This window comes from Pseudomonas sivasensis (assembly GCF_013778505.1).
Taxonomy (GTDB): Bacteria; Pseudomonadota; Gammaproteobacteria; order Pseudomonadales; family Pseudomonadaceae; genus Aquipseudomonas; species Aquipseudomonas sivasensis.
On the sequence record NZ_JAAOWU010000013.1, the window covers coordinates 57,672 to 114,800 of the forward strand.

General features: G+C 60.0%; 52 protein-coding genes (2 of these 52 running past the window's edge). 22 read left to right on the forward strand and 30 right to left on the reverse strand.

Annotation, left to right across the window (positions count from 1 at the left end; translation table 11 throughout):
- On the reverse strand, nt 1–1,150 hold the 5' portion of the coding sequence (fadB, locus tag G9Q84_RS20130) for a fatty acid oxidation complex subunit alpha FadB (protein ID WP_032888792.1). 998 nt of this gene lie to the left of the window's left edge; 1,150 of the gene's 2,148 nt are visible here — the first part of the coding sequence; the start codon lies at nt 1,148–1,150; the stop codon falls past the left edge of the window.
- A gap of 493 nt (nt 1,151–1,643) precedes the next feature.
- Nucleotides 1,644–2,081: a hypothetical protein gene (locus G9Q84_RS20135; RefSeq protein WP_032888790.1), complete on the reverse strand. Its 438-nt coding sequence runs from the start codon at nt 2,079–2,081 to the stop codon at nt 1,644–1,646.
- 105 nt (nt 2,082–2,186) lie between these two features.
- Here G9Q84_RS20135 and G9Q84_RS20140 point away from each other — a divergent pair, with 105 nt between their 5' ends.
- On the forward strand, nt 2,187–2,627 hold the full coding sequence (locus G9Q84_RS20140) for a universal stress protein (protein WP_032888788.1): 441 nt from the start codon (nt 2,187–2,189) through the stop codon (nt 2,625–2,627).
- Between the two features lie 137 nt (nt 2,628–2,764).
- On the opposite strand, the gene G9Q84_RS20145 is transcribed toward G9Q84_RS20140, so the two are convergent.
- Entirely contained in the window at nt 2,765–4,684 is a 1,920-nt protein-coding gene (locus G9Q84_RS20145; protein WP_122764927.1) for an ATP-binding cassette domain-containing protein, read from the reverse strand.
- 213 nt (nt 4,685–4,897) lie between these two features.
- Here G9Q84_RS20145 and G9Q84_RS20150 point away from each other — a divergent pair, with 213 nt between their 5' ends.
- Both G9Q84_RS20150 and G9Q84_RS20155 read left to right on the forward strand, forming a co-directional pair.
- Complete coding sequence (locus G9Q84_RS20150) at nt 4,898–6,826, forward strand: transglycosylase SLT domain-containing protein (RefSeq protein ID WP_181643973.1); 1,929 nt, start codon at nt 4,898–4,900, stop codon at nt 6,824–6,826.
- Nucleotides 6,827–7,035: 209 nt separating this feature from the next.
- Complete coding sequence (locus G9Q84_RS20155) at nt 7,036–10,938, forward strand: hypothetical protein (protein WP_181643974.1); 3,903 nt, start codon at nt 7,036–7,038, stop codon at nt 10,936–10,938.
- 22 nt (nt 10,939–10,960) lie between these two features.
- Here the strand turns inward: G9Q84_RS20155 and G9Q84_RS20160 are convergent, their stop codons facing one another.
- Nucleotides 10,961–12,727 (reverse strand): ABC transporter transmembrane domain-containing protein, encoded by a 1,767-nt coding sequence (locus G9Q84_RS20160; RefSeq protein WP_099601402.1) that lies wholly within the window; start codon nt 12,725–12,727, stop codon nt 10,961–10,963.
- Between the two features lie 243 nt (nt 12,728–12,970).
- Here G9Q84_RS20160 and G9Q84_RS20165 point away from each other — a divergent pair, with 243 nt between their 5' ends.
- Complete coding sequence (locus G9Q84_RS20165; protein WP_032888780.1) at nt 12,971–13,144, forward strand: PA1571 family protein; 174 nt, start codon at nt 12,971–12,973, stop codon at nt 13,142–13,144.
- Between the two features lie 53 nt (nt 13,145–13,197).
- On the opposite strand, the gene pdxB is transcribed toward G9Q84_RS20165, so the two are convergent.
- Nucleotides 13,198–14,340 carry a 4-phosphoerythronate dehydrogenase PdxB gene (gene pdxB / locus G9Q84_RS20170; RefSeq protein WP_181643975.1) on the reverse strand — a complete coding sequence of 381 codons (1,143 nt, stop codon included), beginning with the start codon at nt 14,338–14,340 and terminating at the stop codon, nt 13,198–13,200.
- A gap of 256 nt (nt 14,341–14,596) precedes the next feature.
- On the opposite strand from pdxB, the gene G9Q84_RS20175 reads away from it, so the two are divergent.
- On the forward strand, nt 14,597–15,991 hold the full coding sequence (locus G9Q84_RS20175; RefSeq protein ID WP_032888778.1) for an MATE family efflux transporter: 1,395 nt from the start codon (nt 14,597–14,599) through the stop codon (nt 15,989–15,991).
- Here G9Q84_RS20175 and tusA read toward each other — a convergent pair.
- A complete protein-coding gene (tusA, locus tag G9Q84_RS20180; protein WP_032888777.1) occupies nt 15,988–16,239 on the reverse strand; it encodes a sulfurtransferase TusA in 252 nt (83 codons plus the stop codon). The genes G9Q84_RS20175 and tusA overlap by 4 nt on opposite strands.
- Nucleotides 16,240–16,252: 13 nt before the next feature.
- Nucleotides 16,253–17,329, reverse strand: coding sequence for a 23S rRNA (cytidine(2498)-2'-O)-methyltransferase RlmM (rlmM, locus tag G9Q84_RS20185; RefSeq protein WP_032888775.1), 1,077 nt, complete (start codon nt 17,327–17,329; stop codon nt 16,253–16,255).
- 190 nt (nt 17,330–17,519) lie between these two features.
- Between rlmM and acnA the strand changes: the two genes are divergently transcribed.
- Nucleotides 17,520–20,261, forward strand: a complete 2,742-nt coding sequence (gene acnA / locus G9Q84_RS20190; RefSeq protein WP_181643976.1) for an aconitate hydratase AcnA — start codon at nt 17,520–17,522, stop codon at nt 20,259–20,261.
- A 157-nt stretch (nt 20,262–20,418) separates the two neighbouring features.
- Here acnA and G9Q84_RS20195 read toward each other — a convergent pair whose 3' ends face one another.
- Together G9Q84_RS20195 and cysK are read right to left on the reverse strand one after the other, a co-directional pair.
- Complete coding sequence (locus G9Q84_RS20195; RefSeq protein ID WP_032888770.1) at nt 20,419–21,357, reverse strand: aspartyl/asparaginyl beta-hydroxylase domain-containing protein; 939 nt, start codon at nt 21,355–21,357, stop codon at nt 20,419–20,421.
- Nucleotides 21,358–21,502: 145 nt separating this feature from the next.
- Nucleotides 21,503–22,477 carry a cysteine synthase A gene (gene cysK, locus G9Q84_RS20200; RefSeq protein ID WP_122764924.1) on the reverse strand — a complete coding sequence of 325 codons (975 nt, stop codon included), beginning with the start codon at nt 22,475–22,477 and terminating at the stop codon, nt 21,503–21,505.
- A gap of 124 nt (nt 22,478–22,601) precedes the next feature.
- Here cysK and G9Q84_RS20205 point away from each other — a divergent pair, with 124 nt between their 5' ends.
- The 3 genes from G9Q84_RS20205 (at nt 22,602) to G9Q84_RS20215 (ending at nt 25,824) form a co-directional block, all read left to right on the forward strand.
- The gene (locus tag G9Q84_RS20205) at nt 22,602–23,678 is read left to right on the forward strand and encodes a DUF748 domain-containing protein (RefSeq protein ID WP_122755744.1); all 1,077 of its coding nucleotides are present in this window, start codon (nt 22,602–22,604) and stop codon (nt 23,676–23,678) included.
- 122 nt (nt 23,679–23,800) lie between these two features.
- Nucleotides 23,801–24,646 (forward strand): AAA family ATPase, encoded by an 846-nt coding sequence (locus tag G9Q84_RS20210; protein ID WP_003210690.1) that lies wholly within the window; start codon nt 23,801–23,803, stop codon nt 24,644–24,646.
- Nucleotides 24,646–25,824 (forward strand): vWA domain-containing protein, encoded by a 1,179-nt coding sequence (locus G9Q84_RS20215; protein WP_181643977.1) that lies wholly within the window; start codon nt 24,646–24,648, stop codon nt 25,822–25,824. Before G9Q84_RS20210 ends, G9Q84_RS20215 begins: the two co-directional genes overlap by 1 nt.
- A gap of 149 nt (nt 25,825–25,973) precedes the next feature.
- Here G9Q84_RS20215 and G9Q84_RS20220 read toward each other — a convergent pair whose 3' ends face one another.
- From G9Q84_RS20220 to G9Q84_RS20230, 3 genes are read right to left on the reverse strand one after another with little or no spacing between them, the layout of a single operon-like run.
- Nucleotides 25,974–26,882 carry a 5-oxoprolinase subunit C family protein gene (locus tag G9Q84_RS20220; protein WP_181643978.1) on the reverse strand — a complete coding sequence of 303 codons (909 nt, stop codon included), beginning with the start codon at nt 26,880–26,882 and terminating at the stop codon, nt 25,974–25,976.
- The gene (pxpB, locus tag G9Q84_RS20225) at nt 26,879–27,583 is read right to left on the reverse strand and encodes a 5-oxoprolinase subunit PxpB (protein WP_181643979.1); all 705 of its coding nucleotides are present in this window, start codon (nt 27,581–27,583) and stop codon (nt 26,879–26,881) included. The genes G9Q84_RS20220 and pxpB overlap by 4 nt, the downstream gene beginning before the upstream one ends.
- Complete coding sequence (locus G9Q84_RS20230) at nt 27,580–28,320, reverse strand: 5-oxoprolinase subunit PxpA (protein WP_181643980.1); 741 nt, start codon at nt 28,318–28,320, stop codon at nt 27,580–27,582. The genes pxpB and G9Q84_RS20230 overlap by 4 nt, the downstream gene beginning before the upstream one ends.
- 177 nt (nt 28,321–28,497) lie before the next feature.
- Here G9Q84_RS20230 and G9Q84_RS20235 point away from each other — a divergent pair, with 177 nt between their 5' ends.
- A complete protein-coding gene (locus G9Q84_RS20235; RefSeq protein WP_181643981.1) occupies nt 28,498–29,412 on the forward strand; it encodes a LysR family transcriptional regulator in 915 nt (304 codons plus the stop codon).
- Nucleotides 29,413–29,534: 122 nt separating this feature from the next.
- Here the strand turns inward: G9Q84_RS20235 and G9Q84_RS20240 are convergent, their stop codons facing one another.
- Genes G9Q84_RS20240 through G9Q84_RS20250 form a run of 3 tightly spaced genes read right to left on the reverse strand, consistent with a single transcriptional unit; the run spans nt 29,535 to nt 31,420 of the window.
- Entirely contained in the window at nt 29,535–30,077 is a 543-nt protein-coding gene (locus G9Q84_RS20240; protein ID WP_032888750.1) for a DUF2937 family protein, read from the reverse strand.
- Nucleotides 30,078–30,088: 11 nt separating this feature from the next.
- The gene (locus tag G9Q84_RS20245; protein ID WP_024074057.1) at nt 30,089–30,865 is read right to left on the reverse strand and encodes a class II glutamine amidotransferase; all 777 of its coding nucleotides are present in this window, start codon (nt 30,863–30,865) and stop codon (nt 30,089–30,091) included.
- Between the two features lie 21 nt (nt 30,866–30,886).
- A complete protein-coding gene (locus tag G9Q84_RS20250; protein WP_032888746.1) occupies nt 30,887–31,420 on the reverse strand; it encodes a hypothetical protein in 534 nt (177 codons plus the stop codon).
- Between the two features lie 24 nt (nt 31,421–31,444).
- Between G9Q84_RS20250 and G9Q84_RS20255 the strand changes: the two genes are divergently transcribed.
- Together G9Q84_RS20255 and G9Q84_RS20260 are read left to right on the forward strand one after the other, a co-directional pair.
- Complete coding sequence (locus G9Q84_RS20255) at nt 31,445–33,487, forward strand: S9 family peptidase (protein ID WP_181643982.1); 2,043 nt, start codon at nt 31,445–31,447, stop codon at nt 33,485–33,487.
- 67 nt (nt 33,488–33,554) lie between these two features.
- Entirely contained in the window at nt 33,555–34,028 is a 474-nt protein-coding gene (locus G9Q84_RS20260; RefSeq protein WP_032888741.1) for a cyclic nucleotide-binding domain-containing protein, read from the forward strand.
- Here G9Q84_RS20260 and G9Q84_RS20265 read toward each other — a convergent pair.
- Nucleotides 34,025–34,303 carry a hypothetical protein gene (locus G9Q84_RS20265; RefSeq protein WP_032888738.1) on the reverse strand — a complete coding sequence of 93 codons (279 nt, stop codon included), beginning with the start codon at nt 34,301–34,303 and terminating at the stop codon, nt 34,025–34,027. The genes G9Q84_RS20260 and G9Q84_RS20265 overlap by 4 nt on opposite strands.
- 78 nt (nt 34,304–34,381) lie before the next feature.
- Here G9Q84_RS20265 and G9Q84_RS20270 point away from each other — a divergent pair, with 78 nt between their 5' ends.
- Nucleotides 34,382–35,068, forward strand: coding sequence for a spermidine synthase (locus tag G9Q84_RS20270; RefSeq protein ID WP_181643983.1), 687 nt, complete (start codon nt 34,382–34,384; stop codon nt 35,066–35,068).
- A gap of 131 nt (nt 35,069–35,199) precedes the next feature.
- Here G9Q84_RS20270 and G9Q84_RS20275 read toward each other — a convergent pair whose 3' ends face one another.
- Nucleotides 35,200–36,120, reverse strand: a complete 921-nt coding sequence (locus G9Q84_RS20275) for a ParB/Srx family N-terminal domain-containing protein (RefSeq protein WP_122755738.1) — start codon at nt 36,118–36,120, stop codon at nt 35,200–35,202.
- 101 nt (nt 36,121–36,221) lie between these two features.
- Here G9Q84_RS20275 and G9Q84_RS20280 point away from each other — a divergent pair, with 101 nt between their 5' ends.
- The 3 genes from G9Q84_RS20280 to G9Q84_RS20290 all read left to right on the forward strand — a co-directional run bounded on the left by G9Q84_RS20280 (nt 36,222) and on the right by G9Q84_RS20290 (nt 37,650).
- Nucleotides 36,222–36,596 (forward strand): YajD family HNH nuclease, encoded by a 375-nt coding sequence (locus G9Q84_RS20280; protein WP_003210675.1) that lies wholly within the window; start codon nt 36,222–36,224, stop codon nt 36,594–36,596.
- Nucleotides 36,597–36,764: 168 nt separating this feature from the next.
- Nucleotides 36,765–37,232 (forward strand): RNA methyltransferase, encoded by a 468-nt coding sequence (locus G9Q84_RS20285; protein WP_181643984.1) that lies wholly within the window; start codon nt 36,765–36,767, stop codon nt 37,230–37,232.
- A 67-nt stretch (nt 37,233–37,299) separates the two neighbouring features.
- Complete coding sequence (locus G9Q84_RS20290; protein ID WP_122680196.1) at nt 37,300–37,650, forward strand: YgaP family membrane protein; 351 nt, start codon at nt 37,300–37,302, stop codon at nt 37,648–37,650.
- A 145-nt stretch (nt 37,651–37,795) separates the two neighbouring features.
- Here the strand turns inward: G9Q84_RS20290 and G9Q84_RS20295 are convergent, their stop codons facing one another.
- Both G9Q84_RS20295 and G9Q84_RS20300 read right to left on the reverse strand, forming a co-directional pair.
- Nucleotides 37,796–39,016 carry a M61 metallopeptidase family protein gene (locus G9Q84_RS20295; RefSeq protein ID WP_181643985.1) on the reverse strand — a complete coding sequence of 407 codons (1,221 nt, stop codon included), beginning with the start codon at nt 39,014–39,016 and terminating at the stop codon, nt 37,796–37,798.
- 13 nt (nt 39,017–39,029) lie between these two features.
- Complete coding sequence (locus G9Q84_RS20300; protein WP_003172524.1) at nt 39,030–39,479, reverse strand: YcgN family cysteine cluster protein; 450 nt, start codon at nt 39,477–39,479, stop codon at nt 39,030–39,032.
- Between the two features lie 153 nt (nt 39,480–39,632).
- Between G9Q84_RS20300 and G9Q84_RS20305 the strand changes: the two genes are divergently transcribed.
- Nucleotides 39,633–40,217: a nitroreductase family protein gene (locus tag G9Q84_RS20305; RefSeq protein ID WP_032888724.1), complete on the forward strand. Its 585-nt coding sequence runs from the start codon at nt 39,633–39,635 to the stop codon at nt 40,215–40,217.
- A 46-nt stretch (nt 40,218–40,263) separates the two neighbouring features.
- Here the strand turns inward: G9Q84_RS20305 and G9Q84_RS20310 are convergent, their stop codons facing one another.
- The 6 genes from G9Q84_RS20310 to G9Q84_RS20335 all read right to left on the reverse strand — a co-directional run bounded on the left by G9Q84_RS20310 (nt 40,264) and on the right by G9Q84_RS20335 (nt 47,598).
- Nucleotides 40,264–42,798 carry an OspG family effector kinase gene (locus G9Q84_RS20310; RefSeq protein ID WP_181643986.1) on the reverse strand — a complete coding sequence of 845 codons (2,535 nt, stop codon included), beginning with the start codon at nt 42,796–42,798 and terminating at the stop codon, nt 40,264–40,266.
- Nucleotides 42,799–42,940: 142 nt separating this feature from the next.
- Nucleotides 42,941–43,873, reverse strand: a complete 933-nt coding sequence (locus tag G9Q84_RS20315; RefSeq protein WP_032888721.1) for a D-2-hydroxyacid dehydrogenase — start codon at nt 43,871–43,873, stop codon at nt 42,941–42,943.
- A 107-nt stretch (nt 43,874–43,980) separates the two neighbouring features.
- The gene (locus G9Q84_RS20320; RefSeq protein WP_065938924.1) at nt 43,981–44,274 is read right to left on the reverse strand and encodes a YcgL domain-containing protein; all 294 of its coding nucleotides are present in this window, start codon (nt 44,272–44,274) and stop codon (nt 43,981–43,983) included.
- Nucleotides 44,271–45,404 (reverse strand): ribonuclease D, encoded by a 1,134-nt coding sequence (gene rnd, locus G9Q84_RS20325; RefSeq protein WP_095184093.1) that lies wholly within the window; start codon nt 45,402–45,404, stop codon nt 44,271–44,273. Before rnd ends, G9Q84_RS20320 begins: the two co-directional genes overlap by 4 nt.
- Before the next feature lie 122 nt (nt 45,405–45,526).
- Entirely contained in the window at nt 45,527–46,126 is a 600-nt protein-coding gene (locus tag G9Q84_RS20330; protein WP_032888714.1) for a class I SAM-dependent methyltransferase, read from the reverse strand.
- Nucleotides 46,127–46,227: 101 nt separating this feature from the next.
- Nucleotides 46,228–47,598, reverse strand: a complete 1,371-nt coding sequence (locus G9Q84_RS20335) for a glutamine synthetase family protein (protein ID WP_095184092.1) — start codon at nt 47,596–47,598, stop codon at nt 46,228–46,230.
- A gap of 367 nt (nt 47,599–47,965) precedes the next feature.
- On the opposite strand from G9Q84_RS20335, the gene G9Q84_RS20340 reads away from it, so the two are divergent.
- Nucleotides 47,966–48,739, forward strand: a complete 774-nt coding sequence (locus G9Q84_RS20340) for a transporter substrate-binding domain-containing protein (RefSeq protein WP_099601386.1) — start codon at nt 47,966–47,968, stop codon at nt 48,737–48,739.
- 49 nt (nt 48,740–48,788) lie between these two features.
- A complete protein-coding gene (locus tag G9Q84_RS20345) occupies nt 48,789–49,628 on the forward strand; it encodes a cache domain-containing protein (RefSeq protein WP_032888706.1) in 840 nt (279 codons plus the stop codon).
- Nucleotides 49,629–49,706: 78 nt separating this feature from the next.
- Here the strand turns inward: G9Q84_RS20345 and G9Q84_RS20350 are convergent, their stop codons facing one another.
- A complete protein-coding gene (locus G9Q84_RS20350; protein ID WP_181643987.1) occupies nt 49,707–51,224 on the reverse strand; it encodes an MDR family MFS transporter in 1,518 nt (505 codons plus the stop codon).
- Nucleotides 51,225–51,290: 66 nt separating this feature from the next.
- The gene (gene pobA / locus G9Q84_RS20355) at nt 51,291–52,475 is read right to left on the reverse strand and encodes a 4-hydroxybenzoate 3-monooxygenase (protein ID WP_178075188.1); all 1,185 of its coding nucleotides are present in this window, start codon (nt 52,473–52,475) and stop codon (nt 51,291–51,293) included.
- A 189-nt stretch (nt 52,476–52,664) separates the two neighbouring features.
- Between pobA and G9Q84_RS20360 the strand changes: the two genes are divergently transcribed.
- Nucleotides 52,665–53,543: a helix-turn-helix domain-containing protein gene (locus G9Q84_RS20360; RefSeq protein WP_032888697.1), complete on the forward strand. Its 879-nt coding sequence runs from the start codon at nt 52,665–52,667 to the stop codon at nt 53,541–53,543.
- Here G9Q84_RS20360 and G9Q84_RS20365 read toward each other — a convergent pair.
- Both G9Q84_RS20365 and G9Q84_RS20370 read right to left on the reverse strand, forming a co-directional pair.
- On the reverse strand, nt 53,536–53,712 hold the full coding sequence (locus G9Q84_RS20365; RefSeq protein ID WP_163033154.1) for a hypothetical protein: 177 nt from the start codon (nt 53,710–53,712) through the stop codon (nt 53,536–53,538). The two genes, G9Q84_RS20360 and G9Q84_RS20365, sit on opposite strands and share 8 nt — an antisense overlap.
- Nucleotides 53,713–53,812: 100 nt before the next feature.
- Nucleotides 53,813–54,718 carry a LysR family transcriptional regulator gene (locus G9Q84_RS20370; RefSeq protein ID WP_099601383.1) on the reverse strand — a complete coding sequence of 302 codons (906 nt, stop codon included), beginning with the start codon at nt 54,716–54,718 and terminating at the stop codon, nt 53,813–53,815.
- Between the two features lie 107 nt (nt 54,719–54,825).
- Between G9Q84_RS20370 and G9Q84_RS20375 the strand changes: the two genes are divergently transcribed.
- Both G9Q84_RS20375 and G9Q84_RS20380 read left to right on the forward strand, forming a co-directional pair.
- Complete coding sequence (locus G9Q84_RS20375; protein WP_099601382.1) at nt 54,826–55,692, forward strand: MBL fold metallo-hydrolase; 867 nt, start codon at nt 54,826–54,828, stop codon at nt 55,690–55,692.
- Between the two features lie 34 nt (nt 55,693–55,726).
- Entirely contained in the window at nt 55,727–56,341 is a 615-nt protein-coding gene (locus tag G9Q84_RS20380; RefSeq protein WP_095184086.1) for an NAD(P)-dependent oxidoreductase, read from the forward strand.
- 40 nt (nt 56,342–56,381) lie between these two features.
- Here G9Q84_RS20380 and G9Q84_RS20385 read toward each other — a convergent pair whose 3' ends face one another.
- Nucleotides 56,382–57,129 carry the 3' portion of a LysR substrate-binding domain-containing protein gene (locus tag G9Q84_RS20385; RefSeq protein ID WP_122752635.1) on the reverse strand. Its footprint extends 131 nt past the window's final position, so the window shows 748 of its 879 coding nt (coding positions 132–879); the start codon falls outside the window, past its right edge; its stop codon occupies nt 56,382–56,384.

Here is a 57,129-nt window from a genome sequence, read left to right on the forward strand (position 1 = left end):
GACGAATACCGTTAAGTACTTCAGCCATTTTCGCTGCGGTCATGCGACCTTTATCAACGCGCCCCACGAGCAGCTTGGCGGCTTCGGCCAGACCTTGCTCGATACCGTGCTCGTTGATGTCTTTCATCAGGATCGGCGTGCCTTTGGACGCCGACTGATAGGCAATACCGCCGCCCATGATACCGGCGCCGAGTACGGCAGCCTGTTTCACGTCCTTGGCGATTTCGTCGTAGGCCTTGGCCTTTTTCTTCAGTTCCTGATCGTTCAGGAACAGGCCAATCAGGCTTTGGGCAGCCGAGGTTTTCGCCAGCTTGACGAAGCCTGCCGCTTCCACTTCCAGGGCTTTATCGCGACCGAAGCTCGCAGCTTTCTGGATGGTTTTGATCGCTTCAACCGGCGCCGGGTAGTTCGGACCGGCCTGGCCAGCGACGAAACCTTTGGCGGTTTCGAACGACATCATTTGTTCGATGGCGTTGAGCTTGAGTTTTTCCAGCTTCGGCTGACGCTTGGCCTTGTAATCAAATTCGCCGCTGATGGCGCCCTTGATCAGGTTCAGTGCGGCTTCGGCCAGTTTGTCCGGAGCAACCACGGCGTCGACGGCACCGACTTTCAGCGCGTCTTCAGCACGGTTTTCCTTACCGGCGGCGATCCACTCGATGGCGTTGTCGGCCCCGATCAGGCGCGGCAGGCGCACGGTGCCGCCGAAACCTGGGTAGATGCCCAGTTTGACTTCAGGCAGGCCGATTTTGGCGGTGGCCGACATGACGCGGAAGTCTGCGGCCAGGCACATTTCGAAGCCACCGCCCAGCGCGATGCCATTGATCGCGGCAACGGTCGGTACGTTGAGGTCTTCGAAATCGCTGAAAATCTTGTTGGCTTCGAGGTTGCCAGCCACCAGCTCGGCATCGGGCAGCTTGAAGTTGTCGACGAATTCGGTGATGTCAGCGCCGACGATAAACACGTCCTTGCCGCTGGAGACGATCACGCCCTTGACCGAAGCATCTGCTTTGATGGTGTCTACGGCCTGACGCAGTTCATTCAGGGTTAGACGGTTGAACTTGTTGACGGACTCACCCTTGAGGTCGAATTTCAATTCGACGATGCCACTTTCAAGAGCCTTAACCGTGATGGCTTTACCTTCGTAAATCATCAACTGATCTCCACGATATGGAAGCTGAACAGTACACATTGGACGCTGGCCTCTGGTTGGACACTGGCCTTTAGGTCAATGCTCACTCCAATCCGCCAGGCACACCCGCCAATGCGATAGTCGGGATGTATGTGCGCGCGGTCTGACAGACAAACGCTCAATTCATACGCCCGTTTGATTTGGGTACGCCACCTTCATCCAATTCCAGGCAATTGTCAATCGCTCGAAAGGCTAGGAAAAACGCGACTTTCCAGTCATTTCAGAACTCAAACCATAGGCGCACGCTTCGCCAATATTCAAATATTCACGAAATCAATTATAGGAAGGATGTGGGAAAAGACTGTACAGAACGGGATATCCGGCTAGGCTAGCCGCAACCATAACGCGCACGGATGAACATCCGACGCAGCAAGCACAGATTACCGGCCTGCCTGGCCAACTCCAGCCCGATGATGATGTCGGGCTTTTTATTGCCTGAAATTCAGTAGGCGCTTCAGGCCAGCGCTTTGAGCAGCGCATCAATGGCGAGCAAATCACTCGCTTCGCCCTTCTCGCCCCAGTACAGGGCAATCATCTGCTTATCGGCCTCGACCTTGTAGACGTTGGCCGGCAGCGTTGCAAAATGCGGCAACAACTTCTCATCGTCGCAGACTTCACGCCATTGATTAACCCACACACCCGGCTCCAACTGCCAATAACTCCAGGTTGCCGGCGTGCTGCCGCGTCGTGGCCGGCAGTATTGCGCACAGGGGCTCGGCGGCTCTTGCTTGAGCCAGTGCGGCCACTCCTGAGGTGCCAATTGCATGGCCAGGCCGATGCGGCGCGCCTCCATGCGCAGGGCCATTCGCCCGCTCTGGTGGCGCGAAGGGCGTAGCCATGCCAGAGGGCTCAGAACCACCACAAGGATTGACACCACTATCCAGACCGTCATATGAGTACCCCCGAATTTCTAGATGAGCGGATTTGACCTGACGCAACCCCATCCGCTTGAAAGCAGCCATACTGAACTTATTGCAGTCCCCTGGAGGAACGCCCCATGTCCTACACACATATTCTGGTCGCCGTCGACCTGACCGAAGAGTGCGATCCAGTGATCAAGCGCGCGCAGGCTTCAGCAATCGCCAACGGCGCCAAGCTGTCACTGGTACACATCGTCGAGCCCATGGCCATGGCGTTTGGCGGCGATGTGCCGATGGACCTTTCCCAACTGCAACAACAACAGTTCGATCAGGCCAAAGAACGCCTGGACCGGTTGATCATCAAATACCCGGAACTGACCAAGGAAAACTCCCACCTCACTTACGGCCAACCGCGCCAGGAGATCCACCACCTGGCCAAGGAACAGAACTGCGATCTGATCGTGGTGGGCAGCCATGGCCGTCACGGCTTGGCATTGCTGCTGGGCTCCACCGCCAATGATGTACTGCACGGAGCGCCGTGCGATGTGTTGGCCGTTAAGTTGGTAAAAAGCTCGTAACGCCGATGAAGATGCAATGCGGGAGGGGCTTGCCCCCGATAGCAGCCTCTCAGTAGAAACACCACTGACTGAGACACCGCTATCGGGGGCAAGCCCCCTCCCACATTTGAGCCACTTTTTTACTGACCTAAAGTCACTCAGGCATCTAACTCTGCCCAACGCTCCATCAGCACTTCCAGCTCCTGGTTCAACTTCTCCAGAGAAGCGATGACCTTGGCAGTTTCCGCCGCCGGACGCAGATAAAAACCCGCATCAGCCATGTCTGCTTCTACCGCAGCAATCTGCTGTTCCTTGGCGTCGATATCACCCGGCAGGGCTTCCAGCTCGCGCTGCAGCTTGTAGCTGAGCTTTTTCTTGGCCGTCGGCGCAGCCTCGGGTGCAGGGGCAGCAGTGGCAACAGGCGTGACCACCGCCGAGTTCAAGTCGGCCTTGCCGGACTTACTCTCGGTCACGCCCAACAGGCGCGGTGAACCGCCCTGGCGCAGCCAGTCCTGATAGCCACCGACGTATTCGCGCACCTTGCCTTCACCTTCGAAGACCAGGGTGCTGGTGACCACGTTATCGAGGAATGCCCGGTCGTGGCTGACCATCAGCACAGTGCCGTTGAAGGTCAATAAGACCTCTTCCAGCAGTTCAAGGGTTTCTACGTCGAGGTCGTTGGTCGGTTCGTCGAGCACCAGCAAGTTGGCAGGTTTGCTGAACAGTTTGGCCAACAGCAAGCGTGCGCGCTCACCACCGGACAAGGCCTTGACCGGCGTCCGTGCGCGCTGCGGGCTGAACAGGAAGTCGCCCAGATAGCTCAGCACGTGGCGGCTCTGGCCGTCGATGTCGATAAAGTCGCGGCCTTCAGCCACGTTGTCGATCACGGTTTTTTCCAGGTCCAACTGATGGCGCAACTGGTCGAAGTAGGCCACGTCTATGCGCGTGCCCTCCTCCACGGTGCCGCTGGTAGGTTTCAGACCATTGAGCATCAGCTTGAGCAAGGTAGTCTTGCCGGTACCGTTGGCGCCCAGCAGACCAATACGGTCGCCACGCTGCAGGACCATGGAGAAGTCCTTGATCAGGAACGGACCGTCCGGGTGATGGAAGCTGACGTTTTCCAGCACCATCACTTGTTTACCCGACTTGTCGGCGGTATCCAACTGGATATTGGCCTTGCCGGTGCGCTCACGACGCTCGCTACGCTCAACACGCAGGGCTTTGAGGGCGCGCACGCGGCCTTCGTTACGGGTGCGGCGCGCTTTGATGCCCTGGCGGATCCAGACTTCTTCCTGGGCCAGCTTTTTGTCGAACAGCGCGTTGGCAGTTTCTTCAGCCGCCAGCGTCGCTTCTTTGTGCACCAGGAAGCTGGCGTAGTCGCCGTTCCAGTCGATCAAGCCGCCGCGATCCAGTTCAAGGATGCGCGTGGCCAGGTTTTGCAGGAAAGAACGGTCGTGCGTGATGAACAGCACGGCGCCCTGGAAATCCTTGAGGGCTTCTTCAAGCCAGGCGATGGCGCCGATGTCCAGGTGGTTCGTTGGTTCGTCGAGCAGCAACAGATCCGGCTCGGACACCAGGGCCTGGGCCAGCAGCACGCGGCGACGCCAGCCGCCGGACAACTCGGCGAGGGTCTTGTCGGCCGGCAGTTGCAGGCGGCTCAGGGTGCTGTCGACCAGTTGCTGCAGGCGCCAGCCATCACGTGCTTCGAGGTCCTGCTGAACGTGCATCAGCTTGTTCAGGTCTTCCTCGGTGACGCAGTTCTGCGCCAGGTGATGGTATTGCGCAAGCAACTCGCCCACACCGTCCAGGCCTTCGGCAACCACGTCGAACACTGTCCGTCCGTCGGCCACCGGCAATTCTTGCGGCAATTCGCCAATCTTGAGGCCCGGGGCGCGCCAAACAGAGCCGTCATCGGGCTTTTGGTCGCCTTTTACCAGCTTCATCATGCTGGACTTGCCGGTGCCGTTGCGGCCGATGATGCACACCCGCTCACCACGGGCGATCTGCCAGGACACCTTGTCCAACAACGGCATAGCGCCGAAAGCAAGGGACACATCGCTGAATTTGAGCAGGGTCATACGCTTCTCCAAAAACTGGGCGCGCATTCTACCTGAGTTGAGGGTGGGATGCGGCCAGCATTTTCAAGGCCGACACGTTCTGTAGGACATTTCCCGTAAACCTGAACGAACCGGCCAGCAAAGCTTTCGCCGGTCGCTGGCAAAAGGCTAAGCTAGGGGCAATCAGCGTCGGCAGTGCCGGCGCTAGTCGTGATTTCTCTGCACGGACGTCTCATGCGCAGTCGCCTTTTCAACTTTTTATCTTGTCTGCTTCTTTCCGCCACCGCCGTTCAATCCGCCCAGGCCGTGGACCTCACCACCCAACGTCAATATTACGATGAAGCCAAGCGCGCTCTGGCCAAGGGCGATACCGGCCCGTACATGCAATACAGCCAGGCCCTGGCCGATTATCCGCTTACACCGTACCTGGCCTACGACGAACTGACTGCGCGCCTGAAAAGCGCGAGCAACCAGGAAATCGAGCAGTTCCTGGCCAAAAACGGCGACCTGCCCCAGGCGAACTGGATGAAACTGCGCTGGTTGCGCTGGCTGTCCGAGCGTGGCGACTGGCAAACCTTTGAAAAGTACTACGACCCCAAACTCAATTTCGTCGAACTGGACTGCCTGCACGGCCAATACCAGCTCACCCACAACCTCAAGGCCGAAGGCTACAAGACCGCCGAAAAGCTGTGGATGACCGGCAAATCCCAACCCGCCGCCTGTGATGCCACGTTTGGCCAGTGGGCCGCCGACGGCCAACTCACCGAACAGAAAATCTGGGACCGCACCAAACTCGCCGCCGAAGCGCGCAACTACGCGCTGGCCAACAGCCTGGTAAAAACCCTGCCAACCCTCGGTGCCCAAGGTCGCCTGATGGTGGACGTGGCGCAAAAGCCCGACATGCTAAGCGATCCATCGCGCTTCCAGCCGGCCACCGAGGCTATGTCGGATGCCGTAGGCCTGGGCCTGCGCCGCCTGGCGCGCCAGGACCCGGACAAAGCCATGGCCCTGCTCGACGGTTACGCCAGCAGCATGCACTTCTCCCGTGACGAAAAAGTGGCAATCGCCCGTGAAATCGGCCTGACCCTGGCCAAGCGTTTCGACCCACGTGCCCTTGAGGTGATGACCAAATACGACCCGGAACTGCGCGACAACACCGTCTCCGAATGGCGCCTGCGCCTGCTGTTGCGCCTGGCGCGCTGGGAAGACGCCTACCAGTTGACGCGCAAACTCCCACAAGACTTGGCCACCTCCAACCGCTGGCGCTACTGGCAGGCGCGCAGCCTTGAACTGGCTGAGCCGAAGAACCCACAAGCATTGGTGCTCTACAAGAACCTTTCGCGGGAGCGGGATTTCTACGGTTTCCTCGCCGCCGACCGCTCCAAGGCTCCGTACCAGTTGAACAACAAGCCGCTGGTGATGAGTCAGGCGCTGGTCAATAAAGTGCGCAACACACCCGGCGTGCGTCGCGCTCTGGAGTTCTACGCCCGTGGCCAGATCGTGGATGGCCGCCGCGAGTGGTACCACGTCAGCCGTCATTTCAACCGTGATGAGATGGTCGCCCAGGCCAAGCTGGCGTACGACATGAAGTGGTACTTCCCGGCGATCCGCACCATTAGCCAGGCCCAGTACTGGGACGATCTGGATATCCGCTTCCCAATGGCCCACCGCGACACCTTGGTGCGTGAAGCCAAGGTGCGGGGCCTGCATTCGAGCTGGGTATTCGCCATTACCCGCCAGGAAAGCGCCTTCATGGACGACGCCCGCTCCGGCGTAGGCGCCAGCGGCCTGATGCAACTGATGCCCGGCACCGCCAAGGAAACCGCGCGCAAATTCAGCATCCCGCTGGCTTCCCCGGCCCAGGTCCTGGACCCGGACAAAAACATCCAGCTCGGCGCCGCCTACCTGAGCCAGGTGCACAGCCAATTCAACGGCAACCGCGTGCTCGCTTCCGCCGCGTACAACGCCGGCCCCGGCCGCGTGCGCCAGTGGCTGCGCGGAGCGGATCACTTGAGTTTCGATGTATGGGTGGAAAGCATCCCATTCGACGAAACCCGCCAGTATGTGCAGAACGTGTTGTCTTATTCGGTGATCTACGGGCAAAAACTCAACTCACCACAGCCGCTTGTGGATTGGCATGAGCGCTATTTTGATGACCAGTAAGGTCTGAAGCGACTCTGAAAATGCCCGCATCGAAAGATGCGGGCATTTTCATTTCCACGGCTGAAAATATTCTGATCGCCCGGGGAAATACACATACAGAAAAAACATGATGGAACGCGAAAAGTCTGATGTTCACTCAGCCCACGAGCTCAGTCGATAAATCATCTCTGAGTGACTGACTTCAAAATGGCCTAGAGAGAAACTCAGACATGACACTCACGTCCATCAGCAGCCGCTTAAACACTCAGCCCGCGACTAACGTCATCCCCCCCCCGCCACTCTTCGAGGTCAAGAGTGAAAAGCCGCCCACGCCTGATCAAGATGCCGACACAACGCCGCAAGCCAAGGCCGATCAGGAATTGGCCGTGCTGTTTGCCGCCGTATCAGCCAGATCGGCGAAAACCGGCCCATCGTACGATGGCATCGAGAGCGTTGAGGGTATCCCGCCAAGTTCGACCTTCGGCCAGTGGTGGACGCACCTGCATACGCTGCTCAAGCATCCCCAATTCGTCGAATGGGCAACGCAAAGGCACATTAATCTTTCCAAACCCTTAATGATCAGTCTGCGCGACCAGATCACCTTCACCATGACTGATGGGCGCCGGGAGGTGTTCAGGGCAACGGATGAAAATCCGCTCTGGCCGGTCGTTGTGGCGCCGATTCTTCGCGCCGCCAACGTCGTGGCGGCGGGCAACAGCCCCCTTCGTCTGTCCGCATCGGACTCCACATCTGCGCCCTTTGAAGTGGTGGCGAATTTTCACGGTGAATCGGTACCCCTCACGACGTCACGGACAGCACAGTTACAGCAGACCCAGACATTCACCAAAAACGCCGCCAACGCGGTTCCGAACAAGGTCGAGGATGGGCCGGCCAATACGGGCAAGCTCAATACAGAGCGGACCGCCCTTGGCGACTTGGTGGACACGCGCGCGCTCTGCGAAAAGCTCAAGGGCCTTGTGCGCTATGGTACTGAGGGGATTGAGGAGCGGTTAAAGAACACAACGATAGAGGTGCACCCACACTCGTCATTCGGCCAAGGCCCCGAAGCCGGCCCTGGACGCACCGTGACACTTGAGCAATTTATCCTGGCAAATAACTGGCGGTTGCCCAGCACGCTTGAAGCACTGGAGAACATGATCAGCACGCTCAATGCCCCACCGTTGCAGGCACCACACCTAGGCAGCCTGGGTGGGGCGATCTCGTGGCCGGCTCCGCTGAGCGACCACGACCAAAAGAGCGTTTACAGTCATTTTCACTACAACCTGCAACTACCGGCGTTGGTGAAGGAAAGAACGGAGCCCCAAAACCCACGGGGAGTTTTGGGTTATCTCACAAGCCACCTGCACATTTCCCAAAACGAATTGCGCGACCCACTTAAAGTCATCGAAAAAATCATCAACACACCAAAAGCCATCGAACTCGAAGCCGCCTTGCACCAAAAGATGGGGGATGGCTGGAAGACCAGCTCCAGCCATGACTGGCTGTTGACTGCAATCGCTACCACTCTGGACCCAGAAAGCATGTTTGGCCCGCAACTCAATCATCTCGCGGGTTTCAATCTGGCCGACGGACGTTTCATGGGGCAGCCCCTCGCAACTATCAAGCAGGCGTTCATTGACCACCTGATAAAACTGAACAGAGCCTCGCCGGACATGGCGCCCATTGCTGCACAAATGCTGCTTTCGCGTACAGCGCCGGAGTTATTGGTCAAAAACGTTCCTGCCAGCATTACGTTGGGATCGGCGGCGTGGGTGAGTTTCAAAGCGGCGGTGACGCGGATCGAGGCCTATAGCCCTGGTGCCACGATGCAGATGACGTTTGCGCAAGTGTGTGCCAGAGATGCCCTGGACCCAATTTCGCAAGAGGGGCAGGCCATTCAGCAAGTCACATCGCGAGCGGCGCTTATTGAGTGGGGCAAGATCAACGGCGAACTCGTGCCCCGCGATGACGGGAACTATCCTCAGGCTGACATTGATCGGGTCCAGCGCGCGCTCGCTGACAAAACTTCAACGTTGCAACAAGCCGTCGAGCAACTTGCCAGTAAGGTGCCGACCCAACGCGATGTGACGCTACAGCAACTCAAGCAACAATTCGGCGAGGGGCTTCCCTACGAACTTAAATGCTTTCGCGATAATAGCCCCCGCGGCAGAGGCCACGGAAATCTTGCTAGCTCCACGCAGCCAAAATATTCGCTACTGGACTTTTATCTTTCAAAACCCGAAGTCAATCCGTTTTCTAATTGGGTATCCGATAACAACACGATTGCCCCCAGCATGATTGCCCGTCTTGCTCACTTGCCAGACGCAAAATCCCTCCATAAGCAAGCCTTTGTCGACTACACGGAAGGCACCAAAAAAGCACAGGCGAGCGTGATAAAAAACCAGCTTGCGAAACTTCCTCTGGAAGATCGCAAGAATCTTGAGTTTGGCAGCATTCGTATATTCATAGAGGGTCAGGTCAGCCGTTATGAAAGCAACCTCCCAGGTTTCACAATTAATGACGAAGATAAAGTACCCAGCCAGCCGAAAGAGCAAAAGGCACTGATCTTCCAGACCGAGCGCGACGGGAACCTGGAGTTTTATGAAATATCAGCGCAAAAAGGCCAAATAAATAAACGTGACGATCTGAAGACAAACTTTAAGGAAGGCCCCCAAGGAGATTGGGTCAAGGTGCCCAGCCATCAAGGTTCAAAATGGACAAATACGGCGATCCATGAAGTCAAACCAAGCGCCTCCCAAGATGCAGTACAACAACGGGCCAGGCAATTGCCAGTGACCATCCCTGCCTCGTTCAGCAGCGCGCGCAGTGCCTATATCAGTAATACGGTAGTCAATTACTCCAACCCGGAATCAAACTTTGAGCAACTACTGGAACTGACCAAAAGCATCACGACATTCGATGAAGAGGCCGATAAGGAAAAAGCCCTGTTCAACATAATTGTAGGGCTAATACCTGGGGCGTCTGCCGTTAAAAACCTGATCAATGGAGACCCCTTGGCGGCACTGGGAGATCTGTTGTTTGACGGGGTGATGTACGTGACCGGCTCGGCCCTGGGCAGAGGCGCGAGTGCCGTTGGCGGTCCCAGAGGCGCGACCCGGGTGGCCATGGCGAGCAGCCGAATAGGTCGCGGCGTGCTGGGTAAGGCCTCGGGCGCGCCGGCCAGCAGTGCCCGGCTGGCCGCAGGCACGAAACCCCTTAATGCACGGCAGCTGTCGCAGAGCACGATGGATCACGCTCAACTGCGCGCGTTTGCCGAACGAGCCGACATAGCGGAAGGCACTTATCGCGCCCCCGGTGCACTCGAACCCAGCCGAGTAACCGCCCAACTGGATAACCAAACCGGTCACTGGCTGCACTATGACGTGAATAAAAACACAGCTTACGGGAAGAAACTGGATAACTTCTCACCCGACAATCATCGGCCAATTTCAGCCGCAACAGGCAGTCAACCTGCACCTGCAACCGCACCTGTGTCTTTCGAAAAAAGTCTGGCCTATGACAACGTCATACAAATGAAAGGCACGATGAAAGACCTCAAACTTGTGGCCAATGAAATGCATGTGTTCGTCGACACCTATAAAGGTGTTGATCGCCTGAATATTGTCGCCCACGGTCTTGAGCGCAGCCGACTGGACAGATTTTTGAACCGTGGAAGCAGCATCGTTATCGACAATACCGCGTACTCGGCCAAAGACTTGGTCGCTTTGTTGAACACGAAAGGCGTCGACCCCAGCGCCTTTAACAATGTGCGGTTATTGGTTTGCTACTCTGGCGAGGGTGGCAGTCGCGCCTTCGGCAGCTTGCTGCAAAAGGAGATCAACCGGCCGGTGAAGGCGTTCGAGGGCTCGGTTTCAATGCAACACGGCTCTACGTCATTGACGGCCGCGCGAGACGACCTGATTGCGCGGATCAACGAGATCAGCCCCGGCATCTCTACTAAAAACGCCGAGCGGCTGGCAGATATGAACATGTATCAGGCCTTTGTAGGGAAAGTCACCCAGCACGTTGTCAAGACTCACGGTAGCAAGATAAAGATGAACGTGGCGCTTCTGGGCGAGCCCAAACACTATGTGGACACTAGGGTTTCGTACAAACCTGTCTACTTCCGTTAGCACTGGTGCCAGGCATAGCAGGTCATTGCGCTTGCGCACCACTATTGAACTGCAATGCCGCCAACCGCGCATACAACGGGTTGCTCGCAATCAGCTGCTGATGCGTGCCCACCGCAACCAGTTTGCCTTGGTCCATTACCGCAATGCGGTCGGCGTTCTTCACCGTCGCCAGGCGGTGGGCAATCACCAGCGTAGTACGGCCCTGCATCAATTGCGGCAGTGCCTGCTGGATCAAGTGTTCACTTTGCGCATCCAGAGCGCTGGTGGCTTCGTCCAGCAGCAGGATTGGTGCGTCCACCAGCAACGCGCGGGCGATGGCCAAGCGCTGGCGCTGGCCACCAGAGAGGCCCAGCCCGCCATCACCGAGGTGGGTCTGGTAGCCGTCGGGCATTTGCAAGATGAAGTCGTGAGCATGGGCGATGCGTGCAGCGGCTTCGACTTGCTCGCGGGTAGCTGAGGGATTGCCGTAGCGGATGTTCTCTTCGACGCTGCCGAAAAACAACGCCGGGCTCTGGGACACCAGGGCAAAGTGGCGGCGCAGGTCCAGGGGGTCGAGGTCGGTCAGCGGATGGCCTTCGAGCAGGATTCGGCCATGCTGCGGATCGTAGAAACGCAGCAGCAGGTCGAAGATCGTCGACTTACCCGCGCCGGACGGGCCGACGAGTGCCAGGGTTTCACCGGGGTTGATGGTCAGGTTCAACCCGTCGATAGCGTAGCTGTCAGGTCGCGAGGGATAGGAAAAGCGCAGATCTTGCAGCTCCATACGGCCACTGACCCGCTCGGGCAATTTCACGGTATCAGTTGCCGGCGCCTGGATTTCATTAGTCGACTGCAACAGCTCACCAATCCGCTCAGCTGCACCGGCTGCACGCTGCAGCTCACCTAGCACTTCGCTCAGGGTGCCAACCGCGCTGCCGACGATCAGGCTGTAAAACACGAACGCCGCCAGTTCGCCGCCGGAAATGCGCCCACTGATCACGTCCATGCCGCCGACCCACAACATCACACCCACGGCGCCGAGCACCAGCATGATCACCAGCGTGATCAGCCAGGCGCGCTGGGCGATGCGTTTACGCGCGGTGGCAAAGGCTTCTTCCACGGTCACCGCAAAGCGCTGCTCGTCCTGAACTTGGTGGTTATAGGCCTGCACGGTCTTGATCTGGCCAAGGGTTTCGGACACATAACTGCCCACATCGGCAATGCGGTCCTGGCTCAGGCGCGACAGGCTACGCACGCGGCGCCCGAAAATCAGGATCGGCGCCAGCACCAGCGGCAATGCAACCACCACGATGCTGGTGAGCTTGGGGTTGGTGACGAACAGCAACACGATGCCGCCAATGACCATCAAGGCATTGCGCAGGAACAGTGACAGCGACGAGCCGATCACCGATTGCAGCAAGGTAGTGTCGGTGGTCAGCCGCGACTGGATTTCCGAACTGCGGTTGTTCTCATAGAAGCCGGGATGCAGGTAGATGAGGTGGTTGAACACCTGCCGACGAATATCCGCCACCACTCGCTCGCCAATCCAGGAGACCAGGTAAAACCGCGCAAAAGTACCCACCGCCAAGCCAAGCACCAGGATCATGAACAGGCCGATGGACTGGTTGAGCAGGTGTGGCGATTGGGTCATGAAGCCCTGGTCTACCAGCAGGCGAATGCCTTGGCCCATGGACAAGGTAATCCCGGCGGTAACGATCAGCGCCAGCAACGCACCCAGCGCCTGCCAGCGGTAAGGCGCGATAAAACGGCTGGCCAGGCGAATCGCACGGCGTTGACGGGTTGAGAACATAGGGGCATCACCGATGAGGAACCTGTACCCAACATTGGGGGAACTTGGGCAAATAACAATGAGTCAGGTTAATTATGCCCGCCGATACTCATCCCTAGAGGCTATCGGTCTAATGCCCGGCTGGAAATCGGCCGCCGTTTCTGGTGGACTGAGTATTCGAACCAGTGGTCGTGCATGGAGTTGTAACAGCGCGGTCACGCGGGGGTTTTAAAGTAGGTATACAACCTGATGAGGAGACAGGCCATGACCTTGCAAAACAGCAGCGATGCCAAAATTGAAGTGATCCGCCAACCCCAGCAGTTGCCTTGCTCCGTCATCGACGCCCAAGGCCATGAGGTGCAGATCACCGAAGAAATGATCCAGCAAGCGTGCCGCGAACTGGAAGAAAAACTGGTCAAGCCTGCCCAGCAAGGCTGAAGCGCCCAAGCTCTTTCAGACCCGGCCTCGATGGCCGGGTTTTTTATGGGCGCTTAAACAGCTACCGCGCCCAGTGCGGACACGATCTTCGACAACGCCGCCGACTCCCCATTGATGCGCACGCTCAAGCCATCAATCTCGCGACGCTCGGGATAGTGCTTGCGCAGCAGGTCGAACGCCTTGCGCTGCTCTTGCACAGTTCCAACCAGGCTCCGACGGAAATCCGCATCATCCCGCCGCGGGTCGTACACGCTGCGGCACAAGGTCGCCAGCGCCCAGGCCGGGTCGGTCGAGGCATTCAAGTGCACTTCAGCCAACCACAGCGCAGGCAACAGCTCACTCAAGTGAATGCTCGGTTCCTGACCCAGGTACGCGCAAAACGCCTGGTAGATCTGCGCCGTGCCGCGCTGGCGGCCTTCCAGGCTGTAACCGGCGATATGCGGTGTGGCCAGCACGCACAGGTCGGCCAGGTCCACATCCACTTCGGGCTCGCCTTCCCATACATCCAGCACCGCTTGCAGGTCTTCGCGTTCCAGCAGCACCTCGCGCAGGGCGGCGTTGTCCACTACCGGGCCACGGCTGGCGTTGATCAGCCAAGTGCCGGGTTTGAGTTGTTCGAGGCGCTGACGGTCTAATAAATGCCAGGTAGAGCCATTGCCGGACTTGGTCAAAGGCGTGTGCAGGCTGATCACGTCACACTGCTCGATGATCTGCGCCAGGCTCACATAGTCGCCCCCTTCGGCGATCTGCCGCGGCGGGTCGCACACCAAGACATTCCAGCCCAGGCCTTTGAGCACCTTGACCAACCGCCCGCCCACTTCACCGGCGCCGACAATGCCATAGGTGCGTTGGTTGAGGTCGGCGCCTTCGATCTCGGCGAGGGTCTGCAGGCTGCCCAGCACGTAGTCCACCACGCCACGGGCATTGCAGCCGGGCGCGCTGGACCATTGGATGCCGGTCTGCTTGAAGTAGTCGAGGTCCAAGTGATCGGTGCCGATGGTGCAGGTGCCGACAAAACGCACCTTTGAGCCCTCCAGCAACGCGCGATTGACGTTAGTCACCGAGCGCACTAGCAGTACGTCAGCCTGCTCGACCGTGGCGCGATCAAGGGAACGGCCGGGCACCCGGCGAATCTCGCCAAATCCTTGGAAGAAGGCATCGAGCAGCGGGATATTTTCGTCGGCAACAATCAGCATGGCAGGCTCCTTTGGCGGATCAGCAGTGTACAGGGATGCGATCTGCAATGTGGGAGGGGGCTTGCCCCCGAATAGCCGTGTGTCAGCGACTATCCAGTGACTGACACTCTGCAATCGTGGGCAAGCCCCCTCCCACCAGGGATATGCGGTGCCCTGGGAGGTCGCTTACAAATCCCTAACACAGGTTTTTTCCTGACCATGGCGTCAAGGCGTAGAATCCGCCGTCCTTGCGCTATTTTCTATTGGACACCCGCACGTGAACACTGCCGCCACCCCCCTCACCCGCCCCGCCCGTATCAGTAGGGAAGTGCGCGACCTGCTGACGCTCGCTCTGCCAATCATGATCGGCCAACTGGCTACCACCGCCATGAGTTTTGTCGACGCGGTGATGGCCGGACGTGTCAGCCCCCAGGACCTGGCGGCAGTGGGGTTGGGCAACTCGATCTGGATCCCGGTGTACTTGCTGATGAGCGGCACGCTGCTGGCCACCACACCAAAAGTCGCTCAGCGCTACGGTGCCGGCAAATTCAGCGAAATCGGACCGCTGGTGCGCCAGGCCTTGTGGCTGGCGGTGGTCGTGGGGATCCTCGGAGGATTGCTGCTGCTGTGCGCCGAACCGATCCTGCATGCCATGAAGGTCGAGCCTGACCTGATCGTGCCGTCCATGGGCTACCTGCACGGCATCGCCGCGGGGATGCCAGCGATTGCGCTGTATTACGTGCTGCGCTGTTTCAGCGATGGCCTGGGCCGTACGCGACCGAGCATGGTCATGGGCCTGGTCGGCCTGGCGCTGAATATTCCGCTGAACTACATCTTCATTTACGGCCACTTTGGCGTGCCGGCCATGGGCGGCGTGGGCTGTGGCTGGGCCACCGCCATTGCGATGTGGGTGATGATGCTCGGCCTGGCCGTCTGGACGCGCTGGGGCCCGGCCTATCAGAGCAGTGAATTGTTCAAGCGCTTTGACTGGCCGCAATGGGCCGTGATCAAGCGTGTATTGGGGATTGGTCTGCCGATTGGCGTCGCGATCTTTGCCGAGTCGAGCATTTTTGCAGTGATCGCCCTGTTGCTCGGCAGCCTCGGCGCCACGGTGGTGTCCGGGCATCAGATTGCACTGAACGTCAGCTCCCTGGTGTTCATGATCCCCTACTCCCTGAGCATGGCGGTCACCGTGCGCGTCGGTCAGGCCCTGGGGCGTGGCGAAGCACGTGAAGCGCGCTTCGCCGCCGGGGTCGGCATGGGCACCGCGCTGGCTTATGCCTGCCTGTCGTGCAGCCTGATGCTGTTGTTTCGCGAGCAGATCGCGACGATCTACACCCCGGATCCGGTGGTGATCCACCTCGCGTCGACGCTGATCGTATTCTCGGCGCTGTTTCAGTTCTCGGACTCGATCCAGGTCACTGCCGCTGGCGCATTGCGGGGCTATCAGGACACCCGGGTGACCATGGTGCTGACGTTGTTCGCCTACTGGGGCGTGGGGTTGCCGGTGGGCTACGCCCTGGGGCTGACTGACTGGCTCGGCGCGCCCAGCGGCCCAAGCGGTTTGTGGCAAGGGCTGATCGTGGGCCTGAGCTGTGCGGCGGGGATGTTGCTGGTACGCCTGGCGCGCAGTGCACGCCGGCGTATCCGGGCGGATAAGGCGCGCGCTTAGTCGGCCTTTTTGCGAATCCAGTACAGGTAGGTGCCGGCCTGTTCCTGCTGATCCACCAATTCGTGGTCAAGGAACACGCAGAACTTGGGAATATCGCGACGGGTTGACGGGTCGGTCGCGATCACTTTGAGCAAGCCGCCTGCCGGCAGGTCGCGGATGTGCTGGTGCAGCATCATCACCGGTTCCGGGCAGTTGAGGCCTGTTGCATCGAGAACGCCGTCTACGGGGCTGTCGTTAATATCGCTCATTGATTACTCCTCGTTAACGGGCCTTGGTTTTCTTCGCATCCACCAGCCGACGCAGGTGGCACGTCACTTCCTCACGGTCGTGGTAAAGCTGCTTGCAACCGATCTCCACGCGGATGCCGCGCGCCTTGAAACCCTCTTCGATGCGCTCCAGCAGACGCTTCACTTCGGCATAACGCTGCTTCATCGGCAACTTCAGGTTCACCACCGCCTCGCGGCAATATCCTTCGCCAATCCAGGTTTCCAGCAGCGCGGCGTTGCGTGCGGGTTTCTCCACAATGTCGCACACCATCCAGTCAACCGGTTGCTTGGGCACGAAGGTGAAACCGTCGGCCATCAGGTGCTGCACCAGGCCGGTGTCCATCAGGCTTTCGGCCATGGGGCCGTTGTCGATGGCCGTCACCAACATGCCGCGGTTGACCAGTTGCCAAGTCCAGCCGCCCGGCGCGGCACCGAGGTCGACGCCGGTCATGTCGCCGTGCAGGCGCTCGTCCCACTGGTCGCGGGGGATAAAGTGGTGCCAGGCCTCTTCCAGCTTGAGGGTTGAGCGGCTTGGCGCGTCACGCGGGAATTTCAGGCGTGGAATGCCCATCGGCCACATCGCCGAGTTGTTCGACTCGGCCAGCCCCATGAACACTTCGCGGCCGCTCTTGAACGTCAGCAGCAAGCGCGGCTTGCTCGGGTCGTCCACCAGTTTGCCGGCGTTGAGCAGGGCTTTGCGCAGGTGCACTTCGAATTTCTTGCAGAAGTTCGACAGTTCCTTGCCATCGTTGGTGTCGACCATCTCCAGCCAGAGGCTGCCGCACACCGGGAATTCACGCAGGTGAGCGAGGATCACGCTGATGCGATCGGTTTCCGGCAGGTCGATAAACACCCCGCGCGCCCACTGCCTCGGGAAGATCAGCTCGGCAAAGCGTTGGCCGTGCATCAAGCGCTGGGCGCCGTCTTCTTCGGTGCAGACAAATTCGGCGCAGGCGCTGCCGGTCTTGGCTTTGGCGTAGCCGGAAACGTTCAGACGCGCGGCGTGTTCCGCGATCTCGGAACAGACTTCGCCTTCAAAACCCGGGCGGCAGTGCATAAAAAGGGTGTTCATTGAATCTCCTGGCAACTGGCTTGCTCGATCGCAATGCCTGTCATGAAAACGCGCGCATGATAGCCGAGTTCGGAACCTTGGACTTGCCCATAGAGTCCAGTTATTAGCCTGCTAATGAAAACAGCGCTAGTTTTAAAGCTCTGTTCGTCCCGTCAGGTCCGTAGCCGTGCGGACCATAAGGAGTCATGTAATGTCATCCCTTGATAGCCTGAGAACCCTTAAAACTTTAGAAATCGACGACAAGACCTACCACTATTTCAGCCTGCCCGAAGCCGCCAAGAGCCTGGGCGACCTGGATAAGCTGCCGATGTCGCTCAAGGTGCTGCTGGAAAACCTGCTGCGCTGGGAAGACAACAAGACCGTCACCGGCGCAGACCTCAAGGCCATTGCCGCCTGGCTCAAAGAGCGCCAGTCCGACCGTGAGATCCAGTACCGCCCCGCCCGCGTGCTGATGCAGGACTTCACCGGTGTACCCGCCGTAGTCGACCTGGCCGCCATGCGCGCCGCCGTGGCCAAGGCCGGGGGCGACCCGCAGCGCATCAATCCGCTCTCCCCCGTGGACCTGGTGATCGACCACTCGGTAATGGTCGACAAGTTCGGCAATGCCGACGCCTTCGAAGAAAACGTCGATATCGAGATGCAGCGCAATGGCGAACGCTACGCCTTCCTGCGCTGGGGCCAGAGCGCCTTCGACAACTTCAGCGTGGTGCCGCCGGGGACCGGCATCTGCCACCAGGTCAACCTGGAATACCTGGGCCGCACCGTCTGGACCAAGGACGAGGACGGCCGCACCTACGCCTTCCCCGACACATTGGTCGGCACGGACTCCCACACCACCATGATCAATGGCCTCGGCGTACTGGGCTGGGGCGTGGGCGGCATCGAAGCGGAAGCGGCGATGCTCGGCCAGCCGGTGTCGATGCTGATCCCGGAAGTAATCGGCTTCAAGCTCACCGGTAAACTCAAGGAAGGCATCACCGCCACCGACCTGGTGCTGACCGTGACCCAGATGCTGCGCAAAAAAGGCGTGGTGGGTAAATTTGTCGAGTTCTACGGCGACGGCCTGGCCGATCTGCCCTTGGCCGACCGCGCTACCATCGCCAACATGGCCCCGGAATATGGCGCCACCTGCGGATTTTTCCCGGTGGATGACGTCACCCTGGATTATCTGCGTTTGTCCGGTCGTCCGGCGCAAACCGTGAAACTGGTCGAGGCTTACACCAAGGCCCAAGGCTTATGGCGCAATGCCGGTCAGGAACCGGTGTTCACCGACAGCCTGGCCCTTGACATGGGCAGCGTCGAAGCGAGCCTCGCCGGGCCTAAACGTCCACAGGACCGTGTAGCCCTGCCCAACGTCGGCCAGGCCTTCAGCGACTTCCTCGACCTGCAATTCAAACCCACCAACAAGGAAGAAGGCCGCCTGGAAAGTGAAGGCGGCGGTGGTGTGGCCGTGGGCAACGCCGACCTGGTGGGCGAAGCAGACTACGAGTACGAAGGCACGACCTATCGGCTGAAAAACGGCGCGGTGGTGATCGCCGCCATCACCTCCTGCACCAACACGTCCAACCCCAGCGTAATGATGGCCGCCGGGCTGGTGGCGAAAAAAGCCGTGGAAAAAGGCCTCACGCGCAAACCGTGGGTGAAGACCTCACTGGCTCCCGGCTCCAAGGTGGTCACCGACTACTACAAGGCGGCAGGCCTCACTCAATACTTGGACACCCTCGGCTTTGATCTGGTGGGCTATGGCTGCACCACCTGCATCGGCAACTCCGGGCCATTGCCCGAGCCGATTGAAAAAGCCATCCAGAAGGCCGACCTCGCCGTGGCCTCGGTACTGTCCGGCAACCGTAACTTCGAAGGCCGCGTGCACCCATTGGTGAAAACCAACTGGCTGGCATCGCCGCCGCTGGTGGTCGCCTATGCGCTGGCTGGCACCGTGCGCATCGATATCAGCAGCGAGCCGTTGGGTAACGATCAGGACGGAAACCCGGTCTACCTCAAGGACATTTGGCCAAGCAGCAAAGAAATTGCCGACGCCGTGGCGCAGGTCAGCACCAGCATGTTCCATAAGGAATACGCCGAGGTGTTTGCCGGCGACGAGCAGTGGCAGGCCATTGACGTGCCACAGGCCGCGACGTACGTGTGGCAGAAGGATTCCACCTATATCCAGCATCCACCCTTCTTCGAGGACATCGACGGCCCGTTGCCGGTGATCAAAGACGTCATGGGCGCCAACGTGCTGGCGATGCTGGGCGACTCAGTCACCACCGACCACATTTCCCCCGCCGGCAATATCAAGGTCGACAGCCCCGCTGGCCGCTACCTGCGCGAGCAAGGCGTCGAACCGCGGGACTTCAACTCCTACGGCTCACGCCGCGGTAACCATGAAGTGATGATGCGCGGCACGTTTGCCAATATCCGCATCCGCAATGAAATGCTCGGTGGCGAAGAAGGCGGCAACACGCTGTACATCCCCACCGGCGAGAAGATGCCGATTTACGATGCGTCAATGAAATACCAGGCTTCGGGCACGCCGCTGGTGGTCATTGCAGGTCAAGAGTATGGCACCGGATCCAGCCGTGACTGGGCGGCCAAAGGCACCAACCTGCTGGGGGTCAAGGCGGTGATCGCCGAAAGCTTCGAGCGGATCCACCGTTCCAATCTGGTGGGCATGGGTGTGTTGCCATTGCAGTTCAAGCTGGATCAGAACCGCAAGGCGCTGAAGCTCACGGGCAAGGAGAAGATCGATATTCTCGGGCTGAGCGAGGTGGAGATCGTGCCGCGGATGAACCTGACGCTGGTGATTACCCGCGAGGATGGCAGCCGCGAGAAGGTCGACGTGCTGTGCCGGATCGACACCTTGAATGAAGTGGAATACTTCAAGTCGGGGGGGATTTTGCACTATGTGCTGCGGCAGTTGATTGCGTCGTAAGGCGATCTCAAAAGCAATGGAGAACTAATGTGGGAGGGGCGGTGCGACGATTCGACTTGCTCCCGATAGCGGTGGATCAGTCATAGATGTTTTGACTGACATACCGCCATCGGGAGCAAGCCCCCTCCCACACTTTGACCGCGTTTAACGCTTCAGATCAGCCGAACAGCCACTTCCACAACAAGACCAGCACCACTACCGCCAGCACCGGCCGCGCAATGCGGTAAGCCTTTGGATGCTTGCGCTTCCACTGTTTGACCACACCACTGAACTTGTCACTGAAGGTCTTGCTCCAGGCATACGCCTGGTTGATGCCGCCGACGCGCTCGTCATCCAGGTTCTGCGGCGCGGTGGCGCGGCCCAGTTGCTTGCTGACCCAACGGTTGACGCGGGTCATCACGCGATTACTCAGCGGGCGCTCGATGTCGCAGAACAGGATCACGCGTGTCTTCTCGGTTTCGTTCTTCACCCAGTGCACGTACGTTTCGTCGAACATCACGTCCTCACCGTCACGCCAGGCATACACCTGGCCGTCGACGAAGATGCGGCAGTCGTCGGAGTTCGGCGTGGACAAGCCCAAGTGATAACGCAGGGAACCGGCAAACGGGTCACGGTGCGGGTTGAGGTGGCTGCCGCCCGGCAACAACGCAAACATCGCCCCTTTGACGTTAGGAATGCTGCTCACCAAGGCCACGGTTTTCGGGCACAGCGCCTCGGCCGATGGCAGGGGTTTGTCGTACCACTTGAGGTAGAAACGCTTCCAACCCTTTTTGAAGAACGAACCGAAACCGGCGTCGTTGTTCTTTTCGGCGGCGCGAATGTAACCCTCGTCGAACAGGTGCATGGCCTCTTCGCGGATCACTTCCCAGTTGTCCTTGAGCACGTCCAGTTCCGGAAACTTGCTGCGGTCCAGGTAAGGTTTGGACGGCACGGCCGAGAACAGGTACATCAAGGCGTTATAGGGGGCGAACAGCGCCGAATGGTTAACGAACTGGCGCAACATCGGTAAACGGGCCTTGCCGCGCAGGTGTACATACAGCGTGCTACCGATAAACAGCAGCAACACCGACAGTTTGGCGGCCAAAGAAAAGGTCATGCAGCAACTCCTGGAAATAAGCGTCTGGCCAACAACTTCCCGTCACGGGGAAACCAGACGTAGCAGCCAGCCATGATAAACAGTTGGGCCAGTATGCAGAAGGCCCAGGGTAACGGGGCTGACACACATCAACCCCAAACGCTCATCAGGCCTGGTTTTCCTGCTCGGTAAACAAATCGCTGAATAGCATGCTCGACAGGTAGCGCTCGCCGGAGTCCGGCAGGATCACCACGATGGTCTTGCCCTGCATTTCCGGCTTCTCGGCCAGGCGCACGGCCACGGCCATTGCTGCGCCACAGGAAATACCGCACAGAATTCCCTCTTCCTGCATCAGGCGCCGTGCCATGGCCTTGGATTCGTCGTCGGTCACCAACTCGACGCGGTCAACCATCGAAAGATCGAGGTTTTTCGGCACAAAGCCGGCGCCGATGCCCTGGATCTTATGCGGGCTGGGCTTGATTTCTTCACCGGCGAGCGCCTGGGTGATCACCGGCGACACAATCGGCTCCACCGCCACCGACAGAATCGGCTTGCCCGCTATGTTCTTGATATAGCGCGACACACCGGTAATGGTGCCGCCGGTGCCCACGCCCGCTACCAGCACATCGACCGCGCCGTCGGTGTCGTTCCAGATTTCCGGACCGGTGGTTTTCTCGTGGATCTCGGGGTTCGCCGGGTTTTCAAACTGGCCCGGCATAAAGTAGTTGGCTGGATCGTTGGCGACGATTTCGCCGGCCTTTTCGATAGCGCCTTTCATGCCTTTGGCCGGCTCGGTCAGGACCAACTCGGCGCCCAGCGCCTTGAGCACCTTGCGGCGCTCGATGCTCATCGACGCCGGCATGGTCAGCAGCAGCTTGTAACCACGGGCGGCGGCGACAAACGCCAGGCCGATGCCGGTGTTGCCAGATGTGGGTTCGACAATGGTCATGCCCGGTTTGAGTTTGCCGGTGCTTTCTGCGTCCCAGATCATGTTTGCGCCAATGCGGCACTTCACCGAGTAACCCGGATTACGCCCTTCGATCTTGGCCAGGATGGTCACGCCACGGGGGGCGATCCGGTTGATCTGCACCAGGGGCGTGTTACCGATGGAGTGCGCGTTGTCTGCAAAAATGCGGCTCATGACGGGTCCTATAGGCAATTTCAAGAAGGCAATAAGGGTATGCCTCGTACTGCAAAGCGTCCAGTCAGAGGAACGTTGCTCGGCTCACGGCAGTCCATGTTTTACCTGCAAGGAGAACTGCCCGATGAAACGTCGCTACAGCTGGCCACTATGGACCGTCGCCGGATTGCTGGTGGTCATGGTTGCCTTAAGCATCGCCCTGCCCTACTTAGTGCGTAATTATCTGAATGACAAGCTCGCCGACATGGGCGATTACCGAGGCCGAATTACCGACGTGGACCTGGCGCTGTGGCGCGGCGCCTACCGGATTAACGGCCTTGAGATCATCAAGGTCGACGGCAAAGTGCCGGTACCGTTCGTCAAGGCGCCGCTGATCGACCTGGCGGTGAGCTGGCATTCGCTGTGGTACGACCATGCAGTGGTCGCCAAAATGCGTTTTATCGAGCCTGAAGTGAATTTCGTCGACGGCGGCGCTAACAAGCAGGCGTCCCAGACCGGTAAGGGCACCGACTGGCGCGAGCAGTTGAGCAAGCTGGCGCCGATCACCCTTGATGAAGTGCGTATCGAAGAGGGCAAGATTGCCTTCCATAACTTCAGTTCCAAACCCGTGGTGAAGATCGACGCGACCAACGTCAACGCCAGCTTCTATAACCTGACAAACGTCGTCGACGTCAAAGGCAAGCGCGACGCCCGCTTCGACGGCAAAGCCCTGCTGCAAGGCCAGGCCCCGCTGGAAGCCAGCGCCACCTTCGACCCGCTGAGCAATTTTGAGAACTTCGAATTTCGTTTCCGCGCCAAAGACCTGCAACTCAAGCGCATGAATGACTTTGCCTCGGCCTACGGTAAGTTCGACTTCAAGGCCGGCACCGGCGATGTAGTCATCGAAGCCCAGGCCGAAAAAGGCCAACTGACTGGCTATATCAAACCGCTGCTAAGGGATGTGCAGGTGTTTGACTGGCAGCAAGACGTGGAGAACAAGGACAAGAACATTTTCCGTTCGATCTGGGAGGCCGTGGTGGGTGCGAGCGAGACCGTGCTCAAGAACCAACAGAAAAACCAATTTGCCACCCGCGTCGAACTCAGTGGCAGCGTGCATCAGAAGGATGCCAGCGCGTTCTCTGCGTTTTTAGCGATTTTGCGCAATGGTTTTATCCAGGCGTTCAATGCGCGCTATGAACAGCCCAAACCCAGCGCAGATTAAAATATGGGAGGGGCAAGCCCCCTCCCACATTGGTCATTCAGAGACTGAATAACCCGTCTGCGTTCACAGTCGCCGGGGCTGCGCGGTATAGTCCCGGCATTGATGAATGCGAGGAAACACCGATGAAGTTCGAAGGCACCCAGGCCTATGTGGCTACCGATGACCTGAAACTGGCCGTCAACGCCGCCATCACCCTGGAGCGGCCGTTGCTGGTCAAGGGCGAACCGGGCACCGGCAAGACCATGCTCGCCGAGCAACTGGCCGAATCCTTCGGCGCCAAGCTGATCACCTGGCACATCAAATCCACCACCAAGGCCCATCAGGGCTTGTACGAGTACGACGCGGTCAGCCGCCTGCGTGACTCGCAGTTGGGCGTGGACAAGGTGCACGACGTGCGCAACTACCTGAAAAAAGGCAAGTTGTGGGAAGCGTTCGAATCCGAAGAACGGGTGATCCTGCTGATCGATGAAATCGACAAGGCCGACATCGAGTTCCCCAACGACCTGCTGCAAGAACTCGACAAGATGGAGTTCTACGTCTACGAAATCGACGAGACCATCAAGGCCAAGAAACGCCCGATCATCATCATTACCTCCAACAACGAAAAAGAGCTGCCGGACGCGTTCCTGCGCCGCTGCTTCTTTCACTACATCGCCTTCCCCGACCGCACCACCCTGCAAAAGATCGTGGATGTGCACTACCCCGACATCAAGAAGGACCTGGTCAGCGAAGCGTTGGACGTGTTCTTCGACGTGCGCAAAGTACCGGGCCTGAAGAAAAAGCCATCCACCTCCGAACTGGTGGACTGGCTCAAGCTGCTGATGGCCGACAACATCGGCGAAGCGGTGCTGCGCGAGCGCGATCCGACCAAAGCCATCCCGCCGCTGGCCGGTGCCTTGGTCAAGAATGAGCAAGACGTGCAACTGCTGGAGCGTCTGGCGTTCATGAGCCGTCGCGGTAATCGCTAATGTTGCTCAACCTGTTCAACGAGATGCGCGCAGCCAAGGTGCCGGTGTCCGTGCGCGAGCTGCTCGACCTGATCAACGCGCTCAAGCAGCGCGTGACCTTCGCCGACATGGACGAGTTCTACTACTTGGCCCGGGCGATCTTGGTCAAGGACGAGCGGCATTTCGACAAGTTCGACCGCGCGTTTGGTGCCTATTTCAACGGCCTGGAAAAGCTCGACGACCATTTGCAGGCGCTGATCCCCGAAGACTGGCTGCGCAAGGAATTCGAGCGTTCGCTGAGCGATGAAGAACGCGCGCAGATCCAATCCCTTGGTGGCCTCGACAAGCTGATCGAGGAATTCAAAAAGCGCCTGGAAGAACAGAAAGAACGCCATGCCGGCGGCAACAAATGGATCGGCACCGGCGGCACCAGCCCGTTCGGCTCCGGCGGCTACAACCCCGAAGGCATTCGCGTCGGCGACGCCGGCAAGCGCCAGGGGAAGGCGGTGAAGGTCTGGGACCAGCGCGAGTACAAAAACCTCGACGACCAGGTTGAGCTGGGCACGCGCAATATCAAGATCGCCCTGCGCCGCCTGCGCAAGTTCGCGCGCCAGGGTGCGGCCGAAGAGCTGGACATCGACGGCACCATCGACCACACCGCCCGCGACGCCGGTTTGCTGAATATCCAGATGCGCCCGGAACGGCGCAACACCATCAAGTTGTTGCTGCTGTTCGATATAGGCGGCTCGATGGACGCCCACGTGAAGATCTGCGAAGAGCTGTTCTCGGCCTGCAAGACCGAGTTCAAGCACTTGGAATATTTCTACTTCCATAACTTCGTGTACGAGTCGGTGTGGAAGAACAACCAGCGCCGCACCTCGGAGCGCACTTCCACTCAAGACCTGCTGCACAAGTACGGCGCCGACTACAAAGTGATCTTTATCGGCGATGCGTCGATGGCGCCGTATGAAATCACCCAGGCTGGCGGCAGCGTGGAGCACTGGAACGAAGAGCCGGGGTATGTGTGGATGCAGCGCTTCATGGCCAAGTACAAAAAGCTGATCTGGATAAACCCGTATCCCAAGGATACGTGGGGTTACACCGCGTCAACGGGGATTGTGCGGGAGTTGGTGGAGGATCAGATGTATCCGCTGACATTGCGCGGGCTGGAAGAAGGGATGCGCTTGCTCTCCAAATAAACGCCGAGCCAAATAATGCAGGAGATCTAATGTGGGAGGGGAGGTGCGACGATTCGACTTGCTCCCGATAGCCGTGTTTCAGTCAACACATCAGTGACTGAACCATCGTCATCGGGAGCAAGCCCCCTCCCACATTTTAAATTGCGGTGTTATGTAAATCGGCGCAAATATTCGACATGCTGCCGATGCGCCGTTTCCTGGACCACCGGTACCAACCTCACCTTTTCTCCCGGTAAACACTGCGCCAGTCGCGCCAGCGACAAAGGCGTCAACGCCCCCAGACGCGGATAACCGCCAATGGTCTGCCGATCATTGAGCAACACAATCGGCTGCCCATCCGGCGGCACCTGGATGCCACCCAACGGGATACCTTCGGAAATCAGCGACGGCCCTTGGTACCGCAACGGCGTACCGAGCAAGCGCATGCCCATGCGGTCGGCGCGACTGTCCAGGGCCCAATCGGTATTGAAAGCATCGAACAGGCTCTGGCCGCTGAACTGGCCGATTTGTGCGCCGACGATCACATCCAGCGGCGCCTTGGCGGGCAACGCCTGTGCGCTCAGCACTTTCATCGCGCCGCCCGTCCCGGAATAACCCAACCGCCCACCCTCGGCCAACGCCTTGCCGAAACCGTCCAGCCCACCCAATTCTTCTCGCACCACCGTCGCACAACTGCCCAGCACATCCGGCGCATCAAACCCGCCGGGTGCCGCCAGATACGCCCGCGCACCGTTGAACGGCTGGGTAAAGCGCAAACGCTGGCCTTTTTGCAGGATAAAACTGCGTCCCGGACTGATAGGGCGCTCATCGACATACGCGCCCAGGTCCGCACCGGCCAAGGCCAGCAGGCAATACTCCTCGGCCTGCACGGTAAAGCCGCCGAGGGTGATTTCCACCACCGGTGAGTCCAGCGCATTGCCCAGCAGCCAATTGGCCCACGACATCGACACCCAATCCAGCGCGCCGCCTTGGGTCACGCCCAGGTGGCGTACGCCAAAACGACCGGCGTCCTGCAACAGGCACAGCGGCGTGCTGGCCTCGATGATCAAGCGGCTCATGCCTGCGCCTCCAAAGGCGTGTCATCGCCACCCAGGTTGATAAATTCGGCACGACTGACCGCTTCGAAGCGCACCGTGTCGCCAGGTTGCATAAGGCTGTAGCCGTCTCGCGCGCGGTCGAACAGGTTGGCGGGGGTGCGACCGATCAGGTTCCAGCCACCCGGAGAAACCACTGGGTAAGCAGCCGTTTGGCGCTCGGCGATCCCCACACTGCCAGCCGCCACGCGTTTGCGCGGTGTGCTGAGGCGTGGGCTGGCGAGGACTTCATCCACCAACCCCATAAAGGCAAAACCGGGGGCAAAGCCAAGGGCGAACACCTGATATTCGTGGGCGCTGTGGAGACGGATCACGTCGTCGACGGCCAGGCCACTGCGCTGGCTGAGTAAAGTCAGCTCCGGGCCGACGCTCAGGTCGTACCACACCGGCAGCACATGGCATTGACCGCTTCCCTGAGCCTGCGGCTGCAAGTCGGTGAGGGCGTGGTCGATCAGCTCTCGGGCCTGGGCAGGGCTCAGCGCGATGAGGTCGTAATGCACCATCAAGGTGGTATAGGACGGCACCAGATCCACCAATGCAGCGCCGAAGCCTTCTCGCAAGCGTTGCGCTGCGGCGAGCATCCACGGCATGTTGGCTTCTGCAATCGCATCGAACAGACGCACCATCAGGCAGTCGATGGCCACCACTTCAATCCGCGGCTTCATGCTGGCTTCAATGCCTCGCGGATACGCTGCACGGCAGCAATTGAACTGGCGTTGTCGCCATGCACGCACAGGGTATTGGCGTTTAGTACGAGGGCGCTGCCGTCGCTGGCCGTCAACGGTTCGCCACGAGAAATGGTCAGGGCTTGCTGGATGATCGTTTCGGCGTCGTGGTGCACAGCGCCGGGTAACTGGCGGGAAACCAAGTGGCCGTTATTGTCGTAGGCGCGGTCGGCGAATGCTTCAAACCACAGGGTCACGCCATACTCATCGCCCAATGCCTGGGCTGCGCTGTTATCGCGAGTGGCCAGCAACATCAGCGGCAAGTCACCATAAGCGGCCACCGCCTCGATGACCGCACGCAGTTGCTTCGGGTTGGCCATCATGTCGTTGTACATCGCGCCATGGGGTTTGACGTAGCTGACGCGGCCGCCTTGGGCACGGCAAATGCCGTCGAGGGCGCCGATCTGGTAGTGCAGCAGATCCTGGATTTCCTGAGGGGAATAGGCCATGGAACGGCGGCCGAAGCCTTGCAAATCCTGGTATGCCGGGTGCGCCCCCACCTGCACGCCATGCTTGAGCGCCAAGCTAACAGTTTTGCGCATGATGCTTGGGTCGCCGGCATGAAAGCCGCAGGCCACGTTGGCGCAATCAATGAACGGCATGACCTCGGCGTCCAGACCCATGGTCCAGTTACCAAAGCTTTCGCCGATATCGCAATTCAGTAAAAGACGGCTCACGGTCTGGCGCTCCTGTAGGACTTATTTTTTTGCAGTGTGGGATTTTTAACGCAGAACGTGCAACCTGTCCTGACACCCCCACGACGCTCATCGTGGAATACGCTCGATTTTTGGCGCTTGCCCGGTACGGCGTCCAACTAATAAAAACCGATCCATGCATAAGAAAAAGTTGATCCCATGAATTTGAAGTTCCTCGAAACCTTCGTCTGGGTGGCCAAGCTCAAGAGCTTTCGCCTGACTGCCGAGAAGCTGTTCACCACCCAGGCCTCGATCTCCAGCCGCATCGCCGTGCTGGAAAGCGAGCTGGGGGTGAAACTGTTTTTGCGTGATTCTCGAGGCGTAAGCCTGACCCCGGAAGGCTTGAAGGTGCTCGATTATGCCGAGCAGATGATGGTGACCATGCGGGGCCTGAAGCAGTCCCTGGAGACCACCAGCAGCAAGGTCGGGCGCATTCGGATCGGCGCGATGGACACGGTGATTCACACTTGGCTGAGCCCGTTGGTGGCGGAACTGATGGACCATTTCCCCTTGGTCGAAATCGAATTGGTCGCTGATACCGCGCTTAACCTCAGCGATCAGCTGCAAAAAGGCTTCCTTGACCTGATCCTGCAAACCGACCTGCTGCGCCTGGAAACCGTGCGCAGCCTGGAACTGTGCAGCCATCCCATGGCCTGGATCGTCGCCAGCCAATCGATCTATAACCGCGACTACGCCTCCCTCGCCGAACTGGCTCAGGAGCGGATCATCACCTACTCGAAAAACTCGCACCCACATCAGGATGTGCTGAGCCTGATGCAGGCCAACGGCGTGGCCGCGCCAAGGATGAACTGTGTGAATTCGGTGTCGGCGATTACACGGTTGTTGCGCGACGGATTCGGCATTGGCGCACTGCCGCCGGTGCTGGTCAGTGAGGAACTGGCGCGCGGGGAATTGGTAATGTTATCGATGGCGCAGAAACTGCCTAACCTGCAGGTGGTGGTGTCGTGGCGTGTGGGGGTGGAGTTGGTGGAGGAGATTGTCGGGCTGTGCCAGAAGGTCGTTGCCCGCTATGCCGAGGAAGTCGGCGAAGAGCGGATGCTGCTGAGCAACTGAATAAACCGGATCAAAATGTGGGAGGGGGCTTGCTCCCGATAGCGGTGGGTCGGTACCTGAAGTATTGACTGACCTACCGCTATCGGGAGCAAGCCCCCTCCCACATTTGACCGAGTTGGGCGTTAGAGACCTTTCAGGTCCCGCTCTTCAATCGGCCGGCTCTGGCGCAGGCGCTTGCCGCCCAACACGACCCAGTCGATCAGGCGGAACAGGCATTCCAATCCAAACGACAGCAGCATCGCCCCGCCCAATCCCCAACCCATGGCTTCTGGGGTCAGGAGGATCTGATAGCTGTAACCGTTCCAGGTTTCCTGGCGGATATCCGGGTCGGCGGCCACCGCCACTTGCAACGCGCGGATGTACCACGGGCCTTGCATGGCCTGGAATTGCTTGTCCAACGCAACTTGGCGATCAAGCATGGCGCCCAGGCTGTTGGCGTCGCTCTGGAAAACCGGGTCGTCACTGGCGCGGTAATGCGCGACCAACGCCTTCAAATCACCGTTGAAGAACTGCCGCGCGGTGGTTTCAAACCCGCTCAGCCCCGTCTGGGCCTCTATCAAGTGGGCTTCGACGCGCTTGGCGTAATCGTTGATAAACCCCGGCACTTGCACGCCGACCAACAGGCCAATGGCAAACAGCACCAACCGCAGATAGCTGAGCAACATGGTCGATATCCTTACTCAGTAATGCCCTGGCTGACGCATTCACCGCGTCGCCACAGGCTCCATTGGCCCGGTTCGTAACGGGTCCAGTTTTCGTTGTCAGTCAACGGTTCGGTGGCGATTACCGTCACTACATCATTGGGTGTGGTTTCGGCCTGAAAATCGACGATCACGTCGACATCTTTCAAGCGCGCCGGACCGAACGGGGCACGTCGGGTGATCTGCGCCAATTTGGTCGAGCAGTAGCAAAACAACCAGTCGCCATCGCTGAGCAGGCAGTTGAACACGCCTTTGCTGCGGTATTCGGCACAGGCGGCGATCAGGTCCGGCAGCATCTGTTCAATGTCCACCGGCTCGGGGAAGGCTTCGCGCACGCGGTTGAGCAAGTCGCAAAAGGCCGCTTCGCTGTCGGTATCGCCGACCGGGCGGTAGAAGGTGGCGCGGGGGTTGAAGTCCGCCAGTTGGCCGTTATGGGCGAAACACCAGTTGCGGCCCCACAGTTCGCGCACGAACGGGTGCGTATTGGCCAAGCTCACCTTGCCCACGTTGGCCTGGCGGATATGGCCGATCACCACTTCGCTCTTGATGGGATAACGCTGCACCAGCAGCGCGACTTCCGATTCACTGCTGGCGGCCGGGTCCTGGAACAGACGCAGACCACGGCCTTCGTAGAAAGCGATGCCCCAACCGTCGCGGTGGGGGCCGGTGCGCCCACCGCGCTGCATCAGCCCGGTAAAGCTGAACACGATATCGGTGGGGACGTTGGCACTCATGCCCAATAATTCACACATGCCAGGGCTCTCGCTGCAACGTTAAAGGCGCGGTTCGACCCGCATGCCACTGACAGGCGCCGGACGGCGGAATGGCTCGTCGTCTTCTTCCGCCGGCTCAGCGGCAAGGGCTGCATCGGTGGCAGCCTGGCGCTCACGACGCGCATTGGCGGCGCGCTCGATGGGCCAGCGGATCAACACAATCACCAGGTACACGCCAAAGGCGATCATGGTGTACATGAACAAATCGGAAATAGCCCGCCAGGCGTTATTGCCGACCTTGAGCACCAGGTCCAGGGCGGTAATTGCCACGGCCGGCGCGAACTGAGTCTTGACCGGGTCTACGATGGTCGGGCTGAACAGCAACACGGCCATCAGCAATTGCAGCGGCTCGCGCAACCAGCGCCACATCCAGCGCGTCATGCGCCACCACACCAACAGGCAGCCCAAAGCGGCGAAGGCGTAAAGGCCCCAAGCGGTCAGATAGTCGTTCTCGGTCATGGTGTCCATGGCAAGGTAGGCAAACAGGCGGCTATGATAACGGCTTTTGCGTGTCGCGGCTGCAAAGCCTGCCACCGTCCGCCAGATAGAGAATAATCCATGCCTGTATCGACGCCCCCGATTGCCCGAAAGGCCCCTGGCCAAGACCCTTACGCCTGGCTGCAAGAACGCGACAGCGCTGAAGTACTCGATTACCTCAAGGCCGAAAACGCCTGGCAGGAAGCCCAGCTCGCCGATCAGGCAGCCTTGCGCGAAAGCCTGTTTGAAGAGATCAAGGGCCGCATTCTCGAAACCGACCTGTCCCTGCCCTCGCCGTGGGGCCCGTACCTCTATTACACCCGCACCACCGCCGGTGACGAGTACGCCCGTCACTACCGCTGCCGCCGTCCGGCCGATGACAGCAACGTGGTGGACGACAGCAGCGAAGAGCTGTTGCTGGACCCGAACGAACTGGCCAACGGTGGCTTTTTCTCCCTCGGCGCATTCAGCATCAGCCCCGACCACAATCGCCTGGCCTACAGCCTGGACACCACCGGCGAAGAGATCTACACCCTGTTCGTGAAGGAATTGGCAACCGGCAAGGTCAGCGAGCTGGAGTTCCAGGACTGCGACGGCAGCATGACTTGGGCCAACGACAGCCTGACCCTGTTCTTCGGCGAACTGGACGAAACGCACCGCCCCCACAAACTCTATCGCTATCGCCTGGACGGCACGGCGGCGCAGGAAGTATTCCATGAGCCCGACGGGCGTTTCTTCCTGCATTGCTACCGTTCCAGCTCCGAACGCCAGTTGCTGGTGGCCCTGGGCAGCAAGACCACTAGCGAAGTCTGGGCCCTGGACGCCAACCAACCGCAGCAGGATTTCACCTGCCTGGCGCCACGGGTCGACGATCACGAATACGATGTCGACCACGGCCAACTGAATGGCGCCTGGACTTGGTTTATCCGTAGCAACCGTGATGGCATCAACTACGCCCTGTTTGTCGCAACCGACATTGGCGACGTGCCGACCGAGGATGAGTGGCAGAATCTGATCCCCCACAGCGATGAGGTGATGCTCGACGGCGTCAGCCTGAACACCAGCGCCATGACCTTAAGCCTGCGCATCGGCGGCCTGCCGGTGATCGAAGTGCACCCCGAGGGCCTGCTTGCCTATCGCGTGGAATTACCTGACGCCGCCTACAGCCTCTACGTACAGAACAGCCTGGAATTCGTCAGCGACAAGATCCGCCTGCGCTACGAAGCCCTCAACCGTCCGGCCCAGGTGCGTCAGTTGGAGCTGGCCAGCGGTACGCAGCAGGTGCTGAAGGAAACCCCGGTACTCGGCGTGTTCAATGCCGATGACTATGTCAGCCAGCGCCTGTGGGCCACCTCCGCCGATGGTACCCAGGTGCCGATCAGCCTGGTGGTCAAGCGCGACCAACTCGGCAAAACCACACCGCTGTACCTTTACGGCTACGGCGCCTACGGTTCGAGCTTAGACCCATGGTTCTCCCACGCACGCCTGAGCCTGCTTGATCGCGGCGTGGCGTTTGCCATCGCGCATGTGCGTGGCGGCGGCGAACTGGGTGAAGCCTGGTACCGCAATGGCAAGCAGGAACACAAGCAGAACACCTTCAGCGACTTTATCGCCTGCGCCGAACACCTGATCGCTCAAGGCCTGACCACCTCCAAGCAGCTGGCCATCAGCGGCGGCAGTGCCGGTGGCCTGTTGATCGGTGCGGTGCTCAACCAGCGTCCGGCGCTGTTCCACGCGGCGATTGCCGAAGTGCCGTTCGTTGATGTGCTCAACACCATGCTCGACCCGGAGCTGCCGTTGACCATCACCGAGTACGACGAATGGGGCAACCCCGAGGAGCCCGAGGTGTACGAGCGCATCAAGGCCTACGCGCCGTACGAAAACGTCCAGGCCCAGGCCTACCCGCACATGCTGGTGATCGCCGGCTACAACGACAGCCGCGTGCAGTATTGGGAAGCGGCCAAGTGGGTGGCCAAGCTGCGTGACACCAAGACCGACGACAACCTGCTGTTGCTCAAGACCGAACTGGGTGCCGGCCATGGTGGGATGAGCGGTCGTTACCAAGGATTACGTGACGTAGCGCTCGAATATGCATTTGTGTTCAAGGCGCTGGGGTTGATTTAGGAACTTAGCGCGGCGGGCCTGTCTGAACACAGGACCGCCTACTGATTGATGGACCAAGATTGCAGCCATGGCACTACCGACGCTAATGAATACCGAAATCCGCGACATGCTCATGGACTGCGGCCTGTTCGACCCTTTGTTGCCGGAAGATTTTCACGTCGCCGCCGGCTACTTCAATATCAGCAGCATTGCCCAGGACGAAGCGATCTTCCTCGAAGGCGATGCCGGCACCTTCATGTGCATCATCCACAGCGGCCAGGTGGCGGTGCAGAAAACCAATCACGACGGCCAGCGCCTGACCATCGCCACTCTGCGCAGCGGCCGGGCTTTCGGTGAGATGGCAGTACTCGATGGCGAGCGTCGCTCCGCCAGTTGCGTGGCTGCCAGTGATTGCGTGCTGTTGAACCTGGGCAAGGACTCCCTGGAAAAGATGCTCAACGAAACCCCGCGAGTGGCCGCGAAGATCATCCGCGCGATTGCGATAGCCCTGTCCAAGCGCCTGCGCATGGCTGATGGGCAGTTACTGTCGCAACAGTTTTAACCGCCGGGGGTCTTTGGTTTGCTGTCGTTCTGCTGCAGGCCGGGCACCGTCTGATCCTTCGGTGGCGTCGGTAACACGATGGGCGCCAAGGGCGGCGAGCCGTTGGTCTTGGGCAGCGCTGGCGGGCTGACTTGGGGATACAGCGTCGGCGTCGGCGTGCCCGGTGCACCGGGGGTTGGCGCGGGCGCGACCGGTACGGTTTGCAACTCCTGAGCCTGCGCCGCACCCAATGCGAGCGCGCTCAACACAATGACCGTTAGAATGCTGCACTTCATCGATGGCTCCATGGCCTGACCGGAATGTCGTAAGGCTACTCCCAACCGCGCAAGAATGCCCTTCCCAATGAGATTTCCATGAAACGTTTCGTTCTGCTGGACACCACCCCGATCCCCGACAACGGCGGTGCCTTGTGCCTGTTCGAATACGGCGAGGATTTTGTCATCAAGATCCAGGGTGGTGACGGCGGCCAATTGATGAACACGCGCATGCACGGCTCCGAAGATGCGCTGGCAGAAATTCCCTGCCGCAAAGTTGCCGGTCGTCATGATTCACGGGTGCTGATTGGTGGTTTGGGCATGGGCTTTACCCTGGCCTCGGCCCTCAAGCATTTGGGCAAGACTGCCGAAGTGGTTGTCGCCGAACTGGTGCCGGGCGTCGTGGAATGGAACCGTGGGCCGCTGGGGGAAAAATCCGGGCGCCCACTGCTGGACCCGCGCACCGTGATCCGCATGGAAGACGTGGCCAAGGTGCTGCAAGCCGAGCCCCAAGGCTTTGACGCGATCATGCTCGACGTCGACAACGGCCCCGAAGGCCTCACGCAAAAGGCCAACAGCTGGCTCTACTCTGCCGGTGGCCTGGCCGCCTGCGCCAAGGCCTTGCGGCCCAAGGGCGTGCTGGCGGTGTGGTCAGCGAGTGCCGACAAACTGTTCAGCGACAAACTGCGCAAGGCCGGTTTCAAGGCCGAGGAAGTGCAGGTATTTGCCCATGGCAACAAGGGCACCCGACACACCATCTGGATTGCGGAGAAGCTCAAGGGCTGAGCACCATTAACCAAACCACTGGAGATCCAATGTGGCAGGGGGCTTGCCCCTGATAGCGGTGGTTCAGTCAAAACATTTGGTGACTGACACTACGCTATCGGGGCAAGCCTCCTCCCACATTTTGATCCCTGTCAGTTGTGGGATTTGCGGTAGTCGATCACGTACGGGACTTTTTTGTCGAAGGTCTTCTGCAGCTCATCGCGATCCAGTTGGGTCATCCCACCCAGTTGCTGGGCGGTAAAACCGCTGCCTCCCACCGGTGATCCCGGCGCCAGGCTGACCATGCGCTTGGCGACTGCTTCGATCGCATCCTTGTAGCCGCCTTTTTTGTCCAGGTTGTACTGGCCCAGATCAATCTGCGTGCGCAGCCAGTTACCCCAATAGAACTCCAGGAATTCCGGGGCGATCTCGCCGCCATCCGGCTTGCCATAGGCGGCCTTGCGGGTGAAATACACCAGGCTGCGGAAGGTGTCGTCCTGCAGATTCTTGAAGCCCAGGTGAGCAGGCAGTTGCGTAGGCGGCAGGGTCTGGCCCCGATTGTCCTTGAGCCAGACCTTGCGCGCCGCTTCCATACGCTGCCAGAAGGTGGCGAGGTCTGGGCTGTTGCTGAAATCGTCAGTCACCTTGACCCACATTTTCAACTGAGGGCCGGCACCCGGCGTTTGCCAAAGGGTGGTGAAACTGTGGTGACCGTCGGTCAGGTACAACTGGCCACCAGGGCCGACCACCACGGTTTTCATGTCTTCGGGATGAGTGCCTACCGGGTCTTTGCACGTGAAGCTGGAAGGCGCAAGCAGGCTGGCGTTCTTGGGCACCTTGTCGGCCTCGCCCTGGCCGTTGGTTTCGCAGTATTCATCGAAGGCCTTGGTGGGTTTGTCGGCGAACAGCCCGAGGCTGTAGTAGATCTGGTCGAAACCCACCACGGCCTGGGTCGGGTGCAACTGTTCAAGGGTGACCTCAATCAACTGCCCGGGCTTGGGCGTCGAAAACGCTTGGGTTTGAGCCGCCAGCGCGCAGAAAAGCAGTGCAATTGTCCATGTGTACCAACGCATAGGTTTCAGATCCTTGTGAAATGAATGAACCGATACTACAAACGCCCGCCGACGGCTAGAATCAACGTTATCCGTGACCCACAAAATAGCCAGGAGCCATGATGAGCTCGACCAACCCGCCCTCCCACACCGCCAAGCTGGACCGCATCCTCGCCGATGCCCAGCGTGACCGGGAAATGGGCTACCGCGACAAAGCCCTCAAGATGTACCCCCACGTGTGCGGCCGCTGCGCCCGTGAATTCGCCGGCAAGCGCCTGAGCGAACTCACCGTACACCACCGCAACCACAATCATGATGACAACCCTCAGGACGGCTCCAACTGGGAGTTGCTGTGCCTGTACTGCCACGACAACGAACATTCGCGCTACACCGATCAGCAGTACTTCGGCGAAGGCTCCACCAGCAGCCCGACGATTGCCAAGGCCACGCATAACCCGTTTGCGGCGCTGGCGGGGTTGATGAAGAAAGACGACTGAAGAGTGTTGTCGCCTGTCCTGGCCTCATCGGGAGCAAGCCCCCTCCCACATTTTGAGTTGTGAACACTTTCAAATGTGGGAGGGGGCTTGCTCCCGATAGCGTTAGCCCAAGCAATACATCACCTTCAAGCCGTATAATCGCCGCTTTTCTCCAAGGCACCCTTCCCCGTGGGCAATAAACGCTACAGCTGCATCGGCCTGTATAACCCCAAATCCCCCGAAAACGTCGGCTCGGTCATGCGTGCCGCCGGTTGCTACGGCGTGGCCTCGGTGTTCTACACCGGCGTGCGTTACGAGCGCGCCCGGGACTTCATCACCGACACCAAGAAGGTCCATCACGATATTCCGCTGATCGGCATCGATGACCTGAGAAAAATCCTGCCCCTGGGCTGTATCCCCGTCGCCGTGGAACTGGTGGATGGCGCCCGCCCCCTGCCTGAGTACACCCACCCCGACCGCGCGCTGTATATCTTCGGCCCGGAAGACGGCTCGCTGGATAAGGAGATCCGGGACTGGTGCGAAGACGTGGTCTACATCCCGACCACCGGCTGCATGAACCTGGCCGCCACGGTCAACGTGGTGCTCTATGACCGCCTGGCCAAGGGCAACAACACCCGTTCGGGCCCCAAGTATTGATTTTTTGGGAACATCCGACGCCCGCCAGCAGTCAGCTACTTACACTTGCCCTTGTTGGAGACAGATCATGAGCGACAGCAAAAACGTGCGACCTATCATCGAGCACACGCCCTTCCAGAGCCAGCCGACGCAAAACGTCCACGGCTGGGAACGCATCGGCTCGGTGGCCGGTGGGGTGATAATGCTCGGCAAAGGCCTGCGCCGTGGCGGGATTTTCGGTTTGATTCAGGTAGCGATTGGCGGTGTGGCACTGGCCCGTGGTTTTACTGGGCACAGCTCGCTCAAGGACAAGCTGGAACAGGGTCGCCAGGAAATGAACAGCGTGCGTACGAAGATCGAGCGTGCGGGTGCAGAGCTGAAAAACCTGAAGACCAAGGCTGAAGTGGCGGCTGAGAAAGCTGTGAAAACCACAGGCTGAACCTGGATTTCGGTAGGTTAGAGATCCAAATGTGGGAGGGGGCTTGCTCCCGATAGCAGAATGTCAGTCAGCACATGTTGTGACTGAATCAGCGCTATCGGGAGCAAGCCCCCTCCCACATGTTGATTGATGCAGGGGTTGAAAATCAGCGCAGTAGCTTGGTATCCAGCACCACCGACGACTCGCCAATAATGCTCTCAGCCAGCTGCACGAACTCCGCCGTCGTAATGCTGTTCGCCCGCATCACCGCTTGCGCGAGGTCATCCAGCGAGCGTTTATTGTGGGTTTTCACCCGAATCTCGCTGTCCAGCTCCTGCAATATCACCACTGCCCGCGACACAGTTGCACCACTGACATGCTCGCCGCGTAGCGTCGTGACATCTTTGCCCTCCTTGCTCAACCGCGCCTGTATCGCCTGATACCGCTCATCGGTGATCCCACCGGCACGGCGCACCAGTTCGATGGCGTAATACTCCCCAAGCCCTTCGCTGATCCAGTCACTGGTGTCGTGATCGTTGAAACGTCCAATCGCCTGCACTACTTCACGAATCAACGGGCTGCTGCCGTTTTCGCTGACCAGCGGTGTGCGGCTGTTGAGGTAGATCGAGTCATGCGCCGAGAACACGCCACGGCGCATCGGATCACTGGCGCCCACCACCAACAGCTTGGCCGGATGACGCGGGAACGCGGCTTCGACCTGGGGCCAGACAAAGGTCAGCAACGTCAGCACGTCCATGCGGCGCATGGCCTGACCCTTGGGCGACGCCACGGTGACTTCGGTTTCGCCCAGGCGCACGCGGCGGCTGCCAAGCGTGCCCGCGAGCATCCAGCCGGTGGGCCGGTCGAACAGGCGGGAAACGTTGTCGATGCGAAATTTATTCTTGCCAATACGGGGCCAGGCGGTTTCGACGCTTTTCCAGCCCGCAGGTAATTCGAACACCAGGCGCGAGACCAACTCGACGCCGTCCTGCTGGTCGAGCCGCGCGGTCGGCACCAGGTCTTCGCCGCGAAACAGCGCCCAACTCGCAGTCATACGTGCTTCATAGCTGCCCGGCTTGCGCGCCTGGGTGAGGTGCACGCGGTAGGTCAGACTGGCCTTGTCGGCGCTGGGCTGCCACACGCCCCGCTGGCCACTGACCTTCCACTGGCCGTCGGCCTTGAAGTCGCTGTAACTGCCTGCCGGGCCCAAGTCAAAGTCCAGGCTGCGCACGGCCGAGCCTTGTGACAGGCTCAGGCGTACTTCAGCCTGATCGCTCTGGGGCAGCAATTTAACGTGATAATCCAGGTCGACTTTCCTGGCGCACCACGCAGGCATGCTCAGCGCCAGCAGCACCAGGCATGCCGCCAGCTGGGTTCCCACCTTCATACACACTCCTTTTTCAGCCTGCGCGGAAGATCAGGTAATCCTCCCAGTCGTCTTCAGGCACGCTGCCTTCGCTGAGCATGCGTCCAGACTGGGAAATGCGTTCGTGGTGCACGGCGTCGCGGTCGCCACAGACCAGGTGGTGCCACAGCGGTAAATCCTTGCGCTCGCTGACCAGGCGGTAGCCGCAGGTGGGCGGCAGCCATTTGAACTGATCGGCCTGGCCTGGGGTGAGCTGGATGCAGTCGGGCACCGAGGCGCGGCGGTTGGGGTAGTCGGTGCACTGGCAGGTTTTCAGGTCCAGCAGTTTGCAGGCGATACGGGTGTAATAGACGCTGTTGTCGTCTTCATCCTCAAGCTTTTGCAGGCAGCACAGGCCACAGCCGTCGCACAATGACTCCCACTCCTCCTGGTCGAGGTGTTCAAGGGTTTTGCGTATCCAGAAAGGTTCGACTTTGGCGGCCATGGCTCTGCATCAGTATCGGTAGGTGAAAAGGCCGCCAGTCTAGTGCCCAAGCCCCTTGGAACCAAGCGCTTACGACTGGCGGTGTTACAACACTTGTCAGTCTAGCGGGCGCGCAGTAGCTTTGAGCGCCGAATTGACGATCAGGACCTGCTCATGACACGTGTTGCCGACTATCCGATCCACACCCAGTTCACCGACCGCTGGTCGCCCCGCGCCTTCACTGGCGAGAGCATTTCGAAAGAGACGCTGCTGAGTTTCTTCGAAGCCGCACGCTGGGCGCCGTCGGCCTACAACTCGCAGCCGTGGCGGTTTCTCTACGCGCGCCGCGACACGCCGGACTGGGAACGTTTCCTGGGCCTGCTCAATGAATTCAACCGCGGCTGGGCGCAGCATGCCTCGGCGCTGGTGATCATCGCCTCGAAAACCGACTTCGTCGCTCCCGGTGCCACTGAAGAAACCCCGGCGCTGTGGCACACCTTCGACACCGGCTCTGCTTGGGGCCACCTGGCACTGCAAGCCAGCCTCAGTGGCTGGCACACCCACGGCATGGCCGGTTTCGATCAGGAGCTGACACGCAAGGAGTTGAAGATTCCGGAAGGTTACGCGCTGCACGCGGCCGTGGCCGTTGGCAAGCTGGGAGACAAGTCGACCCTGCCGGAGTACCTGCAAGGGCGTGAAGTGCCGAGCCCGCGCAAGCCGCTGAGCGAGCTGGTGTCCGAAGGTGATTTCGGCCTCTGACAGCCAGCACCCTGCCGCCTGAACGCGGCAGGGTGTCTCTTGAGGACTACCGGGCGATCAGTTCGCTGAACGCCGAGCGCAGCTGCGTGATTTGCCGGTCATACACGTTCTTGACCGCCGACACCATGAACTCGGCGGGCATACCGTTCATGTCGATGGGATAGAGCTTGTTGTCTGTTTTTGAGTACATGAAGTTACTCAACTGCGGGTCGTTATGAAAAATATCCCTGGCCTCCATTTGCGCAACCGCGTCGTCGAGTAACGAACGTGCTTCGGCGGGCAGGCTGCCTTTTTCGACATGGGCAAGATCAACCCCGTCAACTTTGCCCATCTTTATGTATTTGCGGCCGTCCTCGATCAATACCTCGGCAAAGCCCTCTCCGTAGTACTTGTTCAAATTGACCACTTCCATGTCGACGTACCCCTCTACCGAGGTCAAGCGGGTCGGCCCCAAATCTTTATAAACACTCTTACCGTCGAGGCTTGTATACACCACGCCTTCGCCCCCACGGCCGATTTCGGGGCCGAGATCGGCTTTGACCGCAACCGGCTGGCCGCCCCGCGCACCCAGTCGCCGCCATTGGTCATCCTGCACACGTTCGAGTAACAACGGAGTTTGCCGGTTGTTGTGGTACACCCGCGCCTGCACGCTGCCGTCCGCTCCGCGGGACACCTGCCGGACCTCATAAACGCCAGCCTGGCCGGACGCGTCGAGATGGCGCACATACGAGCGATGGCCGTCGGCAGCAACGTACACGCCCTGATTATTGCGCGAGAGCCCGGCGAGGCTCGACTCCGGTGCCCTGTAATGACGAAACAGCCCATTGCTCAGCTCACCGGCAGAAGCACTGCCCCTGGTCACCCACCTGCCGCCGCTCACCAGCAGATCGCCGACGCCGCTCAAGGGGTTGAAGGCCTCCACCGCCGTTGCGCCAACAAACCTCACCGCCTTGGCCGCCTGGCGCGCAGTGGTCAAGGCGCCGCCCAGCACCTTACCCGCCTGCACGGCTTTGCCGGCGCCCAACGTAACCAGGCCAACCGCATCCAGGCCCAGGTCGAACACGCCCTGCCCGATATTGCCGTTTTGGAAGTTGACGATAGCCGAGCGCAACGGGATCAGGTTCAGGAAGAATTCGCCAATGGCTTCATTGCGGGCGCTGTCCCGATCAAAGGACGTCAGGCCCCGGGCCTCGTTCATCAGATCTTCGTTGTTCAGGTCGAGGGATTTGACGAACACATCAGCAATGGCATGGCTGCGCTGCGAGTTGAGACTGTCGGAGGCTTGGGTGCCTTGGGGTTGCGCCGGGAAATCGCTGTCGGGCTCAAACTGAACGGTTCTAGAAAGAATATTCGCCTCGCGCGATTCCATATTCGCAGCGGTGTAAGGCGAAGTACGTCGGCGCAATAGAAAGTTTTCTTTCTCAACGGTGCCGTTTCGCGTGTCGAGGGTATAGAGATTGACCTCGCCGTTTCGAGTCGCCTTCACCTCCAGCGTATGGCCGCGCACGTGCAGCGCCGGCGGAGTAAACAGGTCTTTGGCAATTGTGTACTGGTTGGTGTGGAAGAATTCGAGCTTGCCGAACTCCAGGTTATTGCGGTCCTCCAGGGGCAACGTGGCGATCATCTGCCGCACACGACTCTGTTGCCCGGTTTGATGGGCGCTGATCGCCTGGTCGTAGGCCTTCGTGAATGCGCTGGCGACCTCCAGCTTGCCTTGTTGGTAAAGGCTGCAAAAACGGTCAATGGGCAGGCGTTTGTTATTGCTCACCCAATGTTCATCGGTCGCCAATGGGCCGCCGTGCATGACGATATCCAGCATAGAGCGTGAGCCGGGATGGATGCCTGGGCGCCCTTTGGTGAGCCTGGCCTTTTGAAAATGCCTGACTTCGAAGAGGCTCGGGTCGACGTCAGGAAACGCCCGCTCAAGCAGGGCCAGCGCCATGGCTCTGCGGCTGGGGATTGGCGTTTGCAGGAGGGCGCTGGTGCTTTTCAGCGCGCTGAGCTGTTCGTTGTAGGCCGCCCTCAGGCGCTCCATTGCACTGGCCGATGGCATCTCATCGGTGCGGGTCAGCACACCGTTGGCCACGCCCCACTCCGTCAGGGCCTGCCCATCGATGCGCTGGCGAGTGGCAGCGTCAAGGGTGAGCGATTCGGCGTTCAGCAAAATTTCGGCATACCCCATACCGAGCGTGCGGCCTGGCGCGTGGGCTTCGATCCTGCCCACAGCCATCGCCAACTGAGCCCAGAGCACACTGGCGCAGGTCACGCTGGCGGGAATGTCCTTGACCAAATATTCAGGTGCGGAATTGATCAGTAAGCGATACGCGGCCTGGTGGGCTGCTTGAACGCTGGCACCGCCTTTTTCGAGTAAATGGCTGGCCAATCGTTGGATGACGACCGAAGGCGGTTGCCCCCAATGGTCGCTACGCGTCAGGTCAAAGCCGGACAAGTCTTCAAGCGGTGCAGGGAGATCGACCGGACGCGAAGGGTCAGGCTCGCGGTCGGGGGTGCGGTTTACGTCGTTGTGGTGGGCGGGCGCCATCGGGCGCGGCTGAACAGCGGGGGAAATAAGGGGCGTCATGGAAATACCTGTCCTTAGCCAAAAGGAATCCGTTAAAGGCGCGACCTTGCGCCCTTTGCGGCCCTTGGGTGGAACGCGCCGTCAATGCGGTTCCATCCTGACTGTCAGGTTTTATGTAGGCCTAGCGAGCGGCGCGGTGGCGTCAGTACCCGCGCTCGAAATCCACTTCTCCGCGTAATGCCTGCTTGGCCTTATACGCGCGGATATTTTCCAAGAACAACTCCACCATCATAGGCGGCGACGTGGGTGCGGAACTGTGCCCGGTCAACAGCAACCCCCAGGCGGTCCAGAATGGATGACGCTGCGGCAGTGGCTCCTGGCGACATACGTCGATCACTGCGCCGGCCAGGTGCCCTTCCTTCAGGGCTTCGACCAGATCAGCATCCACCACCGCCACACCACGGCCGACATTGATAAACAAGCCCGTCGGCTTGAATTGCTTGAACAGCGCGGCGTCGTACAGGTCATGGGTGTTCGGCGTGTTGGGCAGCAGGTTGATCACGTAGTCCACCTCACCGACCAGACGCCCGATCTGATCAAGCCCGGCCACTTCGATAAACGGGGCTTGCTCACGCTCAGTACTGGCAATGCCATACAGCTTGACGCCAAACGGCACCAGAAACTCAGCCACACTCTGGCCAATATCGCCGGTGCCCACGATCAACACCTTACGCCCCGCCAGGCTCTGGCCAGTGCGGCTGTCCCACTTGCGCTCGACCTGGCTGACCAACCGCGCCAGTACTTCGCGTTCATGGCCGAGCATATACGTGAGGACAAACTCGGCCATGACCTGGCCAAAAATACCGACGGCGCGGGTCAAGCGATAATCGCGGGGCAAGCCTTCGGCCAGCAGGGGCGTGATACCGGCCCAGGTCGATTGCAGCCATTGTGGTTGGTGGCCCTGGCGCAACAGAGTGGCCAGCAGGTCCGGTTGGCCAAGCCAGACCGGGCAATCGGCGGCCAGACGAGACAGTTCGGCCGAGTCGCCACTGGTGAGCACCTCAAGGTCCGGCGCCACGTCATTGAGCAGTTGGGCGTAGAGCGGGTGATCCTGTTCAGCAATCAGAACACGCATGGTTCAAACCTTTCAAAAACAGTGCAGACGGCCGCCCGCTTCCTTACGGCCACCGCCCACTAATACGATTCCATTGAAACCTGTGCCCTGAAGCGGGCACTGACCGATTACATCGGGTCGTTACGACGCAGCAGCTCTTCGGGCAAGTGCTCGATGTACTCGTCCTCGGCCGGCGGCATTTGCAGGTGGTAGCCCTGCTTATCGAGGTTTTCCAGGACCACGACGATGTCTTCGCGCGACAGCTTGCGCTCTGGTGTCAGCACCATGTCGAAGGCGTGGTGCGGCTTGCCGAAGGCGGCCATCAATGGCTCCGGCACGCGCTCAAGTGCATCGCTCTTGAGCACGTAGAGGTACATGCCGTCTTTTTTCAAGCTGCGGTAGATGGAACAAATACGTTTCAAGGCTGTTCTCCGGCAGTGGCCAGGCTGTCGAGCAGCGCCTGGCCCATCAACTCGCGGCGCCAGCCACGCAGCGAGTCTGGCAATTTATAAGGCCCATCGGGGTAGCCACTTTTAACCAGGGCTTCGAGGGTTTTCTTGCGCAGCATCAGTTCCGGCGCCATCTCCAGGCGTTCGGCGAATGTCTGGCCCAGGGCGCGCAGTTGCTTGATCAGCGTGGCGGCATCCACCGGCAGCGGTTCAGCCACAGCCGGCGGCCATTGGTCCGCGGGCACGCTGCCGGCACGTTTGATCAGGTCCAGCAGGAACTGGCCATCCTGACGCACGGTGCGCGGGTGCATGTCTTCGATCTTGCCCAGGGCGGCGAGGTTATCCGGCTGGGATTTGGCCAGGGGCCACAACGAGTGTTCACGAACGATGCGGTTGCGCGGCAGGTCACGGGCGCGGGCTTGCTGTTCGCGCCAGGCGCACAGTTCACGCAGTACGGCGAGTTGAGCGCGGGACAGTTTCCACGCCAGCTTGGCGTCGCGGTACACCTCGTACGGGTCGACTTCCCGGCGCAGGTTGGCCACCAGTTCGGCGCCATCTTCCAGCACCCAGGCATATTTATCGTCTGATAGCTGCGGGCGCAGGCGAATGTAGACCTCGGCCAGGTGTACCGCGTCTTCGGCGGCGTAGCTGATCTGGGTTTCGGACAACGGCCGCTGCAGCCAGTCCGAGCGGGTCTCGCCCTTGGGCAGCTCGATGTCGAGTACGGCTTGTACCAGGCGCGAGTAGCCCATGGAGAAACCGAGATTCAGGTAAGCGGCGGCCAATTGGGTGTCGAACAACGGCACTGGCAGGCTGCCAGTCAGGCGCAGCAACACTTCCAAGTCTTCGCTGCAGGCGTGCACCACCTTGATCACGGCAGGGTTTTCCAGCAGATCGGCGAGGGGTTTCCAGTTGTCGATGGTCAGGGGATCGATCAGGTAAGCGCGTACGCCATCACCAATCTGGATCAGCCCGGCAATGGGATAAAAGGTGTCGACCCGCATGAATTCGGTGTCGAGGGCGACGAATGGCAACTGCTGCCATTCGGCGCAATGCTGGCCGAGGCTATCGTTGTCGCAGATCCAGTGAATATCGATGGCCACACGGCTCTCCCTTGAAGAATGGCGCGCAGTATATATCGCGAAAGAGGCTAGCGAGCATCCGCAGTGCACTGGCAACCATGAAAACTCAGACAGGGGATGAAGAATAGCCCTACAGGCCAGAGTTATCCTTTCTTACGAAGCACATAGACGCGCCACAGGCTGGAGCCTGGCATGAATTCCTGCTGGTTAAGGACCTTGAAACCAGCCTGACGAAACTCGTCGTCTACCGCCGTTCGCGAATTGACCGAGACAATCACCGTATCGCGGCTGACGCGGTGAAACTCCCGCAGCAACGCCAGACGTCCTTCGCTGCTGGGCACATGGCGAAATAACTCCAGGCAAAAGATGCAGTCCACCGCATTCGCCGACAAACCGATGGAAAACGCCGAACCCTGAAAGGTTTTGATCCGCTTTAGCAGCGTCGCCGGATGGTGGGTGCGCGCATGGTCGAGCATGTCCTGGGAGTTGTCCGAGGCAAGGATCACCCGGTTGATATGCTCGGCCAATACCGGCCAGAACCGTCCCGAGCCGCAGGCCAGGTCGAGGATCAGCCCCGGTTCGCCGGCAACCTTGAGTGCGTGGCGAACCAACCACTCGTCGCGCCATGACGCAAGGCGCCGCAGCATTCCGGGTGGGCGCGTGTCCGCACAGACCTTGGCATGCTCAAGGCCACAGCGCTCTGCGTATTCGATCTCGATGGAGGATGGTGGTTGTGGCGACATCACGGGCTCATTGGATTTAAACAGTGGTGAACGACCTTGATTCGCAGCTTAACCACCGCAACGTGAAAAAAAGGTCGAAGCCTCCACGCCCTTCAATCCATTCAGGCTTGATGCAGATACCAACGCCAATCCTGTTCGCCCACCTCGCCCATGAACTGCCGATACTCAGCGCGCTTCACCGCCAGGTACACCCCCAGGAACTCACTGCCAAACGTCTCGCGCGCCCAGCTTGAAGCTTCCAGCGCGCGCAGGGTGGTGAGCCAGTCGGTGGGCAGAAATTCCGTGGCCTGGGCGTAGCCGTTGCCTTCCACTGGTGCGCCCGGGTCGCGCTGTTCGCGGATCCCGCGATGAATACCCGCCAAGATCGCAGCAGCGGCAAGGTATGGGTTGGCGTCAGCGCCGCAGATGCGGTGTTCGATATGCCGGGAATTTGCCGGGCCACCGGGCACGCGCAGGCTGACGGTGCGGTTGTCCACGCCCCACGTGGCGGCCAGGGGCGCATAGCTGTTGGTTTGGAAGCGGCGATAGGAGTTGGCGTTGGGGCAAAACATCAGCAGCGAATCAAGCAAGGTGCTGAGCATGCCACCCACGGCCTGGCGCAACAGCGGCGTGCCGTCGGCAGCCTCGCTGGCGAACAGGTTATTGCCTTGGGCATCCGCCAGGCTGACGTGCATGTGCATGCCGGTGCCCGCCAGGTCGTCGAAGGGCTTGGCCATGAAGCAGGCAGCCATCCCGTGTTTGTGTGCCACGCCCTTGACCAGACGCTTGTAGCGCACCGCTTCATCCATGGCTTGCAGGGCGTCGGCGCGGTGTTCCAGAGTGATTTCCACTTGGCCGGGAGCGTATTCGGAGATCGCCGTGCGCGCCGGTATGCCTTGGAGCTTGCAGGCGCTATACAGGTCGGCGAGGAAGGGTTCGATCTGCTCCAGTTCGCGCAGGCCGTAGACCTGGGTCGAGCGTGGGCGACCACCGTCCACATCCCGCGCCGGTTGCGGGCGGCCGTGGCTGTCGGGTTTCTGGTCCAGCAAGTAGAACTCCAGTTCGGCGGCCATCACCGGGTAATAGCCATCGGCTTTAAGCCCGTCGATGACCTTCGCCAGCACATGCCGAGGGTCGGCCACGGTGGCGGGCAAACCTTCGGTGGGGTGCATGCTGACTTGCACCGCTGCGGTCGGGATCAACCGCCACGGCATAGGTTGCAGGCTGCCACTGACCGGATAGGCGCGGCAGTCGATGTCTCCCACCTCCCAGACCAGACCGGAGTTCTCCACGTCGTCGCCATTGATGGTCAGGCCGAGGATGGTACTGGGCAGGGGCCGGCCGCTTTCATACACCGCCAGCAGTTCATCGCGGTGCAGCAACTTGCCGCGGGGTACACCATTGTTGTCGAGGATAAACAGCTCGAACATCTCTATGTCCGGGTGTTGCTCAAGGAAGGACTGGGCTTCTTGCAGGCGCGCGAAATCGCTCATTGGGTTTCTCATACGTGTTCGTCAGGCAGGCGCACAGGCGCTGCCGGGCAGATGCGCAGGGGGCCGCGTCATCCATGGGGTAGATCAACGTAGGAGAAAGGCATCCGGCGGGCGCGCATGCCGACAGTGGAACAGCGCCCAGAACGCCAGTATGGACGGCAGTGTCGCGAGGTGGGTGGCGGCGGAACCGTCCATGGGAGAATCACGGTGATGAAGATGCCCGCAGCCTCACACGCCTGGATACGCTATTAAATTCAGGGATGACGGAGTTTGGTTACACCAACGCTAAACATTCGCCACGCCTTGCCACCCTGCCCCGGGCTGGAAATAATGACCGCCCCCGACCATGCCCCAAGGACTCGACCGCATGAAAGCTCCCTTCGCCCTGTGTGTACTTGCGAGCCTGGCCACCAGCGCCCTGGCCGACACTGCCCCGTCACGCCTCGACGACGTGCTCCAGCGCGGCACCCTCAGCGTGTGCACGACCGGCGACTACACGCCCTACACCAAGCTGCGCGCAGATGGCACCTATGAAGGCATCGACATTGCCATGGCCGAGTCCCTGGCCAAGAGCCTCAATGCGACAATCACCTGGGTGCCCACTACCTGGAAAACCCTGATGCCGGACTTCCTCGCCCAACGCTGCGATATCGCCGTGGGCGGTATTTCGGTGTCGCTGGAGCGTCAGAAAAAAGCCTTTTTCAGCCAGTCCCTCGGCGTTGACGGCAAGATCCCGCTGGTGCGCTGCGCCGATGTACAGCGCTACCAGACCGTCGAGCAGATCAACCAGCCCCAGGTGCGCGTGATCGAACCGGCGGGCGGTACCAATGAAGTGTTTGCCCGCGCCCATCTGGGCCAGGCGCAGATCCGCCTGCACGACAACGTGACCATCTTCGACGAACTGCTCGCCGGCAAGGCGGACGTAATGATCACCGACGCCAGCGAAGCCCGTTACCAGCAGAAGCAGAAGCCCGGGCTGTGCGCAGTCAACCCTGAGCGGCAAATGCAGTACAGCGAAAAGGCCTTTTTGCTGCCCCGCGATGATGTGGCCTGGAAAAGCTATGTCGACCAGTGGTTGCACCTGAGTGTCGCGACCGGTGTGTACCAGGGCATTGTCGACCAATGGTTGGCAGCGCCGTGAGCTAAGGCCGACTACGCTCTTGTCACATCAATAAGAACGAGGACGGAACATGAAGGGATTGCTCCGCATCACCTGGCTGCTGCTGTTGTGTTTCAGCCAGGTGCACGCCGAAACGACTCAGGATGAGGACGCCCAGGCGGCCAAGGCCCTGCTGGAAAAAGCCCTGGCTTACTACAAGACCAATGGCGATAAAGCCCTCGCCGTGTTCAGCCGCCAGGGGGAATTTATCGACCAGGACCGTTATGTGTTCGTGATCGATACCAAGGGCGTGCTACTGGCCAGTGGCGGCCCCTCCTCCGCGTTGATCGGCCGGGACGTTAACGAGGTATTGGGGCCGGACCTGAGCCAGTCATTCAAGGATGCCCTCAAGGTGCCTGAAGACCAGGGTATCCAGCAGGCCGATTACCGTTGGCAGAACTGGAACGACGGCAAGGTAGAGCGCAAACATGTGTTTTATCAGCGGGTGGGTGATCGCATCCTGGCCGTGGGCTACTACCTTCCACGGGCCACGCCGGAACAGGCGCGAGCCTTGCGCAACAAAGCGGTCAACGCGCTGCTCAAGGATGAACCCGGTACGCTCAAGGCCATCAACTCATTGCAGGGCGGCTTCCTACAGGATGACCTCTACGTGTTTGTGGTGGACCTGAACACCCAACGTTACGTGGCGCACGGCACCAACCTGCGGCTGGTCAACACTGACTTCAGCAAGATCAAGGACCCGGACGGCAAGCCGGTGGGCGAGCCGATCCTCAAGTTGATGGCGGAGCAGGACCAGGGGGAATACAAGTACCGCTGGAAAAACCCGGTGACCGACAAGATTGAGAACAAGCATGCCTATGTGCGCAAGGCCGGGCATTTCATGGTTGCGGTGGGTTACTACAGCCCGTGATCTGGACTGGAATGCAGTCAAATGTGGGAGGGGCGGTTCGACTTGCCCCCTTCCACACTTTGATCGCTATCGTGTCAGTTACTTAACTTTATCTTCCCGACCGCGCAGCACCCGGTTAGGCATCGCAATCGCCGCCGCCAACCCCAGCAACGAGACCGCCGCACTCACCATCAACAAATGTCGGAACGTCACCGCCAGCTCCCCGCGCAGTGCATCTTGCGCCGGGCCGGGAGCGGCGTTCAGGCCATCCAACAGCACATTGCCGGAGCTGCCCTCGGCCACCAGCGAACCGCTGGCCAAGTGAGCGAAGCTCGAATCCTGCAACAACGCCAGCAGCAGCGCCGACATGCACGCCACGCCCACCGCACCACCAAGGGAACGGAACAGGTTGGTGGTGCTGGTGGCGACGCCGATGTCGCGCTGTTCCACCGAGTTTTGCGAGCCCACCAGGGAGGTGGGGAATTGCATCCCGCCGGCGATCCCGCACAACAACATGAACACGCCGGTAAGCACTACGTCCTGGGGCGCGCTGAAGGCCATGCCCAGGATCGCCAGCGGGCTTAACAGTGCGCCGCCAAGGATCATCGGTTTATAACGTCCGGTCACCGAGGTCATGCGCCCTGCGGAATACGCGCCGATGGGCAAGCCGATGGCCAGTGGCAACAAGTGCAAGGCGGCACTGTCGGCCCCGCCTCCGGTCACGGTCTGAAAGCGCAGGGGCATCAGCACCGTCAGGGAAATCGCCTGGAAGCTGGTGAAGAACACCGTGCACCAACACAGCACCGCGCTGCGGTTGGCGAACAAGTGCATCGGCAGCAACGGCTCCCGCGCACGGCGCTCGTGCCACACGAACAACGCCAATGCCACCAGCGCGCAGGCCAGCAGCCCCAGCACCCCACTGTCAAGCCAATGATGACCCTGACCAATTTCGGTGATACCCAGCAACAGGGCGGTCAGGCCAACGATCATCAACACGGTGCCGAGGTAATCGATGATCGGCTTGCGCTGCGGCACAGGCAGCCCCACCAGGGTGCGATGGGCCAAGTACCAGGCACCGGCGCCCAGCGGCAGGTTGATCAGGAATACCCAACGCCACGACAGGTACTCGGTCATGTAGCCGCCCAACACCGGACCGGCCACGCTGGCCACTGCGTACATGCTGCTGAAATAGCCTTGATAACGCCCACGTTCACGGGGCGGAATAATGTCGCCGATGATCGCTTGGCTCACCGAGATCATGCCGCCAGCGCCAATCCCCTGGAGCACCCGTGCCAGCACCAACTGCTCCATGCTTTGCGCCATGCCGCAAAACAGCGACGCCACGGTGAACAAGCCCATGCCGATCAGCATCATCGGCCGGCGCCCATACAGGTCGCCGAGCTTGCCGTAGATCGGCACCGCCACTGTCATTGCCACCATGTAGCCGGAGATCACCCAGGCCAGCAGGTTGACGTCGTGGAACCGCGCGGAGATAGCGGGCATGGACACGGCGACAATGGTCTGGTCCAGTGCGCCGAGGAAGATCGCCATCATCAACGAGGCGAGAATACTGCGCACCGCGGGAAGCGGTGGCGCGGGCTGATTGAGCTGAGTCACGACAGAACCTTCAAGCAAGGCCCGTGGGAAAAGTCGGCCCACGGCAATGCTCAATACGATAGCAGGCTATTCGATAGCCTCGTAAGGAAGCCCGACGTAATTTTCCGCGATGGTTTTGCGCCCGGCTTCGGAGTGGATGAAGTACTCCAGTTCGCTCTGGGCAATGCGCTGGCTGAAGCCGTCCGCCTCCGGGAATTGATGCAGCATCGAGGTCATCCACCAGGAAAACCGTTCGGCCTTCCACACCCGGCGCAGGCAGATGGCGGAATAGCGCTCCAACAAATCCACGCGCCCCTCGCGATACACCTTGAGCATGATCCTAAATAGCGTACTCACATCACTGGCCGCCAGGTTCAGGCCCTTGGCGCCGGTGGGCGGCACGATATGCGCAGCGTCACCCAGCAGGAACAGACGCCCGTACTGCATCGGTTCAGCCACAAAACTGCGCAACGGCGCGATGCTCTTTTCAATCGACGGCCCGGTGACCAACTGCTCGGCCAGGCTGCTGGGCAGGCGGGTTTTCAGCTCAGCCCAAAAGCGTGCGTCCGACCATTCATCCAACGGTTCTTCAGCCGGCACTTGCAGGTAATAGCGGCTGCGGGTCGGCGATCGCATGCTGCACAGCGCAAAGCCGCGGGGGTGTTTGGCGTACACCAGTTCGTCGTGCACCGGCGGGGTGTCGGCGAGAATGCCCAGCCAACCAAAGGGGTACACGCGCTCGAAGATTTTCAGTGATTCAGCGGGGATCGACTGACGCGCCACGCCGTGGAAGCCATCACAGCCGGCGATGTAGTCGCATTCCAGACGGAACGCCTCGCCCTGGTGTTCGAAGGTCAGCCAGGGTCGATCACTTTTGAGATCATGGGGCTGCACGTCACGCGCGTCGTAGAGCGTAACCGCGCCGGCAGCCGCGCGGGCGGCCATCAGGTCGCGGGTGACTTCGGTCTGGCCGTAGATCATCACCGATTGGCCGCCGGTCAGCGCCTTCAGGTCGATATGGGTGAGATGTCCGTCGAGCGCGAGCTCGAAGCCATCATGTACCAGGCCTTCGGCATCCATGCGTTGGCTAACGCCGGCTTGGCGCAGCAGGTCGACCATGCCTTGCTCCAGCACCCCGGCGCGGATGCGTCCTTGCACGTAGTCAGCGCTCTGGCGCTCTAGAATAAAGGTCTCGATGCCGGCGTTATGCAGCAGTTGGCCGAGCAACAGTCCGGAAGGACCGGCGCCGATAATGGCGACTTGGGTTTTCAGCGTTTTCATTATTTTTATGGCCCGCAAGTTCCACTCGAACGGATTGAGTGAAAGAGTTGTCATTGGTCTTGTGGCTGACATTTTTCACTTGAGTGCTTGGCATAAGAAGGTGAAAACTGCGACAAACCCTGCGCTTTTTGCCAATTTGGGCGATTACCGCACAACCGTCCTGAGTATCGGATTGAAACCATGACCAACACCGCGATTCCGGTCTTCAAGCTTTACGGGGAAAACCAGCAATGGCCGACCCCCGATTTGTTGCACTGCGAAACCATTTCCCGCCGCAGCCGGGAATACCAGTGGGAAATCCAGCCCCACCGGCACGCGGATCTGTGCCAGTTGTTGTACGTGCACAAAGGCCAGGCTCAACTGGAAATAGAAGGTCAGCGCACCACGCTCAACGAAGCCACGCTGCAGATATTGCCGCCGTTGTGCGTGCATGGGTTTCGCTTTGCCGAAGATGTCGAAGGTTATGTAGTGACACTCTCGGCGCCACTCGTGAGCCACTTGCAGGCCCAACTGGGCGCAACGGCCGGCGGTTTGCAGACCCTGGGCAGTTACCCGGCGGGCAAGGACAGTGACTACCTCAATAGCCAATTCGCCCGCCTGCAGGACGAATATGCAGAAGAGCAACCGGCCCGGGACATGATGATGCACGCCCTGGTCAGCGTGCTGCTGGTGTGGATCAGCCGTCAGGCCATCCAGCGTTGCCATCCGCGCGCGCCAAGAGGCCGCGAGTATTTCCGGCGGTTTACCCAATTGGTCGAACAGCACTACCGTGAGCACCCAAAGATTGAGGATCTGGCCCACAAGCTGGGTATCTCGGTCTCACATCTGAATGGGACATGTCGGGAACTCGGTGGCCAGCCCGCCCTGCAGATCATGCATGACCGCCAGTTGCTGGAAGCCAAGCGCCTGCTGACTTACACCAGCATGACCATCAATGAAATGTCGGAAGTGTTGGGGTTTTCCGACCCGACTAACTTTTCCCGGCTGTTTCGCCGCCGGGTCGGATTCTCACCCAAGGCGTTTCGCGAGCAACTCAAGGCCGAATCGACCACTACCTGAGCGCACTGAAACTGCCGGTGTGGGGGACACATTGGTCCTGGTTGCAGCTGATCGCAAAGGTCGGCTGCATACGGGTCTGCTCCACACGGTAGGCGGCAGTCCCGTACAGTGCGCTGGCCAAGGCGCAGAGAGTGAAAATCATCAGGTACTTTCTGGTTTTTATGCTCATGACAGAGACCTCTGGACGGATCTACATGACGCTGTTTAAAGCATAGGCCAGTCAGGGCGAGTTGCCATTATTGGACGACATTCAACAGGGTTATGTCGCCTCAGAGACCGATGTCCCACGCCGGCTCTTCAGGGAACCTCACCACCAGAAAATCCAGCAGGCTGCGCAACGCCGACGGCATGTGTTTGCGTGAGGCGTAGACCGCGTAGATGTTCATCTGCCGGGGTTCGGCGCGGGGCAGTAGGCGCACCAGTTCACCACGTCGGATGTGATCGCCGGCCTGGTAGCTGGGCAACATCGCCACCCCAGCGCCGGCCAGCGTCAGGCGTAGCAGCGTGCTCGCCTCGTTGGCGGTGATATTGCCGTGCACCGGCACCGACACGTGCTCGCCACTTTCTTCGAAATGCCACAGGCTTTTGCCGAAGTACGAGTGGGTCAGGCAGTTGTGCCGGGCCAGGTCTTCGACTTTTTGTGGGGCCGGATGCTCGCGTAGATACGCGGGGGTGGCGCAGACCACCGAGCGACAGACGGTCAGGCGCCGTGCGATCAGGTTCGGGTCCAGGTCATTGCTGGTGCGGATGGCCAGGTCGATGCGCTCGTCCACCAGATTCACCGTGCGATCGAGCATTTGCAGGTCGACCGTGACCAAAGGGTAGCGTTTGACGTACTCGGCAATCGCCTCGGCCAATTGCGCCTGGCCGAACGAGGTGCTGACACTCAGGCGCAGCAGGCCACGGGGCGCGTCATCGGGCTCACTGACGGCGGCCTGCATGTCGCCGCACAACTCCAGCAATTGGCGGCAGCGCGGCAACGTCTCACCGCCCGCCGCCGTAAGACTAAGTTTGCGCGTGGTGCGGTGCAGCAGGCGCGCGCCGACCCAGTCTTCCAACTCGGCGAGGTAACGCGATACGACCGGCCGCGACAGGTCCAGATGGTCCGCGGCGGCGGACTGGCTGCCCAGGTCCACCACGGTGACAAACACGCGCATTGCTTGAAGACGATCCATGATTTGCCCGATTTCAGAAACAAACTATGTTCCAGCATCGCATTTTTAGTCTCGTTTAGTGCAACTAAGCTCTGTGCATCCTTTGAACCGATTGCTGGAGCTGCCCAATGCTTTCAACCCTCAAGCGCATGACCCTAGCCACCGCCGCCCTGGCCTTTGCCGCCCATGCCTCGGCGGCCGACTTGACCCTCGACGTGTACAACCCTGGCGAAGCGGCGATCTTCCCGGTGACCTCGGTGCTGGTCAGCGGCGCCAAAGACGCGATCCTGGTGGACGCGCAATTCGGCAAGGGCCAGGCCGAGCAACTGGTGCAAAAGATCCGCGCCAGCGGCAAACACCTGACCACCATTTACATCAGCCATGGCGATCCGGATTACTACTTTGGCCTCGACACCCTGACGGCCGCGTTCCCGGACGCCAAGGTGCTGGCTCCGCAACCGGTGGTCGACCACATCAACGCCACCGTGGCCGGCAAACTTGAGTTCTGGGGCCCGAAAATGGGCGCCGACAAACCGGCTAAAACCATCGTGCCCCAGGTGCTGCAAGGCCATAGCCTGACCCTTGAAGGGAAACAGTTGGACGTTATCGGCCTGGACGGCCCGCAGCCGGATCGCAGCTTTGTGTGGATCCCGTCGATCAAGGCGGTGGTCGGTGGCGTCGTGGTTGCCCAAAACATCCATGTGTGGATGGCAGATACCCAGGGCGCGCAATCCCACAAAGACTGGCTGGCCACCCTGCAACGCATCGAAAACCTGAAACCGCGTACCGTGATTCCGGGTCACTACCTGGGTACGCCGTCCGTGGCGTCGGTCACCTTTACCGCCGACTACATCAAGGCCTTCGACGTAGAAACCGCCAAGGCCAAAGACTCCGCCGCCCTCATCGCGGCCATGAAAAAGCGTTACCCCACCCTGGCGGACGAAAGCTCCCTGGAACTGAGCGCAAAAGTCGCCAAGGGCGAAATGAAGTGGTGAAAACTCTCAAACCTTAACCGCACTGGAGAACGTCATGAGCAAGATCGCAATCATTGGGGCTACGGGCCGTGCCGGCAGCCAATTGCTGGAAGAAGCGTTGCGTCGTGGGCACAGCGTGACCGCCATTGCGCGTAACACCGACAAACTGGCAGCGCGCCCGAACGTCACTGTCAAACAAGTGGACGCGTTGGACGCCGATGCCCTGCAACAGGCCATCAGCGGCAACGACGTGGTGATCAGTGCCGCGCACTTCGCCACCCTGCCCGCCAGCGCCGTGATCGGGCCGGTGAAAAAGGCCGGTGTCAAACGCTTGCTGGTGGTGGGCGGTGCGGGTTCGCTGTTGCTGCCGGGTGGCGGTCGCGTGATCGACAGCGAAGGTTTCCCTGCTGAGTACAAGGCAGAGGCCAGCGCAGGAGCTGAATTCCTTGAAACCCTGCGTCAGGAACAAGAACTGGATTGGACTTTCCTGTCGCCATCGGCTCTGTTCGATGGCACCGAGCGCACCGGTAAATTCCGCCTGGGCCAGGATGATTTGCTGGTAAGCAGCGAAGGTACAAGCTCGATCAGCTTTGCCGACTATGCCATCGCGATGATTGACGAAGTGGAAACACCGAAGCACTCGCGCCAGCGTTTCACCGTCGGTTACTGACATTTGTGGGAGGGGGCTTGCTCCCTCCCACATTTGCCCTTCAGTGTTCTGGAGATTGTGCCTGGCTGACTAACCAATCCATTAGAGCTTCGAGCCCGGTCGACGGCGTCGTCCCCGGTGGATACACCAGGTAATACCCCATCCCCGTCTGTACCCGAAGTTCATACGGCATCACCAACCGCCCCGCCTTCACATCCTCGCCAATCAACGCACTGTCGCCTATCGCCACCCCGGAACCCTGGGAGGCCACCGTCATCGCCAAGTCCAGCGTTTCGAAATGATGGCCCTGGCTCAAATTGCTCAAGCGCGTGTTAGCAGCCTTCAACCATAACGCCCAGTCCCGTTCATCCCGCGTGGGATGCAGCAGCACCTGGTGCTGCAAGTCTTGCGGCGTGTGCAAGGCATCCGATAACCCCGGCGCGCAAACGGGCGTAAGTTGCTCATCGAACAAATGCCGCGCCTCGGCTGATTGTTCGGCAATGGGTGCGTAGATCACCGCTGCGTCAAACTGCTCGCGGCGAAAGTCCACGGTGTAAGCCACAGTGGTGGTGAGCTCCACCGGCACGTCCGGGCGCTCCTTTTGCCACTGCATCAAGCGCGGCAGCAACCAGCGCATCACACAGGTGGAGGCCTTGAGTTGCAGGGTCTGGCGGCGACTGCCGATCTGCTCCACCGCATCACCGAGCAAACCAAATACCTGCTGCGCACGCACTGACCACTCGCGCCCCTCTTCGGTCAGGCTCAAGCCCCGTGCCTGGCGTTGGAACAGCGCGTAACCCAAGTGACTT

Coding starts and splice junctions, on each gene's coding strand:
- G9Q84_RS20135 (WP_032888790.1), bottom strand. CDS start 2,081: ATGACGGTCTGGATAGTGGTGTCAATCCTTGTGGTGGTTCTGAGCCCT.
- G9Q84_RS20140 (WP_032888788.1), top strand. CDS start 2,187: ATGTCCTACACACATATTCTGGTCGCCGTCGACCTGACCGAAGAGTGC.
- G9Q84_RS20145 (WP_122764927.1), bottom strand. CDS start 4,684: ATGACCCTGCTCAAATTCAGCGATGTGTCCCTTGCTTTCGGCGCTATG.
- G9Q84_RS20150 (WP_181643973.1), top strand. CDS start 4,898: ATGCGCAGTCGCCTTTTCAACTTTTTATCTTGTCTGCTTCTTTCCGCC.
- G9Q84_RS20155 (WP_181643974.1), top strand. CDS start 7,036: ATGACACTCACGTCCATCAGCAGCCGCTTAAACACTCAGCCCGCGACT.
- G9Q84_RS20160 (WP_099601402.1), bottom strand. CDS start 12,727: ATGTTCTCAACCCGTCAACGCCGTGCGATTCGCCTGGCCAGCCGTTTT.
- G9Q84_RS20165 (WP_032888780.1), top strand. CDS start 12,971: ATGACCTTGCAAAACAGCAGCGATGCCAAAATTGAAGTGATCCGCCAA.
- pdxB (WP_181643975.1), bottom strand. CDS start 14,340: ATGCTGATTGTTGCCGACGAAAATATCCCGCTGCTCGATGCCTTCTTC.
- tusA (WP_032888777.1), bottom strand. CDS start 16,239: ATGAGCGATATTAACGACAGCCCCGTAGACGGCGTTCTCGATGCAACA.
- rlmM (WP_032888775.1), bottom strand. CDS start 17,329: ATGAACACCCTTTTTATGCACTGCCGCCCGGGTTTTGAAGGCGAAGTC.
- acnA (WP_181643976.1), top strand. CDS start 17,520: ATGTCATCCCTTGATAGCCTGAGAACCCTTAAAACTTTAGAAATCGAC.
- G9Q84_RS20195 (WP_032888770.1), bottom strand. CDS start 21,357: ATGACCTTTTCTTTGGCCGCCAAACTGTCGGTGTTGCTGCTGTTTATC.
- cysK (WP_122764924.1), bottom strand. CDS start 22,477: ATGAGCCGCATTTTTGCAGACAACGCGCACTCCATCGGTAACACGCCC.
- G9Q84_RS20205 (WP_122755744.1), top strand. CDS start 22,602: ATGAAACGTCGCTACAGCTGGCCACTATGGACCGTCGCCGGATTGCTG.
- G9Q84_RS20210 (WP_003210690.1), top strand. CDS start 23,801: ATGAAGTTCGAAGGCACCCAGGCCTATGTGGCTACCGATGACCTGAAA.
- G9Q84_RS20215 (WP_181643977.1), top strand. CDS start 24,646: ATGTTGCTCAACCTGTTCAACGAGATGCGCGCAGCCAAGGTGCCGGTG.
- G9Q84_RS20220 (WP_181643978.1), bottom strand. CDS start 26,882: ATGAGCCGCTTGATCATCGAGGCCAGCACGCCGCTGTGCCTGTTGCAG.
- pxpB (WP_181643979.1), bottom strand. CDS start 27,583: ATGAAGCCGCGGATTGAAGTGGTGGCCATCGACTGCCTGATGGTGCGT.
- G9Q84_RS20235 (WP_181643981.1), top strand. CDS start 28,498: ATGAATTTGAAGTTCCTCGAAACCTTCGTCTGGGTGGCCAAGCTCAAG.
- G9Q84_RS20240 (WP_032888750.1), bottom strand. CDS start 30,077: ATGTTGCTCAGCTATCTGCGGTTGGTGCTGTTTGCCATTGGCCTGTTG.
- G9Q84_RS20245 (WP_024074057.1), bottom strand. CDS start 30,865: ATGTGTGAATTATTGGGCATGAGTGCCAACGTCCCCACCGATATCGTG.
- G9Q84_RS20255 (WP_181643982.1), top strand. CDS start 31,445: ATGCCTGTATCGACGCCCCCGATTGCCCGAAAGGCCCCTGGCCAAGAC.
- G9Q84_RS20260 (WP_032888741.1), top strand. CDS start 33,555: ATGGCACTACCGACGCTAATGAATACCGAAATCCGCGACATGCTCATG.
- G9Q84_RS20265 (WP_032888738.1), bottom strand. CDS start 34,303: ATGAAGTGCAGCATTCTAACGGTCATTGTGTTGAGCGCGCTCGCATTG.
- G9Q84_RS20270 (WP_181643983.1), top strand. CDS start 34,382: ATGAAACGTTTCGTTCTGCTGGACACCACCCCGATCCCCGACAACGGC.
- G9Q84_RS20275 (WP_122755738.1), bottom strand. CDS start 36,120: ATGCGTTGGTACACATGGACAATTGCACTGCTTTTCTGCGCGCTGGCG.
- G9Q84_RS20280 (WP_003210675.1), top strand. CDS start 36,222: ATGAGCTCGACCAACCCGCCCTCCCACACCGCCAAGCTGGACCGCATC.
- G9Q84_RS20290 (WP_122680196.1), top strand. CDS start 37,300: ATGAGCGACAGCAAAAACGTGCGACCTATCATCGAGCACACGCCCTTC.
- G9Q84_RS20295 (WP_181643985.1), bottom strand. CDS start 39,016: ATGAAGGTGGGAACCCAGCTGGCGGCATGCCTGGTGCTGCTGGCGCTG.
- G9Q84_RS20300 (WP_003172524.1), bottom strand. CDS start 39,479: ATGGCCGCCAAAGTCGAACCTTTCTGGATACGCAAAACCCTTGAACAC.
- G9Q84_RS20305 (WP_032888724.1), top strand. CDS start 39,633: ATGACACGTGTTGCCGACTATCCGATCCACACCCAGTTCACCGACCGC.
- G9Q84_RS20310 (WP_181643986.1), bottom strand. CDS start 42,798: ATGACGCCCCTTATTTCCCCCGCTGTTCAGCCGCGCCCGATGGCGCCC.
- G9Q84_RS20315 (WP_032888721.1), bottom strand. CDS start 43,873: ATGCGTGTTCTGATTGCTGAACAGGATCACCCGCTCTACGCCCAACTG.
- G9Q84_RS20330 (WP_032888714.1), bottom strand. CDS start 46,126: ATGTCGCCACAACCACCATCCTCCATCGAGATCGAATACGCAGAGCGC.
- G9Q84_RS20335 (WP_095184092.1), bottom strand. CDS start 47,598: ATGAGCGATTTCGCGCGCCTGCAAGAAGCCCAGTCCTTCCTTGAGCAA.
- G9Q84_RS20340 (WP_099601386.1), top strand. CDS start 47,966: ATGAAAGCTCCCTTCGCCCTGTGTGTACTTGCGAGCCTGGCCACCAGC.
- G9Q84_RS20345 (WP_032888706.1), top strand. CDS start 48,789: ATGAAGGGATTGCTCCGCATCACCTGGCTGCTGCTGTTGTGTTTCAGC.
- G9Q84_RS20360 (WP_032888697.1), top strand. CDS start 52,665: ATGACCAACACCGCGATTCCGGTCTTCAAGCTTTACGGGGAAAACCAG.
- G9Q84_RS20365 (WP_163033154.1), bottom strand. CDS start 53,712: ATGAGCATAAAAACCAGAAAGTACCTGATGATTTTCACTCTCTGCGCC.
- G9Q84_RS20370 (WP_099601383.1), bottom strand. CDS start 54,718: ATGGATCGTCTTCAAGCAATGCGCGTGTTTGTCACCGTGGTGGACCTG.
- G9Q84_RS20375 (WP_099601382.1), top strand. CDS start 54,826: ATGCTTTCAACCCTCAAGCGCATGACCCTAGCCACCGCCGCCCTGGCC.
- G9Q84_RS20380 (WP_095184086.1), top strand. CDS start 55,727: ATGAGCAAGATCGCAATCATTGGGGCTACGGGCCGTGCCGGCAGCCAA.